The 55114-nt window shown below is 67.8% G+C and carries 54 protein-coding genes, 1 tRNA gene and 2 other RNA genes (2 of these 57 cut by a window edge); 26 read left to right on the forward strand and 31 right to left on the reverse strand.

The features are described 5' to 3' along the window. The 11 genes from ACZ5XO_RS11635 to ACZ5XO_RS11685 form a co-directional block, all read right to left on the reverse strand. Nucleotides 1–464, reverse strand: partial view of a UDP-N-acetylmuramoyl-L-alanyl-D-glutamate--2,6-diaminopimelate ligase gene (locus ACZ5XO_RS11635; protein ID WP_464162507.1) — the start only. The gene continues 997 nt to the left of window position 1, outside the view; the window shows 464 of its 1461 coding nt (coding positions 1–464); it begins with the start codon at nt 462–464; the stop codon falls past the left edge of the window. Then, nucleotides 461–2242, reverse strand: coding sequence for a peptidoglycan D,D-transpeptidase FtsI family protein (locus tag ACZ5XO_RS11640; RefSeq protein WP_464164914.1), 1782 nt, complete (start codon nt 2240–2242; stop codon nt 461–463). Before ACZ5XO_RS11640 ends, ACZ5XO_RS11635 begins: the two co-directional genes overlap by 4 nt. Before the next feature lie 20 nt (nt 2243–2262). Then, the gene (ftsL, locus tag ACZ5XO_RS11645) at nt 2263–2679 is read right to left on the reverse strand and encodes a cell division protein FtsL (protein WP_464162508.1); all 417 of its coding nucleotides are present in this window, start codon (nt 2677–2679) and stop codon (nt 2263–2265) included. After that, nucleotides 2676–3638 (reverse strand): 16S rRNA (cytosine(1402)-N(4))-methyltransferase RsmH, encoded by a 963-nt coding sequence (gene rsmH / locus ACZ5XO_RS11650; protein WP_464162509.1) that lies wholly within the window; start codon nt 3636–3638, stop codon nt 2676–2678. The genes ftsL and rsmH overlap by 4 nt, the downstream gene beginning before the upstream one ends. Further along, the gene (locus ACZ5XO_RS11655; RefSeq protein ID WP_464162510.1) at nt 3635–4111 is read right to left on the reverse strand and encodes a division/cell wall cluster transcriptional repressor MraZ; all 477 of its coding nucleotides are present in this window, start codon (nt 4109–4111) and stop codon (nt 3635–3637) included. Before ACZ5XO_RS11655 ends, rsmH begins: the two co-directional genes overlap by 4 nt. A gap of 537 nt (nt 4112–4648) precedes the next feature. Then, nucleotides 4649–5025: RNase P RNA component class A (rnpB, locus tag ACZ5XO_RS11660), an RNA gene on the reverse strand. A 6-nt stretch (nt 5026–5031) separates the two neighbouring features. Next, on the reverse strand, nt 5032–5496 hold the full coding sequence (locus tag ACZ5XO_RS11665; RefSeq protein WP_464162511.1) for a DUF6678 family protein: 465 nt from the start codon (nt 5494–5496) through the stop codon (nt 5032–5034). Further along, complete coding sequence (locus ACZ5XO_RS11670) at nt 5493–6254, reverse strand: peptidoglycan recognition protein family protein (protein ID WP_464162512.1); 762 nt, start codon at nt 6252–6254, stop codon at nt 5493–5495. The genes ACZ5XO_RS11665 and ACZ5XO_RS11670 overlap by 4 nt, the downstream gene beginning before the upstream one ends. A 9-nt stretch (nt 6255–6263) precedes the next feature. Continuing rightward, nucleotides 6264–6587: a hypothetical protein gene (locus ACZ5XO_RS11675; RefSeq protein WP_464162513.1), complete on the reverse strand. Its 324-nt coding sequence runs from the start codon at nt 6585–6587 to the stop codon at nt 6264–6266. A 123-nt stretch (nt 6588–6710) separates the two neighbouring features. After that, nucleotides 6711–8498 carry a signal peptide peptidase SppA gene (gene sppA / locus ACZ5XO_RS11680; protein WP_464162514.1) on the reverse strand — a complete coding sequence of 596 codons (1788 nt, stop codon included), beginning with the start codon at nt 8496–8498 and terminating at the stop codon, nt 6711–6713. 147 nt (nt 8499–8645) lie between these two features. Further along, the gene (locus tag ACZ5XO_RS11685; RefSeq protein ID WP_464162515.1) at nt 8646–9398 is read right to left on the reverse strand and encodes an SIMPL domain-containing protein; all 753 of its coding nucleotides are present in this window, start codon (nt 9396–9398) and stop codon (nt 8646–8648) included. Nucleotides 9399–9585: 187 nt separating this feature from the next. On the opposite strand from ACZ5XO_RS11685, the gene ACZ5XO_RS11690 reads away from it, so the two are divergent. Continuing rightward, nucleotides 9586–9661 (forward strand) — tRNA-Ile (locus tag ACZ5XO_RS11690). A 1449-nt stretch (nt 9662–11110) separates the two neighbouring features. Here the strand turns inward: ACZ5XO_RS11690 and ACZ5XO_RS11695 are convergent. Beyond that, a complete protein-coding gene (locus ACZ5XO_RS11695) occupies nt 11111–11371 on the reverse strand; it encodes a hypothetical protein (protein ID WP_464162516.1) in 261 nt (86 codons plus the stop codon). Nucleotides 11372–11661: 290 nt separating this feature from the next. Continuing rightward, the gene (locus ACZ5XO_RS11700) at nt 11662–11841 is read right to left on the reverse strand and encodes a hypothetical protein (RefSeq protein WP_464162517.1); all 180 of its coding nucleotides are present in this window, start codon (nt 11839–11841) and stop codon (nt 11662–11664) included. 170 nt (nt 11842–12011) lie between these two features. Between ACZ5XO_RS11700 and ACZ5XO_RS11705 the strand changes: the two genes are divergently transcribed. The 5 genes from ACZ5XO_RS11705 (at nt 12012) to ACZ5XO_RS11725 (ending at nt 17153) form a co-directional block, all read left to right on the forward strand. Next, nucleotides 12012–12521 (forward strand): GAF domain-containing protein, encoded by a 510-nt coding sequence (locus ACZ5XO_RS11705; protein ID WP_464162518.1) that lies wholly within the window; start codon nt 12012–12014, stop codon nt 12519–12521. Continuing rightward, entirely contained in the window at nt 12518–13339 is an 822-nt protein-coding gene (locus ACZ5XO_RS11710) for an HpcH/HpaI aldolase/citrate lyase family protein (RefSeq protein WP_464162519.1), read from the forward strand. The genes ACZ5XO_RS11705 and ACZ5XO_RS11710 overlap by 4 nt, the downstream gene beginning before the upstream one ends. A 170-nt stretch (nt 13340–13509) precedes the next feature. Next, nucleotides 13510–15573 carry a capsular polysaccharide biosynthesis protein gene (locus ACZ5XO_RS11715; RefSeq protein WP_464162520.1) on the forward strand — a complete coding sequence of 688 codons (2064 nt, stop codon included), beginning with the start codon at nt 13510–13512 and terminating at the stop codon, nt 15571–15573. Nucleotides 15574–15641: 68 nt separating this feature from the next. After that, nucleotides 15642–16787: a beta-ketoacyl-ACP synthase III gene (locus ACZ5XO_RS11720; RefSeq protein ID WP_464162521.1), complete on the forward strand. Its 1146-nt coding sequence runs from the start codon at nt 15642–15644 to the stop codon at nt 16785–16787. A 99-nt stretch (nt 16788–16886) separates the two neighbouring features. Then, a complete protein-coding gene (locus ACZ5XO_RS11725; protein ID WP_464162522.1) occupies nt 16887–17153 on the forward strand; it encodes a hypothetical protein in 267 nt (88 codons plus the stop codon). An 84-nt stretch (nt 17154–17237) separates the two neighbouring features. On the opposite strand, the gene ACZ5XO_RS11730 is transcribed toward ACZ5XO_RS11725, so the two are convergent. From ACZ5XO_RS11730 to ACZ5XO_RS11765, 8 genes are all read right to left on the reverse strand, one after another. After that, nucleotides 17238–17765, reverse strand: a complete 528-nt coding sequence (locus ACZ5XO_RS11730) for a porin family protein (protein WP_464162523.1) — start codon at nt 17763–17765, stop codon at nt 17238–17240. A 321-nt stretch (nt 17766–18086) separates the two neighbouring features. Next, nucleotides 18087–20777 carry a pyruvate, phosphate dikinase gene (gene ppdK / locus ACZ5XO_RS11735; RefSeq protein WP_464162524.1) on the reverse strand — a complete coding sequence of 897 codons (2691 nt, stop codon included), beginning with the start codon at nt 20775–20777 and terminating at the stop codon, nt 18087–18089. Nucleotides 20778–21082: 305 nt separating this feature from the next. Further along, nucleotides 21083–23269 (reverse strand): glycine--tRNA ligase subunit beta, encoded by a 2187-nt coding sequence (gene glyS / locus ACZ5XO_RS11740; RefSeq protein ID WP_464162525.1) that lies wholly within the window; start codon nt 23267–23269, stop codon nt 21083–21085. Further along, entirely contained in the window at nt 23269–23775 is a 507-nt protein-coding gene (locus tag ACZ5XO_RS11745; protein ID WP_464162526.1) for an endonuclease domain-containing protein, read from the reverse strand. Before ACZ5XO_RS11745 ends, glyS begins: the two co-directional genes overlap by 1 nt. Further along, nucleotides 23772–24659, reverse strand: a complete 888-nt coding sequence (locus ACZ5XO_RS11750; protein ID WP_409449584.1) for a glycine--tRNA ligase subunit alpha — start codon at nt 24657–24659, stop codon at nt 23772–23774. Before ACZ5XO_RS11750 ends, ACZ5XO_RS11745 begins: the two co-directional genes overlap by 4 nt. Nucleotides 24660–24720: 61 nt before the next feature. Then, on the reverse strand, nt 24721–25593 hold the full coding sequence (locus ACZ5XO_RS11755) for a 4-(cytidine 5'-diphospho)-2-C-methyl-D-erythritol kinase (RefSeq protein ID WP_464162527.1): 873 nt from the start codon (nt 25591–25593) through the stop codon (nt 24721–24723). A gap of 4 nt (nt 25594–25597) precedes the next feature. After that, nucleotides 25598–27493 (reverse strand): tetratricopeptide repeat protein, encoded by a 1896-nt coding sequence (locus tag ACZ5XO_RS11760; protein ID WP_464162528.1) that lies wholly within the window; start codon nt 27491–27493, stop codon nt 25598–25600. Between the two features lie 55 nt (nt 27494–27548). Next, complete coding sequence (locus ACZ5XO_RS11765; protein ID WP_464164916.1) at nt 27549–29198, reverse strand: electron transfer flavoprotein-ubiquinone oxidoreductase; 1650 nt, start codon at nt 29196–29198, stop codon at nt 27549–27551. A 191-nt stretch (nt 29199–29389) separates the two neighbouring features. Between ACZ5XO_RS11765 and ACZ5XO_RS11770 the strand changes: the two genes are divergently transcribed. Continuing rightward, nucleotides 29390–30202: a uracil-DNA glycosylase gene (locus tag ACZ5XO_RS11770; protein WP_464162529.1), complete on the forward strand. Its 813-nt coding sequence runs from the start codon at nt 29390–29392 to the stop codon at nt 30200–30202. Nucleotides 30203–30295: 93 nt separating this feature from the next. Further along, nucleotides 30296–31990, forward strand: a complete 1695-nt coding sequence (locus ACZ5XO_RS11775) for a lytic transglycosylase domain-containing protein (RefSeq protein WP_464162530.1) — start codon at nt 30296–30298, stop codon at nt 31988–31990. Nucleotides 31991–32207: 217 nt separating this feature from the next. Here the strand turns inward: ACZ5XO_RS11775 and ACZ5XO_RS11780 are convergent, their stop codons facing one another. Together ACZ5XO_RS11780 and ACZ5XO_RS11785 are read right to left on the reverse strand one after the other, a co-directional pair. Continuing rightward, nucleotides 32208–32864 (reverse strand): glutathione S-transferase family protein, encoded by a 657-nt coding sequence (locus ACZ5XO_RS11780; RefSeq protein ID WP_464162531.1) that lies wholly within the window; start codon nt 32862–32864, stop codon nt 32208–32210. Nucleotides 32865–32891: 27 nt separating this feature from the next. Further along, a complete protein-coding gene (locus ACZ5XO_RS11785) occupies nt 32892–33212 on the reverse strand; it encodes a DMT family transporter (RefSeq protein WP_464162532.1) in 321 nt (106 codons plus the stop codon). Nucleotides 33213–33367: 155 nt separating this feature from the next. Between ACZ5XO_RS11785 and purB the strand changes: the two genes are divergently transcribed. The 4 genes from purB (at nt 33368) to ACZ5XO_RS11805 (ending at nt 36766) form a co-directional block, all read left to right on the forward strand. Further along, nucleotides 33368–34669 carry an adenylosuccinate lyase gene (gene purB, locus ACZ5XO_RS11790; RefSeq protein WP_464162533.1) on the forward strand — a complete coding sequence of 434 codons (1302 nt, stop codon included), beginning with the start codon at nt 33368–33370 and terminating at the stop codon, nt 34667–34669. A gap of 5 nt (nt 34670–34674) precedes the next feature. Then, entirely contained in the window at nt 34675–35178 is a 504-nt protein-coding gene (locus ACZ5XO_RS11795) for a DNA-deoxyinosine glycosylase (RefSeq protein WP_464162534.1), read from the forward strand. A 12-nt stretch (nt 35179–35190) separates the two neighbouring features. Next, nucleotides 35191–36030: a formyltetrahydrofolate deformylase gene (gene purU / locus ACZ5XO_RS11800; protein ID WP_464162535.1), complete on the forward strand. Its 840-nt coding sequence runs from the start codon at nt 35191–35193 to the stop codon at nt 36028–36030. A 109-nt stretch (nt 36031–36139) separates the two neighbouring features. Beyond that, on the forward strand, nt 36140–36766 hold the full coding sequence (locus ACZ5XO_RS11805; RefSeq protein WP_464162536.1) for a fasciclin domain-containing protein: 627 nt from the start codon (nt 36140–36142) through the stop codon (nt 36764–36766). Between the two features lie 79 nt (nt 36767–36845). Here the strand turns inward: ACZ5XO_RS11805 and ACZ5XO_RS11810 are convergent, their stop codons facing one another. Continuing rightward, a complete protein-coding gene (locus ACZ5XO_RS11810) occupies nt 36846–37169 on the reverse strand; it encodes a DUF1476 domain-containing protein (protein WP_464162537.1) in 324 nt (107 codons plus the stop codon). A 273-nt stretch (nt 37170–37442) separates the two neighbouring features. Here ACZ5XO_RS11810 and purC point away from each other — a divergent pair, with 273 nt between their 5' ends. Both purC and purS read left to right on the forward strand, forming a co-directional pair. Beyond that, nucleotides 37443–38201 carry a phosphoribosylaminoimidazolesuccinocarboxamide synthase gene (gene purC, locus ACZ5XO_RS11815; RefSeq protein WP_464162538.1) on the forward strand — a complete coding sequence of 253 codons (759 nt, stop codon included), beginning with the start codon at nt 37443–37445 and terminating at the stop codon, nt 38199–38201. Next, complete coding sequence (gene purS, locus ACZ5XO_RS11820; RefSeq protein ID WP_292032802.1) at nt 38201–38440, forward strand: phosphoribosylformylglycinamidine synthase subunit PurS; 240 nt, start codon at nt 38201–38203, stop codon at nt 38438–38440. Before purC ends, purS begins: the two co-directional genes overlap by 1 nt. 184 nt (nt 38441–38624) lie before the next feature. On the opposite strand, the gene ACZ5XO_RS11825 is transcribed toward purS, so the two are convergent. Further along, the gene (locus ACZ5XO_RS11825; RefSeq protein WP_464162539.1) at nt 38625–39794 is read right to left on the reverse strand and encodes a class I SAM-dependent methyltransferase; all 1170 of its coding nucleotides are present in this window, start codon (nt 39792–39794) and stop codon (nt 38625–38627) included. 115 nt (nt 39795–39909) lie between these two features. Between ACZ5XO_RS11825 and ACZ5XO_RS11830 the strand changes: the two genes are divergently transcribed. The 4 genes from ACZ5XO_RS11830 (at nt 39910) to purQ (ending at nt 42853) form a co-directional block, all read left to right on the forward strand. Next, the gene (locus ACZ5XO_RS11830) at nt 39910–40380 is read left to right on the forward strand and encodes a YbhB/YbcL family Raf kinase inhibitor-like protein (protein WP_464162540.1); all 471 of its coding nucleotides are present in this window, start codon (nt 39910–39912) and stop codon (nt 40378–40380) included. Beyond that, a complete protein-coding gene (locus ACZ5XO_RS11835) occupies nt 40377–40802 on the forward strand; it encodes a hypothetical protein (RefSeq protein WP_464162541.1) in 426 nt (141 codons plus the stop codon). The genes ACZ5XO_RS11830 and ACZ5XO_RS11835 overlap by 4 nt, the downstream gene beginning before the upstream one ends. A gap of 110 nt (nt 40803–40912) precedes the next feature. Continuing rightward, nucleotides 40913–42157 carry an MFS transporter gene (locus ACZ5XO_RS11840; protein ID WP_464162542.1) on the forward strand — a complete coding sequence of 415 codons (1245 nt, stop codon included), beginning with the start codon at nt 40913–40915 and terminating at the stop codon, nt 42155–42157. Between the two features lie 33 nt (nt 42158–42190). Then, complete coding sequence (gene purQ / locus ACZ5XO_RS11845; protein ID WP_464162543.1) at nt 42191–42853, forward strand: phosphoribosylformylglycinamidine synthase subunit PurQ; 663 nt, start codon at nt 42191–42193, stop codon at nt 42851–42853. A gap of 12 nt (nt 42854–42865) precedes the next feature. Here the strand turns inward: purQ and ACZ5XO_RS11850 are convergent, their stop codons facing one another. Further along, a complete protein-coding gene (locus tag ACZ5XO_RS11850) occupies nt 42866–43102 on the reverse strand; it encodes a hypothetical protein (RefSeq protein ID WP_464162544.1) in 237 nt (78 codons plus the stop codon). 116 nt (nt 43103–43218) lie between these two features. Between ACZ5XO_RS11850 and ACZ5XO_RS11855 the strand changes: the two genes are divergently transcribed. The 4 genes from ACZ5XO_RS11855 (at nt 43219) to ACZ5XO_RS11870 (ending at nt 48099) form a co-directional block, all read left to right on the forward strand. After that, nucleotides 43219–44016 carry a hypothetical protein gene (locus ACZ5XO_RS11855; RefSeq protein ID WP_464162545.1) on the forward strand — a complete coding sequence of 266 codons (798 nt, stop codon included), beginning with the start codon at nt 43219–43221 and terminating at the stop codon, nt 44014–44016. 46 nt (nt 44017–44062) lie between these two features. After that, nucleotides 44063–46273 (forward strand): phosphoribosylformylglycinamidine synthase subunit PurL, encoded by a 2211-nt coding sequence (gene purL, locus ACZ5XO_RS11860; RefSeq protein ID WP_464162546.1) that lies wholly within the window; start codon nt 44063–44065, stop codon nt 46271–46273. Then, nucleotides 46273–46638 carry an indole-3-glycerol-phosphate synthase gene (locus tag ACZ5XO_RS11865; protein ID WP_464162547.1) on the forward strand — a complete coding sequence of 122 codons (366 nt, stop codon included), beginning with the start codon at nt 46273–46275 and terminating at the stop codon, nt 46636–46638. The genes purL and ACZ5XO_RS11865 overlap by 1 nt, the downstream gene beginning before the upstream one ends. A gap of 66 nt (nt 46639–46704) precedes the next feature. Then, nucleotides 46705–48099, forward strand: coding sequence for a cytochrome P450 (locus ACZ5XO_RS11870; protein WP_464162548.1), 1395 nt, complete (start codon nt 46705–46707; stop codon nt 48097–48099). Here ACZ5XO_RS11870 and ACZ5XO_RS11875 read toward each other — a convergent pair. The 5 genes from ACZ5XO_RS11875 to ACZ5XO_RS11895 all read right to left on the reverse strand — a co-directional run bounded on the left by ACZ5XO_RS11875 (nt 48096) and on the right by ACZ5XO_RS11895 (nt 50631). After that, entirely contained in the window at nt 48096–48917 is an 822-nt protein-coding gene (locus ACZ5XO_RS11875; protein WP_464162549.1) for a TIGR00282 family metallophosphoesterase, read from the reverse strand. The two genes, ACZ5XO_RS11870 and ACZ5XO_RS11875, sit on opposite strands and share 4 nt — an antisense overlap. Further along, on the reverse strand, nt 48914–49459 hold the full coding sequence (locus ACZ5XO_RS11880; protein ID WP_464162550.1) for a 5-formyltetrahydrofolate cyclo-ligase: 546 nt from the start codon (nt 49457–49459) through the stop codon (nt 48914–48916). Before ACZ5XO_RS11880 ends, ACZ5XO_RS11875 begins: the two co-directional genes overlap by 4 nt. 207 nt (nt 49460–49666) lie before the next feature. Beyond that, nucleotides 49667–49827, reverse strand: a non-coding RNA gene (gene ssrS / locus ACZ5XO_RS11885) — 6S RNA. 208 nt (nt 49828–50035) lie between these two features. Then, nucleotides 50036–50374 (reverse strand): cell division protein ZapA, encoded by a 339-nt coding sequence (locus tag ACZ5XO_RS11890; RefSeq protein ID WP_464162551.1) that lies wholly within the window; start codon nt 50372–50374, stop codon nt 50036–50038. Then, nucleotides 50374–50631: a hypothetical protein gene (locus tag ACZ5XO_RS11895; protein WP_105563939.1), complete on the reverse strand. Its 258-nt coding sequence runs from the start codon at nt 50629–50631 to the stop codon at nt 50374–50376. The genes ACZ5XO_RS11890 and ACZ5XO_RS11895 overlap by 1 nt, the downstream gene beginning before the upstream one ends. A gap of 144 nt (nt 50632–50775) precedes the next feature. Between ACZ5XO_RS11895 and tkt the strand changes: the two genes are divergently transcribed. The 4 genes in view from tkt to purT are tightly spaced (at most 5 nt apart) and all read left to right on the forward strand, a layout consistent with a single transcriptional unit that may run on beyond the window. Continuing rightward, on the forward strand, nt 50776–52725 hold the full coding sequence (gene tkt, locus ACZ5XO_RS11900) for a transketolase (protein WP_464164917.1): 1950 nt from the start codon (nt 50776–50778) through the stop codon (nt 52723–52725). A gap of 5 nt (nt 52726–52730) precedes the next feature. Beyond that, nucleotides 52731–53591 (forward strand): alpha/beta hydrolase, encoded by an 861-nt coding sequence (locus tag ACZ5XO_RS11905; protein WP_464162552.1) that lies wholly within the window; start codon nt 52731–52733, stop codon nt 53589–53591. Next, nucleotides 53588–53980: a VOC family protein gene (locus ACZ5XO_RS11910; protein ID WP_464162553.1), complete on the forward strand. Its 393-nt coding sequence runs from the start codon at nt 53588–53590 to the stop codon at nt 53978–53980. The genes ACZ5XO_RS11905 and ACZ5XO_RS11910 overlap by 4 nt, the downstream gene beginning before the upstream one ends. A gap of 4 nt (nt 53981–53984) precedes the next feature. Then, nucleotides 53985–55114, forward strand: partial view of a formate-dependent phosphoribosylglycinamide formyltransferase gene (gene purT / locus ACZ5XO_RS11915; RefSeq protein WP_464162554.1) — the 5' portion only. It continues 64 nt past the right edge of the window; the window shows 1130 of its 1194 coding nt (coding positions 1–1130); it begins with the start codon at nt 53985–53987; the stop codon falls past the right edge of the window.

A 55114-nucleotide genomic window follows, 5' to 3' on the forward strand; every position in this document is an offset into this window, starting at 1 on the left:
TCGGGGCTGGTCAGGCCGGGGCCGGTCAGGGCGTAGGTCTTCTCGCCCTTCTGACCCACCACGCCGAGCGTGCCCATGCTGGCCGACTTGAGGCCCAGACCCGCCCAGATCTGACGGCAGAAGTTGGCGACCGAGGTCTTGCCGTTGGTGCCGGTGATGGCGACGCAGGTTTTCGGCTGGGCGCCGTAGAAGCTGCGCGCGGCCAGGGCATAGGCGCGGTGCACGTCGCCCGATGTGACCAGCAGGGGGGCGGCGCCGGCCGGGGTGTCGGACGGAGCCAGAATGGCGGCGGCGCCTTTTGCCAGAGCTTGCGGAATGAAGGCGCGGCCGTCCGCCGCCGAGCCCGGCAGGGCCACGAACAGGGCGCCCGGCGCGACCTTGCGGCTGTCGGAGGTGACCGAGGTGATCTCGGGGTCCGAGCTGACGTCGCGACGCAGGATTTCGGAGAGGCGAAGCGCGCTCATCGGCCGTCGCCCTCGACGTCCTGGAACTCCGGGATCTTTTCGCCCAGCGCGGTGGACCAGCGGTCGGCCTTGCGCTCGACGCCCAGGAAGGGGGCGATGCGGTCGGCGATCTTGCCGACGGCGGGCGCGGCGACATAGCCGCCGGTGCGCGGATAGGAGGACGGCTCGTCCACCAGGACGAAGATAGTGTAGCGCCTGGCCGTCACCGGGCCGTCGGCCGGGAAGACGGCGGCGAAGGAGCCGACGGCGTGGGTCGGATCATAGCGGCCGTTGACCAGCTTGTTGGCCGAGCCGGTCTTGCCGCCGACCCGCAGGCCCGGCGCATCGGCGAAGCGGCCCGAGCCGCGCGTCACGTTGCGGCGCATCAGGTCCAGCATGGTGGCCGAGGTCTCGGGCGAGACGACCTGACGGATGCGGGCGTTGGGCAGGCCGCCCTTGCGCAGGGTCAGGGGCACATAGCGCCCGCCGTTGGCCAGCGAGGCGTAGGCGGCCACGTACTGGATCGGCGTGACCATGATGCCGTAGCCGAAGGACAGCGAGGCCAGGGTGCTGTCGTCCCACTTGCGCACCCGCGACGGACGGGCGGATTCCTTCAGCTCGATCGGGGCGGCGTCCAGCAGGCCCAGCCGCTGGAAATAGTCGCGCATCACATCGCCGCCCATTTCGACGGCCAGACGCGAGGTGCCGATGTTGGACGAATGCAGATAGACCTCCTCCAGCGTCAGCACCTTGTTGGTGGCGTGGAAGTCCTTGATGCGGCGATTGCCGATCTGCAGGGCCTGAGAGGCGTCGAACAGGGTGTTCATGTCGGCCCGGCCGGTGTCGATGCCGGCGGCGACGGTGAAGCTCTTGAACACCGAGCCCATTTCATAGTGGCCCGAGGTGACGCGGTTCAGCAGGGCCTCGTCCGGCGCGCTGTTGCGGCGATTGGCGTCGTAGGTCGGCCAGCTGGCCATGGCCAGGACCTCGCCGGTCTGGACGTCGGTGACCACGGCGACGGCACCCTTGGCCCCGGCGGCCTCGGCGGCGGCGGCCAGTTCGTTCTCGACCACGCCCTGGACGCGCAGGTCGATCGACAGCTGGAAGTCCTCGCCGGCGGCGCCGGCGGCGCGGATTTCCTGGTTGAAGGCCAGCTCCGTGCCCGACACGCCCTCGCCGCCCGTGTCGGCGCGGCCGATCAGGTGGGCCGCCGAGGTTCCCAGCGGATAGACACGGCGATCCTCGGGCTCGAACGAGACGCCGCCCAGGGCCAGGGCGTGGACCGCGCTGCGCTCGGAGGGGGTCAGGCCGTTCAGGACCAGCAGGCGGCGCTCGCCGCCCAGCACGCGATCCAGACGCTTGGCCGAGACGCGCGGCAGGGCGCGGCGCAGCTGGACCTTGGCGCTGGCCGGGTCCCAGATTTCTCGCGGGTCGATATAGAGGCCGTAGTGGGTGATGTTGGTGGCCAGCAACTGGCCGTTGCGGTCCACCAGATCGGCGCGCGTCAGGGCGTTGGCGTTGAACCCTGCGCCCGACCCGCCGCGCGGCGCGAACAGGGCGGCGTGGGCCGCGCCCAGGGCAAGGCAGGCGAAGACGGCGGAAAAGACCGCCAGGATCAGGAAGATGCGGACGCGGGTGTCTTCTTCGGGGCGGCCGTCGGCGCGGGCGCGCTCGAACGAGTGCTCCATCCACCAGACGCAGTTGGCGACCCAGCGCCCCCAGGCGGCGAACAGACCCCCGACCGACGGGCCTTGCGGGCGCGGCTGCGGGCGACCCGGCGCAGGGCGGCGGTAATCCATGCCGTGGTGATCATGCACGCTCAATGCAGGCTCTCCCCGGCGACGGGTTCGGCGGCCCGCGCGACAGGCGCGGCGGCCACGGGCGCGGGCGCAGCGGCGACCGGCGGAGGCGGCGCGATGGCGGGCAGACCGGCCTCGACCGCCTGCTTCTTCACATCAACCGGCCCCAGGCCGATCTCGCGCGACAGGGCCTCCAGCCGCGCAGGCTGCTCCAGGCGGGTCGCCTCGGCGCGCAGCAGGCGGACGCGCTGGCGGTTTTCGCGGATCTCGCTCTCGATGCGGCTGATCTCGGCGCTTTCGCGGGCGGCGGCGGCCTTGGCGATATAGACCGAAAAGACCAGGGCGGCGACGCAGACCACGCCGATGATCTCGACGCAGCGCACGCCGCGGACCTTCCAGTCGAACAGACGCTTCACCGGAACGGGAACGGCGATCATGCGCGCTTCCCTCCGATAGCGCCCCAAGCCGGAGCCGTCGTGCGGACGGCGACGCGCAGACGGGCGGACCGGGCGCGCGGATTGGCGGCCAACTCGGCCTCGCCCGCCTCCTTCGCGCCCTTGAACATCAGGTCGAAGCTGGGCTTGCGGGTTTCCACCGCGACCGGGGCGTGACGCGAACCGCCCGGCGCATTGCCGGTGCGCTCGGTCAGGAAGGCCTTGACGATGCGGTCTTCCAGCGAATGGAAGGTGACGACGACCAGACGGCCGCCCGGCGCCAGGGTCGCCTCGGCGGCTTCCAGACCGCGCTCCAGCTGGCCCAGCTCGTCGTTGACGGCGATGCGCAGGGCCTGGAACACGCGGGTCGCAGGATGGATGGCGGCGCCGCGACGCCCGCCCAGGGCCTTTTCGACCACCTCGGCCAGATCCAGGGTGCGGCTGAAGGACTGCTCGACGCGGCGGCGCAGGATGGCGGTGGCGACGCGGCCCGACTGACGCTCGTCGCCGTACTGCTTGAAGATGTGAGCCAGCGGCCCGTGATCCCAGGTGTTGACGATATCGGCGGCGGTCGGCCCCGTATCGCCCATGCGCATGTCCAGCGGCCCGTCACGCATGAAGGAGAAGCCGCGCTCGGCCTGATCCAGCTGCATCGACGAGACGCCGATGTCGAAGACGGCGCCGTTCAACTGGGCCTCGCCGCTCTCGGCGAAGGCCTCGGCCAGACCGGCGAAGGGGGTGCGGATCAGCTGGAACTGGCCCGGCCAGGCGGCGGCGACCGCGTCCGCGTGCGGCTGGACCGTCGGATCGCGATCCAGACCGATGACTTTAGCCCCGCGCTCCAGAATGGCGCGCGTATAGCCGCCAGCGCCGAAGGTGGCGTCGATGACGACGTCGCCGGGCTGGGGCGTCAGCGACTCGAGGACCTCAGCCAACAGGACGGGGGCGTGCGGAGACGTCATGCCGCGCCTCCGGTCTTGGCGACCGCAGCCTGACGGCGCATCTCGCCGAACTGCTTCAGGCCCTCGCGCGCCATACGGCGCTGCTCGGCGCGGTGCGCGGCCCACTTGTCCTTGTTCCAGATCTGGAAGCGCTCGCCGACGCCGTAGATGACGACCGTCTCGGACAGGTCGACCTCGGCGCACAGGTGCTCGGGCAGGGTGATGCGGCCCGCCGAGTCGTAGGACAGCGGCTTCTGCTCGCCGAAGATCGAGGCCTCCAGCGCCGAGCGATAGGGATCGCCGAAGGGCAGGCTTTCGATGACGGCGCGGTATTCGGCGAACAGCTTGTCGCCGCCCGCTTCCAGGCAGTCGGCTTCGATGGAGGGAAAGCAGAAGACGCCGTGCTCGGCGCCGTTTTCAGCCGTGCGGAATTCCTGGGGGATCAGGAGACGGCGCTTGCCGTCCAGCTGCTTCTCGTAGGTCGAGAGAAACACGCCCTGCCCCAATCGAGCCCCTCGGCCCGTCCCTGAAATCCGTTGATGACACCACGCGTCGGGCGACAGCCCTACTCATGAGGCTGTGGGATAGCATGGGATCAGATGGGCCTCAATGGGATTAGTTGACACCCTTTAACCAAATTTGCAGTTCGCCGAACATCTCAGCAAGTGCAAAAAGAGAACATACAAGCAACATCGAGAGTATTCACAGCCTGTGGACGGCTTTTTCCGCCATATTTTCAACGCAGGGGTTAATGGCGCGACGCCTCTTCCCTTCTCCCGATGGGAGAAGGTGGTCCGCAGGACCGGATGAGGGTTTCCCGGCTGCCGTCGGCGTGAGCCGTGGCGCTACGGCTAACGCCGAATGACAACCTAGCCCCTCACCCTTTCGCCTTTCCAATCGCTGCGCTCTTGGAGGCTCAAACCCTCTCCCGCCGGGAGAGGGAGAAGCTTAACCGGCCTCAAGCAGCGCGAAGCGCGGTAGGCCAAACAACATGGGCCTCAAGTAGGCCGAAGGCCGATAGGCCCAAGAAAAACGCCAGACGGCCTGTAAGCCGGGTTCTGTTCCGCCCGAAGGCGGCGACGATCATTCCTCTGGACCGCCCATTGCTGAGCGGTTCTCGCGACCTACCCGGACGCCTCGGGCGGTGAACCCTGCGGTCGAAACCGCGCGACGTCCCTATTCGGTCTTGCTCCAGGCGGGGCTTGCCATGCCGCCGACGTTGCCGCCGACGCGGTGGGCTCTTACCCCACCCTTTCACCCTTCCCCGGGCCGGAGCCCAGGCGGTTTGCTTTCTGTGGCGCTATCCCTCGGGTCGCCCCGGGCGGGAGTTACCCGCCGCCTCTTCACCGTGGAGCCCGGACTTTCCTCGACAAGAGCAAGCTCTCGCCGCGACCGCCCGGCCGTCTGGCGGGGGCTAAGTGCGCGTTTCGGACGGCGGCGTCAATGTCGCCGGATCGGCGGAAGCGTAGCCGTAAAGCCAGAAGGTGCGTTCGCGATCCTCCCGAAAGGGAATGTTCAGCCGCTCCAGAATAGCGCGCAACTGGTCGGTGCAATCGCCCGCGACCCGATACGGCGTCAGAGCGCCGGTGAACTCGTAATAGCGAGGAATGAGCCGCAACCATTCGATCGAGTAAAAGGGCTGGATCGTCTCGTGATCCCAATGATGGCCCTGCCAGCAGTCATGAACGCCAGCGAGACGTTCCGGCGGTTTGAGCACGTCCTGGCGTTGGGCGGCGGGAACAAAGGGCAGTTCCACCATGACCGCCCGCTTCAGTTCGGCCCATTTCGTCGCATTCATGAAGGAGGCCAGGCCGCGCCGCTCGACTTCGGCCCGCACCGCCGCCTTGTGCGCCGCGACCGGGTCCAGCGCGCCGCTCAATCCAGCACGCCGGTGACGCTCTCGGCCGAGGCCAGTTGCAACAGCCCCACCAGGCGGGCTCGGGTCTCGCCGTCGGCGACTCCGTCGATGCGGTCGGGCCGCCAGTGACGCTGGAAGGCCTCGACGGTCAGGCGGGTTTCGTCGTCGTAGTCGCCGCCCGGCTTCAGGCCGTAGCCCAGCCGGTGCAGGCCGGAACGCAGAACGATGACGCCCAGCCCCTCGTCGCCCGGCGACAGGTCGGCGCCCAGGGCGGCGACGCGCTCGGGCGCAGGGGCGAACCAAAGGCCGTGCCCGGCCTCGGCCAGACGCCGCCACGGGAAGAGCTCGCCCGGATCCTGTTTGCGATCCGGGGCGGTGTCGGAATGGCCCACGATGCGAACATCGGGGATGGTCCAGCGCGAACGGATGTCGGCTACCAGGGCGATCACCGCCTGAACTTGCGCTTCCGGAAAGACGCGATAGCCGAACTCGTGGCCCGGATTGACGATCTCAATGCCGATCGACGCGGCGTTGACGTCGGTCTCGCCCTGCCAGGCCCCGCGACCGGCATGCCAGGCGCGGCGCTCTTCCGGCACAAGCCGCAGGATGACGCCGTTCTCGTTGACGACATAGTGGGCCGAGACCTCCGCCGCCGGATCGCGCAGACGGGCGACGGCTTCGTCCGCCGTCTTCATCCCGGTGTAGTGCAGGACCAGCATGTCCGGCGGACCGCGCCGGGCGTTGAAATTAGGCGATGGAGCGTCGATGAAGCTCAGCATGGCGCCCGATCAGCGCCCTTCGCGTTCCCAGCCGTAGGCGACCCAGGTGTCGCCGACCTTCTGGGCGTCGATCACGCCCTCGTCGCGGCGGGCCGTGGCGGCGCGGGCGCGACGGGCGCGGAAGGCGAAGCCGGCGAAGAAGACCACCAAGCCGGCGATCAGGGCGATCACCGCCACGGCGGCGGCGGTCAGGACCGCCAGCACCGCGCCCACGGTCACGGCCAGAGCCGTGGCGATCAACCCGCCGAGCCAGACGAAGGGCGCCAGCAGGCCGCCGCCGGTGCGACGTCGGACATTAGGGCCGATCTGAACAAAGGGGTTGGACTGGATCATGGAACTGCCTTTCGCGGCGCGCCGATGAAGGAACGCCTGAAACCCAATGTCGGTCCATCGCCCTGAACGGTCAATGGACTGCGACATCACGCATCAGTCAGGGTCTTTTTGCGGTTGCGGCCATCAAAACGCCGGCTGGTCGGCCAGCACCACAGCGCCGCGGCTGCGCAGACGCTCAAGCTCGACCCGATTCAGCATGGCCTGGGCCGCCGGATCGCCCATGACGCGCCCGACCGAGATCATGGCGTCAGCCGCTTGGCCCGAGGCGCCGAAGGCGCTGGCCAGAGCCTCCCACGGCGACTGCGGCGTGGGGAAGCGCTTGAAGCGGACCGACTCACTGGTGGGGATATTGGCCAGCTTGCGGGCCTTGATGATGGCCTCATTCAAACCGCCGAGCTCATCGACCAGACCCAGGCCCTTGGCCTGGGCGCCGGTCCAGACGCGCCCCCTGGCGATCTCGCGCACGCGCTCGACCGGCAGTTTGCGGCCGGTCGAGACGCGGGCGACGAATTCCTCGTAGGTCCGGTCCATCGAGGCGGCGAAGGCGGCGCGTTGGCCCTGATCAAAGCCCTGCACCGGCGAGAAGGCGTCAGCGTAATCGCCGCCGACCGACAGGCCGCGCATGTCCAGGCCGAAACGACCCAGGGCGTCAGCCAGGACGAACTTGCCGCCGAAGACGCCGATGGAGCCTGTCAGGGTCGAGGGCTGGGCCACGATCCAGTCGGCTTCCGAACTGATCCAGTAACCGCCCGAGGCCGCATAGGCGCCCATGGACACCACCACCGGCTTGCCCGCCGCCTTGGCCGCACGCACGGCGGCCAGGATCTGTTCAGAGGCTTCCGGCGAGCCGCCCGGCGACGAGACGCGGAAGACGATGGCCTTCACCGCCTTGTCCTCGATGGCGTCATAGATGGCCTTGGCCGTGTCATCCGAGCGGATGTCCGAACCCGAGCCGAAGGGCGAGGCGCTCTGGCCGCGCCCGGTCATGATCGCGCCCTCGCCGCCGACGATGGCGATGGCCGACTTGCCCGAACCGTTACGCGCGCCCTGCATGGAGGCGTAGTCGCCGAAACTGAGGATTGTGGCGTCCTTGCCTGCCTTGGTCTTGGCGGCGGCCTCGGCTTCCTCGACCTGGCCGATCTTGTCGACCAGCTTCAGCGACAGGGCCTGCTCCGCCGAATAGGGACCGGCCTCGATAGTCGCCTTGAGCGCCTCGAGCGTGGTCTTGCGGTCGCGCGCCACATTGGCCAGGGCGCTGTCGTAGATGGAGGTCATCCAGGCCGTCATCGCCTCGCGGTGCGGGCCGGTGTAGTCGCTCTGCGTGTATTCGTTGACGGCGTTCTTGTACTCGTAGCGCTGCTCGAACTCGGCCTGCACGCCGTATTTCTGGAAGGCGCGGCCCAGGAAGAGGCTGTCGCTGGCCAGGCCGGTCGCCTGGAAGTTGGCGGTGTTCTGCATCCACAGCTGGTCGGCGCTGGCCGCCACCATATAGCTGGACACCACCGCGCCGATGGGCATGAAGCCCTGGCTGTGGGCGATCACGGTCTTGCCCGAGGCGCGGAAGCGGTGAATGGCCTGACGCACCTCGTCGGCGGCGGCCGGGGTCATGCCGCTTTCGGGCGCACGGACCAGCAGAACCTTGACGCTGTCGTCCTTCTCGGCCTGGGCCAGGGTGTCGACGATGTGGACCACTGACAGGCCGGAACCGCCGAAAGCCGCGAACGGATTGGTCGGCTGCTGGTCGGTCAGACCCTCGCGCAGGTCCAGCTCCAGCACCGTATGGGCAGGCGTGGCGGGCTTGGAGGCGCTGGCGGCGGCGGCGAAGAACAGAAGGGCCGCGATCGGCAGGACGATGAAGAAGGCCACGAGCCCGGCGAAGACGCCGAGCATGGTCAGGAAGAACTGTTTCATGAAAAGGCGGCCGTCCCGTCAGTGGCCACGCGCGGCCTGCCGCGAGCATAGGGCGCACGCCGACAGCGTCAAATGAAGGCGCGGTAATGAAATGGGAAAAGGGCCCGCCGTCGCCGGCGAGCCCTCCCCGTCTGATCGCTCAGCCGATCAACGGCCGATGTCGTAGGTCCCGCTGATGTCGATGCGGACCGTCAACTCGCCCGCCGAGACCGGGGTCGAGGCGCCGCCTGCGTCCATGGCCATGGCGCGGGCGTACATCGGACGCGGGGGTTCCGGCGTGTAGCCGCCGCCCTCGGTCAGGGTGCGGACCCCGCCCAGCTGGACGCCCAGAGCCTGGGCGTAGAGCCGCGCCTTGTCCTGCAGGGCGCGCACGGCCAGCTGGCGCGCCTGATCCTCGGCCGCCTTGGCGTCCTTCAGACCGAAGGCGATGCCGTCGATCTGGTTGACGCCCGCCGCGACCACGGCGTCGGCGGTCGCGCCGACCTTGCTCAGGTCGTTGATGACTACGGTGACGCGGTTCTGGGCCTGATAGCCGCGCAGCTTGGGCGGTTCGTTCTGCTGATAGTCGTACTGGGCCGACAGGTTCAGGCCCGAGGTCTGGATGTCGCGCTCGGCGACGCCGGCCCGACGCAGGGCGGCGACGACGCGGGTCATCTGTTGCGCGTTCTGGGTCATGGCCTCCTGGGCCGTGGCCGCTTCGGTGACGACGCCGAAGTTGATCGTCGCCTGATCCGGCGCGACCTTGACCTCGCCATAGGCCGACAGGTTGAGGGCGGGTTGTTGCGCCATGGCGTGCACCTGCATCGGAGAAGCGCCCGTAGCCTGGGCGGAGGCGACGGCGGGAACCGCCAGGGTCATCAGGGCCGTGCCCAGCATCAGGGCGCGTGCGGTGCGGGTCATCATAGTCTCCGTCGAAATCCATCGGCCGGGCGTCTTCGCCAGCCACGACCCTACCTTGGCCGTTTCAAGCTGAACGAACGCAAAAGCCCCCCATGCAGGTTCCGTTCATCGGCATGAAAAGCACGACAGGTCCGCGGCGGCTTTGCAGCGGCCCCATCCCCTGCTAGGCACGTCCTCCCTGCTTCGGGGGCCTGTAGCTCAATGGTTAGAGCCGACCGCTCATAACGGTCTGGTTGGGGGTTCGAGTCCCTCCGGGCCTACCACCCCACCTATATTTTCATTTAAAAACAAACCACTTACAGGGTTTTGACACAAGCGGGTTGACACACCCCGTTCACGTTCCGGCCTTTTCCAGCCGGTCCATAGTGGCATCTGACAGCTTCTCCTGATCCGCCGAGCGGGTGTAGCGCTCGACCTCTGAGAGCGTCGTGTGACCGAGGACGGAAGCGATCTCTTTGGCTGTGCAGCCCGCCTCAGCCAGGCGCCGCCCTGCCGCCGGCCGACGCCGTCGAGACCGACAGGCAGGTGTTCGGGATCGAGCAGACCGATCAGCTCGCCCGCGCCAACGGACGCACGGCGGACGTGGTGGAGATCGTGACGTCGTGCGAGGCGCGGGATGCGGCGGCGGTCAGGCGAATAGAGCAATCGTAGTGGCGGCGGCAAAGGAAAAAAGCATCTCTGCATCTACCGCACCCCTACAAACAACCCCCTCCAGGACACTCCTACACCGTACAAAACTCCTCCAATTGCTGGAGCAGCATAAAAATACAATGTCCCAGAGCCATCAAATTTGCTTAATATAGCTATGACAGCAAACCCAATCATTATGATTGAGATTCCGAAATACCTAAGAAATTTATTATACTTGACGATGAAATAGTATGCTCGACCCCTTTTTTTTGCTGCCCTCTCATCATCAACATCAGATTCTCTAAAATCAAATTTAAACTTTAGAAAACCGTCTGCAAGCCAAATTAACGCCGGAGATATGATGATAATAATAAACGACATCATTGCTTGCAAACAGCCTCTTCAACTGCATGTTGAGCGGTGACTGCGATTGTCAGCCTTGTCCAGCGTGTAGGTGGTCGTGCGGCTGTCACCGCCAGTCGGCCGCGCCGGTCTCCGTGAGGCGGCCGCGGACGTCGAGGTGAACGTTTGAACGTGCTGCGCCGCCGCCACGGAAGGCATGGTCAGCCCTACAGCACTCATTGAAAAAACAAGGAATTTCACAACACCCCCAAGCTGAGAACGCATCGTTCGATGAACGGTCAAGCAAGGTCAAGCTTGGAGGATAGTTAAAGAAATCTGATGCCATTCCCAGAGCGTGGCAAACTTGTCCGCGAATAGCCTACATCCGCGTCAGTTCATCCCGAGAAAGTCGCGGGCAAATGCTTCGTCTGGGCAGCAGGTTTGCGTGTCCATGTCATCCTCCGAGGTTGCCGACCCGGGACGGACCCCTACGGCGCCGACTGCGGCAACGCCAAGCGATTTGCTCCCTTTTCGTTCACACGCCTGTGGAGTATCGAAACAGGACGCCAGGTAGGCCTAGAAGGTTTGACACCGAGGCTGGAAACCAATGAGGGCGGGACTGGCGAGTTCCGGTCAGATATCGCCAAGGCGTTGAAATTTCACAGGACGTTCAGTCCCTCTGGGCCTACCACACTCGCCGCCTGCGACGCTGTCGCGCGTCGGGGCCCGTGGGGTCGCGACTATCCCCGTCGGGTGTTGCGGATGGTCGCGCCCTTGAAGAACATGCCGGCGCAGACGACGCCCTCGACCTTGCGCCCCGTCGGGCCTGTCGCCTTGAACTTGGTCCTCAGGGCGTCGTCCTCGCTGCAGCCGAACCAGTCGTAGCCGCCGACCTCGACATTGCTGTAACCGGCGTCCAGCAGCACTTCGCGGGACTGGTTCGGCGCGGTGCAGGCGGACAAGGCCAGAGCGGCGGCCGCGACAATGATCGTGCGTTTCATGGTCTGGTCTCTCGTATTGGCGGCGCCAGGACGATCAAAGCCGCCGCTGCAGCTCTCGGCCGCCCGCCTGAAGCCTGGCCTTTACAACGTCAGTCTGGACGCGCCAATGGCTACGCTTGCGTCATCAGATGCTGTCGACCGGCATCGGAGCGCCTCTCCTCGCATCGTCGCCTGAACCGCGCCTTCAGCCAGCCGGTGCAGGTCCCGGCCCGAGCAACGCGACCAGTCGATGCCGTCCAGAAGACGCGCCAGCTCCGTCGAGGCCGGCCGCGCCCTGCTCACGAATTGGCTCACGACGGGGCCGTCCCGCCACGCGTCATGCCCGCGATCAAGCCGATCAGCAGACCCACGGCCAGAGCCCGGTTGCCGGGCTCGCCGGCGCGCGCCTCCTCGACCCGCAAGGCCAGTTCGCGATCCAGCCACGCCATTTGCCGCGCGAAGTTTTCGTCCGCCTGCGATGCTCCGTTCATTCCGCTCTCCCCAAACGCGCCCGCTGCGACAGGCATGAGCGAAGCTAACGCGCGACGCCCGAGTCCCTCAAGTCAATTGTTCTTCATTTGTTCCGATTTCATCGACGACGCCCACCCCTTTGTGCCGCGCAGCCTTAGCCTATATGGCGGTCTCGAGAAGGAGAGCCGCCATGTCCTATGTCGCCCGCGACGACCGCCCCGCCGACAAGGCCGAACGCTATGCCGAGGTCGAGACCGAGATTCTGGCCGTGCTGGACGGCGAACCGAACCGGACGGCGCGGATGGCCACCGTGGCGTCGATGCTGGCCGACGCCTTTCCCGCCTTCTTCTGGACCGGCTTCTACGTCGTGGACGAGATGAAGCCCGAAGAGCTGGTGGTCGGTCCCTATCAGGGGACGCTGGGCTGCCTGCGCATTCCCTTCGGGCGCGGCGTCTGCGGCGCGGCGGCGAAGACGCGCCAGACCCAGGTGGTCGAGGACGTCCACGCCTTCCCCGGGCATATCGCCTGCGACAGCCGCTCGGCCAGCGAGATCGTCGTGCCGGTGCTGGATGGGGCCGGCGAACTGATCGCCGTGCTGGACGTGGACGCAACAGAAAAGGCCGCGTTTGACGCCGTGGACGCCGAGGCGCTGGAGCGGCTGATGGCCAGGGTGTTCGGCGCCAAGGCTTCTGCAGCATGAGCCGCGTCCGCAGCGTCCTCTACCTGCCCGCCTCCAACCCCCGTGCGGTCGAGAAGGCGCGCGGCCTGAGCTGCGACGTGGCGGTGCTGGACCTTGAGGACGCCGTCGCGCCTGAAATGAAGCATGACGCCCGCGCGGCCGCCGTCGCGGCGGCGCACGAAGGCGGCTTCGGCCCGCGTCTCGGCGTGCGGATCAACGGGCTGGACACGCCGTGGGGCGCCGACGACCTGAAGGCCCTGAAGGACGCCCCCGTCGATCTGATCGTCGCGCCCAAGGTCGAGAGCGCGGCCATGGTCCACGCCCTGTCGGAGGGAATGCGCCCCGGCGCCGACCTGTGGGCCATGATCGAGACGCCGCGCGCCCTCGTGGACCTTGGCGAGATCTCCGGGGCGGATGGGGCCCTGAGCGGCCTGATGCTGGGCGTCAACGACCTGGCCAAGGACCTGAAGACCGGCCCCTCGCCTGACCGCGAACCGCTGAAGCTCTGGCTGGCCGCCGTCGTGGCCCACGCCCGCGCCAACGGCCTGAGCGTCATCGACGGCGTGTTCAACCGCATCAAGGACGAGGCGGGATTCGCCGCCGAGTGCGCGCAAGGCAGGCTGTACGGCTTCGATGGCAAGAGCCTGATCCACCCCTCGCAGATCGAGGGGGCCAATGCGGCGTTCGGCCCCTCGGCGGACGAGGTGGAATGGGCGCGCAAGGTCGTCGCCGCCTTCGCCGCGCCCGAGGCCGCCGGGCTGGGCGTCATCCGCGTCGAGGGCGAGATGGTGGAGCGGCTGCACCTGCAACAGGCGCAGGATGTGCTGGCGACCGCCTAAACCCTTCTCCCCTTGCGGGAGAAGGTGGCCGAGCAGAGCGAGGTCGGATGAGGGGTCTCTCGACCGTTGCAAAACCCCTCATCCGAACGCCTTCGGCGTCCACCTTCTCCCGCAAGGGGAGAAGGAAGAGCGGGGTGGCGCCTTCTGACGGCAGACCGTAGACAAACCCCATGACCGCACCGCTTCCGCCCCTGTCGAAAACCCGCGCCTGGGTCTGTGCGCCGGGGGTGCTGAAGGTCCCCTTCCTCTCTGCCTTCCTGCCGGATTATGACCTGTCCGCCCTGCCGGGTTCGTCGATCGAAGCCGTCCTCGGCTGGGGCATGAAGCCGACGGCGGAGGCGGGCCGGCGCTGGGCGGCGAAGCACGGCAAACCTTATGTCGCGCTGGAGGACGGCTTCCTGCGCTCGGTCGGCATCGGCGAGAGCGGGGCGACCAGCCTCAGCCTGATCGCCGATGACGTGGGCGTCTATTACGACGCGACCCGACCCAGTCGGCTGGAGCATCTTATCCAGACCGCGCCCGACTGGTGCGACCCCGCCATGAAGGCCCGCGCGCGCGGCCTGATCGACCGCATCATCGCCTCGGGCGTGTCCAAGACCAATATGGGCGGGCCGCTGGACCTGTCCTTGCTCAAGCCCGGCCGCCGGGTGCTGATCGTGGACCAGACCTTCGGCGACGCCTCCATCGGCTACGGGCTGGCGACCGAGGCCAGCTTCTCCGACATGCTGGCGACCGCGCGGCGCGATGAGCCGAACGCCCAGTTGATCGTCAAGCGCCATCCCGCCGTGGCGGCGGGCCGCAAGTCGGGCTGCATCCCGGCCAGCGAACTGGTCGGCGTCACCCTGATCGACACCGACGTGCGGCCCGCCGACCTGCTGGCGGCGGTGGATGCGGTCTATGTCGTGACTTCGGCCCTGGGGTTCGAGGCGCTGCTGAGAGGCCTGCCGGTGCGTTGCTTCGGGGCACCCTTCTATTCGGGCTGGGGGCTGACGACCGATGCGGTCCAGACCGGGCGGCGCGGCGTCCCGCGCGATCTGGAGCAGATCGCGGCGGCGGCCCTGATCGCCTACACCCGCTATGTCGATCCCGTCACCGGCCGGCGTTGCGAGGCGGAACAGGCGCTGGAACGGTTGATCGCCCTGCGCGACCGAGCCGACCGGCTGGCGGGCGACTGGGCGGCGGTCGGCTTCGCCCCGGCCAAGCGGCCGCCGGTGCGCCGCCTGCTGAACTCGCCCAAGGGCCGCGTCCGTTATTTCTGGCGCGCCTCCGCCGCCGTCGCCCATGCGCGGGCCACGGGCGGCAAGCTGATCTGGTGGGCCGGCAAGGAGACGCCGCAGATCCGCGCCGCCGCCGACGCCTTCGAGGGGCCGGTCGTGCGGATGGAGGACGGCTTCATCCGCTCGCGCGGCCTGGGATCCGACTTCTTCGGCGCCCTGTCCGTCGCCCTGGACGATCAGGGCGTCTATTACGACCCGACCCGGCCCAGCCGTCTGGAGAGCCTGATCGAGGCGGGTGAGACGTCGCCGGATCAGGCGGCGCGGGCCGAGGCCCTTTGCGCCCGCGTGGTCGAGGCGGGGCTGTCGAAATACAATCTGAAGGGAGCGGGCGTTCCGGCAAGCTGGCCTAAGAACAAGCCGATCCTGCTGGTCGTCGGTCAGGTCGAGAACGACCGCTCGATCCTGATGGGCTGCGGCCCCGACATCCGCACCAACTCAGGGCTGGTGAAGGCGGCGCGGGCGGATCACCCCGACGCCTTCCTGATCTATCGCAACCACCCGGACGTGACGGCAGGCAACCGGCCCGGCCTGCTGGACCATGCGGCGATGGAGGAGGTCGACGCCTCGGCCGACGATCTGGACATAATCGACTGCCTGAGCGCCTGCGACCGGCTGGCGACCCTGACCTCCCTGACGGGGTTCGAGGCCCTGATGCGCGGCAAGGCCGTCAGCGTCTATGGCCGCCCCTTCTATGCGGGCTGGGGCCTGACCGACGACCGGCTGACGTTCGAGCGCCGCACCCGCCGCGCCAGCTTGCAGAGCCTGATCCACGCGGCCCTGATCGGCTATCCGGTCTATGTCACGCCGGGCGGCTGGCCGTGCGAGGCCGAGGACCTGGTCGAGGCCCTGATCGCCGCGCGCGACCACCCCCTGCCCGCCCCGCCGCGCGGCCGGATCAATCGCTGGATGCGGGGCATGAAAGCCAGTCTCGACCGGAGCCTTCCACCGGCCTATTGAGGAGGTTCGTCATCGCAACGGACGCCCCTCATTCAACGAGGCGCCGGGCGAGAGGGAAAGAGAAGCCAGTGCCCCAAGCCGTCATTTCCGCCACCGGTCTGTTCACGCCGGAGCAGTCGATCTCGAACGCCGAACTGGTCGCCGCCTACAACGCCTGGGCCGACAGCTGGAACGCCGAGAACGCCGAGGCCATCGCCGCCGGCGAACTGGAGTTGAAGACGCCCTCGTCGGAGGCCTTCATCGAGAAGGCTTCGGGCATCAAGGCGCGCTTCGTCATGGACAAGGCGGGCATCATCGACCCCGAGCGCATGCTGCCGCACCTGGCGGCGCGCGGCGACGACGAGCTGTCGATCCTGGCCGAGATGGCCGTGAAGGCCGCGCAGGACGCCATCAAGGCCTGGGGCAAGCCGGTCAGCGAAATCGGCGCCGTCATCTGCGCCGCGTCCAACATGCAGCGCCCCTATCCCGCCATGGCCATCGAGGTGCAGCAGGCCCTGGGGATCGAGGGCTTCGCCTTCGACATGAACGTGGCCTGTTCCTCGGCCACCTTCGGCATCAAGACGGCGGCGGACTTCGTGGCCTCCGGCTCGGTCAAGGCCGTGCTGATGGTGAACCCGGAAATCTGCTCGGCGCACCTGAACTTCAAGGATCGCGACAGCCACTTCATCTTCGGCGACGTCGCCACCGCCGTGATCGTCGAGGCCGAGGACCAGGCCGGACCGGGCGGCTGGGACATTGTCGGCACGAAGCTGAAGACCCGCTTCTCGAACAATATCCGCAATAATTTCGGCTTCCTGAACCGCGCCGCCCTGCCGACCGACGCGCACGAGCCGGTGTCGTCCGATGGCCTGACCGACAAGATGTTCGTCCAGCAGGGCCGCAAGGTCTTCAAGGAGGTCGTGCCCATGGTCTCGGAGATGATCCTCGACCACGCCGCCGAGCTGAACCTGGACCCGCACGGGCTCAAGCGCCTGTGGCTGCATCAGGCCAACATCAACATGAACCAGTTGATCGGCAAGAAGGTGCTGGGGCGCGAACCGGAGCCGAGCGAGAACGTCATCATCCTGGACGATTACGCCAACACCTCCTCGGCCGGGTCGATCATCGCCTTCCACCTGCACCACGACGGCTTCGCGCCGGGCGAGACGGGCCTGATCTGCAGCTTCGGCGCGGGCTACTCGGCAGGCACGGTTTTTGTGCAAAAGCGCCCCTGAAGCCAGATAACGGGAATCATTATTTCCGGCGGCGCTTGCACTGTTCGGAAATTTTTGCAAACCGTTACGGGTGTTGAGAACCAGGGGGATGGCGCCCGCATGACTCAGACCGTTTCACCGTGGGCTGAAAAGCTCAACGATCCGCTGGCCCACGACGTGGCCACGGTGCTGAAACATATGGGCGGGTCGGCCCATCAGGACATCGTCGTCAACTGCGTCGCCGCCCTGAAACGTCAACGCGGCGAGTCCGTGACCCAGGACCTGAAGGCCCGGATCGTGGAAGTGTTCGAGCGCTATCGCGACTTCTTCATCAAGCCCTTCGGCGAGAACTCGCTGCGCTGGGCCCTGGCCCCCGGCCTGGCCTAAGCGCCCTTTCCAGACCAACGAAAAGGCCCGCTCCTTCCGGAGCGGGCCTTCGTCGTATACAGCGCCAGAGCTTGCAATCAGGCCTTAGAAGCGACGGACGTAGCTGACCGAATAGGCGTCGGCCTCGCCGCCGTTGTCGCGGAAGTCACGACGGGTCCAGTCGGCGCGAACGCCATTCACCCCGTCCAGATAGTAGTTGGCGCCGACGCCGTAGTTCCAGCTGTCGCCGCCCACGTCGGTATTGGCGCCGACGATCTCCTGCTTCAGTTCGGTGTGGCCGTAACCGCCACGCGCGAACAGCTCCAGCTTGTCGTTCACAGGATACTTGCCGACCACGTAACCGGCGGCGTCCCACTCGTGCTTGATGGAACCGTCCACGCCGGCGACGGTGAAGTCGTCGTCCTTGACGCCGACCGAGGCCTCGGTCTCGACGGCCAGGTAGCGGTTCAGGTTCACGCCCAGGCGGCCGGTGACGGCGCCGGTCGTGGCGGAATCACCCTCAAGATGCGTGTAGCCCAGCGAACCGTATCCACGGGCGTCCGGACCCGATTGCGCGAACGCCGGAGCGGCGAAAATAGAAATGGCGGCAGCGGCGAGAAGAATGTTACGCATTGTTTCTATAACTCCTAACAAACCAGATGTGGTGACTTCTACGGCCACCAGCCCCATCCAGCATGGGAGTTAAATGGACGCCTCTATCGAGCGTTCCACAGAGAGGCGAATACATATGCGCAACTGTGTGCAACTTGACACACACAGCGTTACGTTGATCTTGACCTCAATCCGGCACGAAAAAGGCGGCCCCGAAGGGCCGCCTTTGCACGCTCAATCCTGAATCAGACCTTTAGAGCCTGATCGGTAGATCAGGCTCCAGGATTGATGCTGGAGCGAATATCTGGGTTCAGATGTGATCGCATCTGAACCGATTTCGCTCTAGCGGTCCTTTTCGCGCTCCTCGCCCGAACGGGCTGCAAGCGCGGCCTGGGCCGCCGCCAGACGGGCGATCGGTACGCGGTAGGGCGAGCAGGAGACGTAGTCGAGGCCGACGCTCTCGCAGAAGGCGATGGAGGACGGATCGCCGCCGTGTTCGCCGCAGATGCCCATCTTCATGCCCGGCTTGACCGCCCGGCCCCGCTCCTCGGCGATGCGGATCAGGTCGCCCACGCCGCTCTGGTCCAGACGGACGAACGGGTCGGTCTCGAAGATGCCCTTGTCCAGATAGGCCTGCAGGAAGCGACCCGAGTCGTCGCGGCTGATGCCGAAGGTCGTCTGGGTCAGGTCATTGGTGCCGAAGCTGAAGAACTCGGCGTGTTCGGCCAGGTCTGCGGCGCGCAGGGCCGCGCGCGGCAGCTCCACCATGGTGCCGACCAGGTATTCGACACTGTCGCCGGCCGCCTCGAACACGGCCCGGGCGGTCCGGTCGGTCAGCTCGCGCAGGTATTTCATCTCCAGGCCCAGGGCGACCAGGGGGTGCATGATCTCGGGGATCGGAGCCACGCCCGACGTCTTCTTGACCTCCAGAGCCGCCTCGAGGATGGCGCGGACCTGCATCTCGTAGATTTCAGGATAGGCCACGCCCAGGCGGCAACCGCGGTGGCCCAGCATGGGGTTGGTCTCGTGCAGTTCACGCGCGCGACGCTTCAGCTTCTCGGCGTCCAGGCCCGAACCGGCGGCCAGGGCGTCGATGTCGGCGTCGGTGTGCGGGATGAACTCGTGCAGCGGCGGGTCCAGCAGGCGGACCGTCACCGGCAGGCCGCTCATGATGGTGAACAGCTCGACGAAGTCCGACTTCTGGAAGGGGGCGATCTTGGCCAGGGCCGCGCGACGGCCCTGCTCGTCGTCGGCCAGGATCATCTCGCGCACGGCGGCGATGCGGGCCTCGTCGAAGAACATGTGCTCGGTGCGGCACAGGCCGATGCCCTCGGCGCCGAAGCCGCGCGCGGTGCGGGCGTCCAGCGGGGTCTCGGCGTTGGCGCGGACCTTCAGGCGGCGCACGGCGTCGGCCCAGCCCATCAGGGTCTGGAAGTCGCCCGTCAGCTCCGGCTCGATCATCGGCACCGCGCCGTCCAGCACCTCGCCCTTGCCGCCGTCGATGGTGATGACCTCGCCGGCCTTGAAGATACGACCGCGCGCGGTGAAGGTCCCCGATTTCTCGTTGATCGAGATTTCACCGGCGCCGGAGACGCAAGGGCGCCCCATGCCGCGCGCCACCACGGCCGCGTGGCTGGTCATGCCGCCGCGCGCCGTGACGATGCCGCGCGCCGCGTGCATGCCGTGAATGTCCTCGGGGCTGGTTTCCTCGCGCACCAGGATGACGGCGTCGCCCTGCTGGGCCAGACGCTCGGCCTCGTCGGCGTCGAAGACGATCTTGCCGGTGGCCGCACCCGGCGAGGCCGGCAGGCCCGCCGCCACCACCGAACGGGCGGCGTCGGGGTCCAGGGTCGGGTGCAGCAGTTGGTCCAGGGCGGCGGGCTCGACCCGCGACACGGCCTCTTCCTGCGAGATCACGCCTTCGGAAGCCAGATCGACGGCGATCTTCAACGCCGACTTGGCGGTGCGCTTGCCGTTGCGGGTCTGCAGCATCCACAGGCGGCCCTGCTCGACCGTGAACTCGATGTCCTGCATGTCGCGATAGTGGCCTTCCAGCCGGTTCACGACATCGACGAACTGGCCGAAGACGACCGGCATGGCCTCTTCCATCGAGGGAGCGGTCTCACCCATCTCCTCGCGGCCCGCCTTGGTCAGGGACTGCGGCGTGCGGATGCCCGCGACCACGTCCTCGCCCTGGGCGTTGATCAGGAACTCGCCGTACAGGCGCGCTTCGCCGGTCGAGGGGTTGCGGGTGAAGGCCACGCCGGTGGCGCTGGTTTCGCCCATGTTGCCGAACACCATGGACTGGATGTTGACGGCGGTGCCCCAGCTTTCGGGGATGTCGTGCATGCGGCGATAGAATTTCGCCCGATCGTTCATCCAGCTGGCGAAGACGGCCGAGACGGCGCCCCACAGCTGGTCATGCGGGGCCTGCGGGAAGGGCTGGCCCAGTTCGCGCTCGACCAGAAGCTTGTAGTCGGCGACCACCTTTTCCCAGTTCTCGGCGGTCAGTTCGGTGTCGACCGAGACGCCCAGACGATCCTTGTGGTCGTCCAGAACCTCTTCGAACTGGTCGTGGCCGATGCCCAGGACCACGTTGGAGTACATGGTGATGAAGCGACGGTAGGAGTCGAAGGCGAAGCGGCGGTCGCCGGACAGGGCGGCCAGACCCTCGACCGTCTGGTCGTTCAGGCCCAGGTTCAGCACCGTGTCCATCATGCCCGGCATCGAGGCCCGCGCGCCCGAGCGCACCGAGACCAGCAGGGGGTTGGCGGCGTCGCCGAAGGTCTTGCCGACAATGCCCTCGACGGTCTTCAGACCGGCGGCGGCCTGTTCGGCCAGCTCGGCCGGATAGGTCTCGCCGTTGGAGTAATAGTGGACGCAGGCTTCCGTCGTGATCGTGAAGCCGGGCGGCACCGGAAGGCCAAGAGACGACATCTCGGCCAGGTTCGCGCCCTTGCCGCCGAGAAGGTTCTTCATCGACGCATCGCCGTCAGCGGATCCGCCGCCGAAGCCGTACACCCACTTGGTCATCTTGCAGTCCCTGAGCCGTGGTCTGTCGCGGGATCTGGTGAGTCCCGCTTACGGGGGACTTCACTAGCGCGCTGCACCTGCGAAGGCGAGGCCGGGGGCGTAACAATCCGTGAGAGGATGTATCGCGATGCAGATTTTGAGCCGTCTGCGCCGCCCCCTCCGTCTCGTCGGCTCCGCCGCCGATCCACCTCCCCATCGCTACGCGACAGGGAGGAAAGACACGCGCCCCTTTCCTCCCCACTTTGTGGGGAGGGGGACCGCGAAGCGGTGGAGGGGGCGACGCGACGGTCGGTTCGGAGAGAGCCCTACCCCGCGATCTGGCCGAAGTCGGCGACCCGGCCCATGACGTCGCGCACCTGGCCCAGCAGCTTCAGGCGGTTCTCACGCTCTTCGGCCACGTCGGAGTTGACCATGACGGCGGTGAAGAAGGCGTCCACCGGACCGCGCAGGGCGGCCAGGGCCGTCATGGCGGCGGCGAAGTCCTCGGTCTCCAGCGCGGCGTCCACGGCGGTCGCGGCGGCGGCGGCGGCGAAGGCCAGGGCGGTTTCTTCCGCCGGCTGGTTGGCCAGGCCGGTGGCGACGGCGCCTGTGGGCAGCGGGGTCGGTTTCTTCTCCTCGGCCTTGAGGATGTTGGACGCCCGCTTGTAGCCCGCCAGCAGATTGGCCCCGTCGTCCGTGGCGAGGAAGGCGGCCAGCGCCTCCACCCGACGCACGATCCGCACCAGATCGTCGTCGCCCAGCGCAAAGACGGCCGCCACGAGGTCGTGACGCTGGCCCTGATCACGGAGGAGGACGGTCAGCCGGTCGGCGAAGAAGGAAGTCAGGCCCTCGGAGAGAGCATCCCAGCCATTTTTCTCGTTGAGTTCATCGAAAATCTTGTCGGACTTCTGCGACCAAACCTTCAGAGCAACGCCCTCATCGACGCCCGCCAAAATGTTGTCCAGGGCTTCCTCCTGAGCGGCATCTTGTCCGACCAAGTATGCGCGACGCACATTTCGGAAATTAGCACCCTCAAGGATATCTCGAAGCGAAGCTCGCACGTTGTTGTCGAGAATCAGACGGATAACACCCAGAGCGGCGCGGCGAAGGGCATAAGGGTCTTTCGAGCCGGTAGGCTTCTCGTTGATCGAGAAGAAGCCCGACAGGGTGTCGATCTTGTCCGCCAGAGCAATCGCGACTGTCAGCGGTGCAGTCGGCACATTGTCGGTCGGCCCCTGCGGCTTGTAGTGGTCGCGCACGGCGTCGGCGACGACGTCGGGATGACCGGCCAAACGGGCGTAGTAGCCGCCCATGATACCTTGCAGTTCCGGGAACTCGCCGACCATGCCGCTGGCCAGATCGGCCTTGGACAGGCGCGCGGCCTGTTCGGCCTGATCGGCGTCGGCGCCCACCAGAGGCGCGATCTCAGCCGCCAGTTTGGCGATGCGCTCGACGCGCTGCGCCATCGTGCCCAGCTTGGCGTGGAAGGTGACGCCAGCGAGCTTCTTGCCCCATGCGTCAAAGCCGACCTTCTGATCCTCGTCCCAGAAGAAGCGGGCGTCGTTCAGGCGGGCCGACAGGACTTTGGAGTTGCCGGCGGCCAGGGCCTGGCCGCCGTCGGTCGCCTCGACGTTGGCGACGACGAGGAAGTTGGGGGCGAGGCCGTCCTTGGAAGGATCACGCACGGCGAAATACTTCTGGTGCACCTTCATCGACAGGCGGACCACTTCGGGCGGCAAGGACAGGAACTGCGGGTCCATGTCGCCCAGGATCGGCGTCGGCCATTCGGCCAGACCGGCCACCTCGTCCAGCAGGCCGTCGTCGTCGACCAGCACCAGACCGCGCGCGGCGCAGGCGGCCTTGGCGGCTTCAAGGATGCGCAGCTTGCGGTCGGCCACGTCCAGCAGGACGTATTCCTTTTCCAGCTTGGCGCGATAGTCGGCGAAGTCCTTGACCGCGAACGGCTGGCCGCTGCCGAGGAAGCGGTGCCCCTCGGTCACATCGCCGGATGGAATGCCGTCGATCTCGAACGGAACCACCGCCCCGTCGAACAGGGCGATGATGCGCTTGATCGGGCGCACCCAGCGCAGGGCGCCCGTGCCCCAGCGCATCGACTTGGGCCAGGGGAAGCTGCGGATGATCTGATCCACGGCCTCGGCCACGACCTCGGTCGTCGCGCGGCCCTTGCTGCTGATCTCGGCGAACCAGATCCCGTCGCGTTCGACCAGCTGGTCCTGCGTCAGGCCGGTCTTGCGCAGGAAGCCTTCCAGCGCCTGGGCCGGGGCCGAGGTCTTGGGCCCCTTGACCTCTTCGTTGCGGTCGGGCGTGGCGGCGGGCAGGCCGTCGATCACCAGGGTCAGGCGACGCGGCCCGGCGAAGACGTTCAGCGCCTCCCAGGCCAGGCCGGCGGCCTTCAGGCGCTCGGAAGCCATGCGCTCCAGATCGCGCGCGGCGCCCTGCTGCATGCGGGCGGGGATTTCTTCGGAGAAGATTTCGAGGAGAAGCTGGGGCATCAGTTTTCGTCCCGCACCCATTGATCACGGGCGCGCCAGAGGGCCCTTCCCCCTTGATGGGGGAAGGGTTGGGATGGGGGTGACAGCACGGCCGAACGGATCGCATCGACCACGTCCGGCAAGCCGTCCGTCACCTGTTTGGTGGAAAAGCGGATCACGCGAAAGCCCTGGCTTTCCAGCCAGGCGGTGCGTTCGGCGTCATAGGCGACGGCTTCGGGTTCGTCGTGCAGCGGTCCGTCGATTTCCACAATCAGGCGGCTGTCATGATGAGCGAAGTCGACGATGTAGCGGCCGATCGGCGCCTGACGGCGAATGTTGAGTTTCAGGCGGCGCAGTTCATCCCAGAGAATACGTTCCGGGAAGGTCATGTCGCGCCTCAGGCGGCGGGCGCGACCGACGGCGCCGGTCAGATGACGCGCGCGCAGGGAGGTGGGGGCGTCACCCCCATCCCCAACCCTTCCCCCATCAAGGGGGAAGGGCGCTTGCGCTTCACCATCAATCGTCAAGCTGTCGCCTTCTCGTGTTCGACTTGGGCCAGGGCGCAGGCTTTGCAGAGGTCGCGGATGCGGCCGATGTAGCTCTGGCGTTCGGCGACGGCGATGGCGCCGCGGGCGTCCATCAGGTTGAACAGGTGCGAGGCCTTCAGCACCTGATCATAGGCGGGCAGAACCAGCGGCTGGCCCTGCGGTCCTTTCAGCGTCAGGAAGTGGGCGGCCTCGCGCTCCATGTCCTCGAAGCGGCGCTTCAGCGCGGCGACGTCGTAGCCGTGGAAGTTGGCTTCCGACTGCTGGCGCTCGTTCTCGAGGAAGACCTCGCCGTAGGTCAGGCCCTCCTTGTTGAACTTCAGGTCATAGACGTTGTCGACGCCCTGAACATACATGGCCAGACGCTCCAGCCCGTAGGTCAGCTCGCCCGAGACCACGTCGACCTCGATGCCGCCGACGCCCTGGAAATAGGTGAACTGCGTCACCTCCATGCCGTCGCACCAGACCTCCCAGCCCAGGCCCCAGGCGCCGACGGTGGGGTTCTCCCAGTCGTCCTCGACGAAGCGGATGTCGTGCAGTTTCGGGTCGATGCCGATGGCGGCCAGCGAGCCGAGATACAGCTCCTGCAGGTTGTCCGGGTTCGGCTTCAGGATGACCTGATACTGATAATAGTGCTGCAGCCGGTTGGGGTTCTCGCCATAGCGGCCGTCGCCGGGACGACGCGAGGGCTGGACATAAGCGGCCTTCCACGGCTTGGGACCGAGCGCGCGCAGCACCGTGGCCGGGTGCAGGGTGCCGGCGCCGACCTCGATGTCATAGGGCTGCAGAATGGCGCAGCCCTGGTCGCCCCAGTATTTGTGCAGGGTCAGGATCAGGTCCTGGAAGGATAGGGGTTCGGTCGTCACGACGGCTCGTTTTCGCAGCGCAAAATTTGAGCGCGGACCCTAGAGGGCGGCGGGGCCGAGTTCAACCGGACGCGGGATTTCCCAACAGGCAGGATCGCACCCACCAGCCGGGGCGCCGCAGCGTGACCGCAGCGTTTTCCGCCGCCGCCGCATCCTCGAACAGGCCGAAGACGGTCGCGCCCGAGCCCGACATCCGCGTCAGGCGACAGCCGGGCGCGGCGCGCATGGCCGCCAGCGCCTCGGCAATGCCCGGCGTCACGCGCAGGGCGGGGGCTTCCAGATCATTGCGCTGAGCGGCCAGCCAGTCGATCACGGCGGCGGGCGACCAGTCGTCGGGCGCTGCGGGACAGTCGGCGCCGCCCGCGGGCGCATCGTCATAGGCCCGATAGACCGCCCCCGTCGGCGACGGCAGGCCGGGGTTCAGCAGGACGGCGTGCAGCGGCGGCAGGCGCGGCTCGTCGCGCAGGTCGTCGCCCCGGCCGGTCGCCCAGGCCGGACGCGCGCGCAGGCACATGGGGCCGTCCGCCCCGACCACGCCCGCGACGGCCTCCAGCGCCGTCTCGTCCAGATCGAGGTCCAGCAGTTGGGCCGCCAATCGGATGGCCGTCCCGGCGTCGGCCGAGCCGCCGCCCAGCCCCGCCGCGATGGGCAGTTGCTTGTCCAAGGCGACGGCGACCGGCGGCGCGCCGATCCCGGCGGCCTCGCCCAGCGCCCGCAAGCCGCGCAGGATCAGATTGTCGCCCTCGCCCGCCAAGGCCCCGCCGAACGGGCCGGTCACGCTCAGCGACAGGGCGCCAGCCCGTGCGACCGTCACGGCGTCGCCCACGTCGGCGAAGACGACCAGACTGGCCAGGGGGTGATAGCCGTCGTCCGCCACCGGCCCGACGTGCAGGAAGAGATTGATCTTGGCCGGAGCCAGGCCGCTCAAGGTCACCGGATCAGTCCGTGACGCCCGCGCCGCTGTCGTCGGTCGGCGCCTGCCCCAGCCTGTCGCGCAGCTTGGCCTCGACCTCGGCCTTGCGCTCGGGCTCGACGTCCAGGGTCAGGACGCGATTCCACTGGAAGCCGGCCTCGCGCTGACGCCCCACGGCCCAGTAGGCGTCGCCCAGGTGGTCGTTGATCTCGGCGTTGGCGGGCTCCTTGGCCACGGCCTGTTCCAGGGTCTCGACCGCCACGTCGAATCGACCCTGGCGATACTGGGCCCAGCCGAGCGAGTCCTGGATATTGCCGTCCGACGGATCGGCGGCGAAGGCGCGGGCGATCATCTCGGCCCCCTGCTCGACCCGCGTCCCGCTATCGACCCACAGGTAGCCCAGGTAGTTCAACACGGTCGGATTGTTGGGCTGTTTCTGCAGGGCGGCCCACAACTCGGCCTCGGCCTCGGGCTTGCGGTTCAGCGCCTCATAGGCGGCGCCGCGCAGGAAGTTGACCTCGAAACCCTGATCGGCCGTGTTGAGCAAGGGGGCGTCGAGCAGCGCCAAGGCCTCGTCGAAGCGCTTCATCTGCACCAGTTGCCCCGCCAGAAGATAGGCGATGCCGGCCTCATCCGGACGCGCTGCGACGGCGCGGCGCAGTTCGGCCAGGGCCTCGTCCGCCTGCCCTTCCTTTTCAAGACTGAGCGCGCTCTGCACGCGGGCGGCGGCGTAGAGCTCGACATCGCGCGGCCCGATCTGGGCCAGAATCGCGCGCGCCGCCGGCTCCAGCTCGGCCTGCTGCAAGGTCTGACCGATCAGGAAGCGATTTTCATCCGTCGGCTCGAGATTCAATGCGAGTCGCAGGTAGACGACGCCGAACTCAAGCGCCCGCTGGGCGATGATCTGATCGGCGGCCGTCTTCAGCGCCAGCGCGGCCCCCCGTCGATAATCCGGCGCGGCGGGCGGACGCCCCTTGGCCATGACGCGGGCGCGCGCCGACATGGTGGCGCGGTCAGTAGAGCCCGCCGTGACCGCGGCCTCGTACTGCACCAGGGCTTCATCGCGTTTTCCGCGTCGCTCCAGAAACTCGCCATAGGGCAGACGGAACAGGCGCGAAGCCAGGGCGTGGCTGGTCAGGTCGCGCCACTCGGCGTCGGCCTCGTCATAGCGGCGGCGCAGCTCCAGCAGACGGGCGCGATTGGCGCGCACCAGAAGGGTGCTGATCGGGTCCAGGTCGGTCGGCGCGACAGCCAGGGCGCGGTCCCAGTCGCCGGCGGCGGCGGCGATCCACGGCTGGACGTAAAGACCCGCGCGGGCGTGAGGCTCGCCGATGGGTGCGGCCTTGAGCATGGCGTTGGCGCGGCGCGCGTCGCCGCCAACGAAGGTCTGCACCGCCGCGACCAGACGTCCGGCCTGGACGATGACGGGCGAGACGCCCTCCCCTTCCGGCGCGATGCGGGCGGCGACGTCGAGATCGCCCGCCAGCAGGGAGGCGGTGAAGGCCTGTTCGCGAATACGGGGCTGTTCGGGCGTCAGGGCCTCCACGCGCGCCAGATAGTCGGCGCCGGCCTCGCTCTCGCCGCTGGTCAGGGCGTTGCGGCCCGCCAGGTAGTAGCCATAGGCGCTGCGCCCCTCGGCGTCGGTCGGAATCGGGGCCCAGACGGCGGGGATGGGCGGCTGCTCAGGCGCCTCCGGGGCGTCGGCGATGATGATCTCAGGGTCCTGCGCCCCGGCGTCGACCGGGGTCGCTGCGTCAGGTTCCGACGGTTCCGACTCAACGACCGGCTCGTCGGTCGGCTCAGCCTGCTGCGGCGCGGCCTCGACGGGCGGGGCCTCCTGCGCCAGGGACGGCGCGGCCAGGCCCAGCGCGATCAGCGAGGCGGCGGCGAACAGGGCGGAGCGGCGGAAGGCGAAGCGCATGGGCGGACCCTTCACGCTTTCCCTTCCGCCCGCAAGGGGCTGAAACCCCTCAGGCTTACATGTTGGGGTAGTTGGGGCCGCCGCCGCCTTCCGGCGTGGTCCAGACGATGTTCTGCGACGGGTCCTTGATGTCGCAGGTTTTGCAGTGGACGCAGTTCTGGGCGTTGATCTGGAAGCGCGGGTTCTGGCCCTGCTCGTCGGTCAGGACCTCATAGACGCCCGCCGGGCAATAGAGCCGCGCCGGTTCGCCGTACTTGGGCAGGTTGACCTCGATCGGCACCGAAGCGTTCAACAGTTTCAGGTGGGCCGGCTGGTCCTCGGCGTGGTTGGTGTTCGAGATGAAGACCGAGGACAGCTTGTCGAACGACAGCTTGCCGTCAGGCTTGGGATAGGTGATCGGCTTGAAGTCCTTGGCCAGACCGGTCGAGGCCGCGTCCGTCTTGGTGTGCTTCATCGTGCCGAAGAAGGAGAAGCCGCCGGTCAGGTGGTTGACCCACATGTCGAACATGGAGACCGCCCCGCCCATCATGGTGCCCAGCTTGGACAGCATGGGCTTGGCGTTACGAACGACCTTCAGTTCCTTGTAGACCCACGACGCCTTGTAGGCCTCTTCGTAGGCCTCCAGCACATCGCCCTCGCGGCCCGCGATCACGGCCTCATAGGCGGCGTCGGCGGCCAGCATACCCGTCTTCATGGCGTTGTGGCTGCCCTTGATACGCGGCACGTTCACAAAGCCCGCCGAGCAGCCGATCAGGGCGCCGCCGGGGAAGGCCAGCTTGGGCACCGACTGGAAGCCGCCCTCGGTGATGGCGCGAGCGCCATAGGAGATGCGCGTGCCGCCCTCCAGATGCTCGGCGATGGCCGGGTGGTGCTTGAACTGCTGGAACTCGTCGAACGGCGACAGATAGGGGTTCTGGTAGTTCAGGTGCACGACGAAGCCGACCGACACGTAGCGGTCGCCGAAGTGGTAGAGGAAGGACCCGCCGCCCGTCTTGTCGTCCAGCGGCCAGCCGGTCGTATGCTGGACCAGACCGGGCTGATGCTTCTCGGCCGGGATCTGCCACAGCTCCTTGAGGCCGATGCCGAACTTCTGCGGGTCCGAGTTCGCGGTCAGGTCATGGCGGGCCATGATGGTCTTGGCCAGCGAGCCGCGCACGCCCTCGGCGATGAAGACATACTTGCCGTGCAGTTCCAGACCGGGCTGGAACTCGCCGGTCGGCTTGCCCTCGCGGTCGATGCCGAAGACGCCGGCGACGACGCCCTTCACCCGACCCGAAGGCTCGTCCCAGACCACATGGCTGGCGGCCATGCCGGGATAGACCTCGACGCCCAGGGCCTCGGCCTGCTCGCCCAGCCAGCGCGCCACATTGCCCAGGGAGGCGATATAGCAGCCGTGGTTGTGCATGAAGGGCGGCATGGCGAACATGGGCAGAGAGGCCTGTCCCTGGGGGCCCAGCACCAGGAACTTGTCCGTCTTGACCGGGGTCTCCAGCGGCGCGCCGCGTTCCTTCCAGTCGGGGAAGAGCTCGTTCAGGGCCTTGGGATCGATCACGGCGCCCGACAGGATATGGCCGCCGATCTCGGCGGATTTCTCCAGAACGGCGACGGAAATCTCTTTTCCGTCCTTCTCGGCGCGCTGCTTCAGGCGGATGGCGGCGGACAGGCCGGCGGGGCCGCCGCCGACGATGACGACGTCATATTCCATGACCTCGCGCTCGACGCCCTCCAGCGCTTCAGCCGGCGGCAGCTTGTCGATGACGGCTTCCTGCCAGGCGTTAATCGCGCCGCCTTCGATCGCTTGCTCAGCCATCTTCCCCTGAATCCTCGTTATCATCGTGGTTATCCGTCTTATCGTGAGGTGACGCAGCGGCGGTCAAGGCTTATCCCTGTCACGGAATGACGCCCCAGCCCCTCGACGCATCCGCAACCGAAGCCCTGCTCGCCTTCTGGCGCGATGCGGGGGTGGACGCCTGCTATCTGGACGCGCCGATCGACCGCACGGTCTTCGTCGCCCCGCCGGCGCCCCAGGCCGTGCAAAAGGCCGCCGCCACGGTCACAGCCCTGCATGGAGGCATGTCAGGAGCCGACGCCGTGGCCGAGGCGCGCCGCCTGGCTGCGGCCGCGACCTCGATGGACGACCTGGCCCAGGCGATCGCCGCCTTCGAGGGCTGCCCCCTGCGGGCCATGGGCGCCAAGCAGGCCGTTTTCGCGCGCGGCAACCCCAAGGGCTCCATCCTGTTGATCGGCGAGGCGCCGGGCGAGACCGAAGACCTGCGCGGCGAACCCTTCGTCGGACAGGCCGGACAACTTATGGACCGGATGCTGGCGGCGGCGGGTCTGGCGGATCAGGCCTTCCTGACCAACACCGTCTTCTGGAAGCCGCCCGGCAACCGCCCGCCGTCGCCGCAGGAACAGGCCGCCTGCGCCCCCTTCCTGGAACGCGCCTTCGCCCTTATGCAGCCGAAGGCCGTGCTGCTGGTCGGCGCGGCGGCGGCGAAATCGGTGCTGAACACCGAAGAGGGCCTGATGAAGATTCGCGGCCAGTGGCGCGAATGGCGACCGGCCGAGGGCGGGGTTTCGGCCCCCGTCATGACCACCCTGCACCCCGCCTTCCTGCTGCGCCAGCCCCAGGCCAAGCGAGTCGCCTGGGCCGACATGCTGTCCCTGGCGGCGCGTCTGGATACGGCCCAGGTTGAGCCGAAGACCTGATTCAGGCATGGTTAGCGGCTGACGACCAGTCCACAGAGCGCTGACAATCCCGAGTCGAGACGGGAGCGGCGCCGACGAAGGGGGCCGCCGCGTATGTACCTTTTCCGCCGCGCGACCCTCGCGCCCCTGCTTGCCGCCGCGCTCTGCGCCACGGTTGCGTCCGCCGCCCTGGCCGCGGAATCCGGTGCTGACGACGGCGGAAGAGCCTATGTCGCGAACGACACTGATCGAACGCCGACCGCGCTCAGCAGTTCCGACCGGCTCAGCTACACCACCGCCTTCGACGCCCTGCGGCGCGGCGATCTGGAGCTGGCGCGCACTTCGGCGCGTCAGGCCCAGGACCGCATCCTGTTGGGCCAGGTCGAATTCGAGCGCCTGTTCCACCCCGCGCATGTCGCCACCTATGACGAACTGGCGGCCTGGCTGGAAACCTATTCCGACCTGCCGATGGCCCAGCGGGTCTACACCCTGGCCATGCGTCGCATCCCCGATGGGGCGGCCGAACCGAAACGTCCCGGCAATCTGCTGGAACGCACCTGGGCCAGCGTCACCGGCGCAGGAAGCGGCGGCGTCACCGATCCGGCCAAGGCCGCGCGCGTCGCGCTGAACAATGATGACCTGACGGGCGCCTGGCGCACCGGCGCCGAGATGGGCGACTGGTGGAGCGCCGGTCTGGCCGCCTGGCGGATGAACGAGTTCTCCAACGCCTACCGCGCCTTCGAACGCGTGGCCCAGGACCCGACGGAAGACCCCTGGGTCCGCGCCGGCGCCGCCTTCTGGACCGCCCGCGCCGCCGCTCGCTCGGGCCGTCAGGATCGCGTGGTGGAAAACCTGCGCCTGGCCGCCCGCTGGCCCGCCACCTTCTACGGCCAGGTCGCCCTGCGTCAGTTGGGCGAGGAACCGGTCATCGAGAACATGGGGCCTCGCGCCTATGGCGCGACCTTGCAGCGCGCCAGCCTGGCCCCCGAGCCCGCCGGGGTGGAGGCGCGCGAACTCAACGCCTTCATTCGCTCCGACGAGACCGCTCGACGGACCGTGGCCCTTTATGAAGTCGGCCGTCGCAACGAAGCGGAAGAAGCCGCCCGCGTGGGATTGCGCACCGCGGACGGCGACGCCGCCCGCCGCCTGTGGGCCGGCCTTTACCGCACCGTGGCCCCCAACCGCGCGGCCCAGTCCGAGGCCAGCCGCATCGACGCGACCCGCTACCCCATGCCGGTCCTGGAGCCCGAAGGCGGATTCACCATCGAGAAGGCGCTGGTCTACGCCATTGCGCGCAAGGAAACGGACTTCAACGCCAGCGCCCGCTCCGGGGCCGGCGCCTATGGCATGATGCAGGTCATGCCCGCGACCGCCGCCTATATGACCGGGGACCAGGGCTATGTGCGCAACCCGGAGCGGCTCTATGTCCCGGCCACGAACCTGAAGCTGGGTCAGGACTATGTGAACCGCCTGTTCCAGATCGAATCCTTCCAGGGCGATCTGTTGAAGGCCGTGGCCTCCTACAACGCGGGACCGGGACCGATGCTGGCGGCGGTGCGCAAGCTGGGGCCGGACGCCGACCCCCTGCTGCTGATCGAGACCATCGACGTGCCCCAGGCCCGCGAATACGTGGAAAAGGTCGTGGCGGCCTACTGGATCTATCAGCGCATGCTGGGCGCGCCGCTGAACACGCTGGACGCCGTGGCCTCAGGCGCGAAAACCGTGCCGATCCGTCTGGACTATGTGGCGCCGCCGCCGGCCGCGCCGATGCAGGTGGCCGAGGCCGCACCGGTCGCCGGAACGCGCTAGAGCTCAGATTTGTGCGCCGGTTTGAAGCCCGTCAGACCAGGCTGGACAGCAGCATGGCCCAGACGAAGGCGAAGGCCAGGCCGGCCAGAAAATAGCCGCGGGCGACCTTGCCCCAGTTGGTGTTGCGACTGATCGTCCGCATCGCCTGTCCCCCACGGCCCGACGCCGCGAGGACAGAATGTAACATCACTCGTTAATCGCCGGTTTTCGACCAGGCTTAAGCGGCGTTAGCCAGGGCGTCCTCGCCCCAGGCGATGAAGTCGGGCTGGGCCAGCAGGGCCTCGACATAGGCGCGGGCCACGCCATCCGTGTCGCCGTGCGCGGCCAGGTCGACCTGGAAGTGACGGAAGCGCGCCGCCACCGGAGTGAAGAAGGCGTCGGCGATCGACCATTCGCCATACAGGTAGGGGCCGCCCGCGCCGAAGCGAGCGCGCGCCTCGCGGAACATCTGCACCAGACGGCGGATGTCGGCCGCCGTGTCCTCGCCCCTTGGCGGCGGACTGCGGTCAGGACCGACCATGGCGTGATCCGGGGCCATGCCGCATTCCGTGCGCAGGGCCATGAAGCCGGAATGCATCTCGCAAACCACCGACCGGGCCTGCCAGCGCGCATGGGCGTCGGCGGGCCACAGCCCGGCCTCGGGATAATGTTCTGCGCACCAGACCGAGATAGCCAGGCTGTCCCAGATGGTCTCGCCGTCGACCTTCAGAACCGGGACGCGGCCGGCGGGCGAATGGCGGGCGATCTGCTCGGCCGTGTCGGGCCGATTGAGGCGGATGACCGTCTCGGCGAAATCCGCGCCGCAGCGCTTCAACACCAGCCAGGGCCGCAGCGACCAGGTGGAATAGAGTTTGTCGCCAATCACCAGTTCCATGGTCGCTGCTCCCTGGGCCATGCGCCATCAATGGCTGGACGATAGCTTCAGCACAACCAAACCGGAAACGATCAGGACCGCGCCGCCGATCCGCATGGGGGTGATCGGCTCGCCCAGCACGGCGATGCCGACGACGAAGGCGCCGACCGCGCCGATGCCGGTCCAGATGGCGTAGGCCGTGCCCAGCGGCAGGGTCTTCATCGCCATCGACAACAGGCCGAAGCTGACGATCATGAAGGCGATGGTGCCGATAGTGGGCCAGGGTTTGCTGAAGCCGTCCGACGCCTTCATCAGAAAGGCCCAGACGACCTCGAACAGGCCGGCGAGAAGAAGGAAAATCCAGGCCATGACTTGCTCCCTTGCATGGCGAGCCGGGTCGTCCCGGCGGTCATGCCCACAATAAGGGAGAGGTCGTCCTCTGAGACCGCCTATTTGGGACAAGGGGGCGAGAAGTCAATGGCGAACCTTGACTCGCGGCCCCTGTCGAACGACACGACGCGTCCATGATCACGCGCTATTCCCGCCCCGACGCCGTCGCCATCTGGTCGCAAGAGACCAAGTACAAGATCTGGTTCGAGATCGAGGCCCACGCCGCCACCAAGATGGCCGAGCTGGGCGTGATCCCCAAGGAATCGGCTGAGGCCATCTGGGCCAAGGGCAAGGACGCGACCTTCGACGCCGACCGCATCGACGAGATCGAGCGCACCACCAAGCACGACGTCATCGCCTTCCTGACCCACGTGTCGGAAATCGTCGGCGAGGAAGCCCGCTTCCTGCACCAGGGCATGACCTCTTCGGACGTGCTGGACACCTGCTTCGCGGTGCAGCTGGCGCGCTCGACCGACCTGCTGCTGGGTGGCGTTGACCGCGTCCTGGCCGCGCTGGAAGTCCGCGCCAAGGAGCACAAGTACACCCCGACCGTGGGCCGCTCGCACGGCATCCACGCTGAGCCGGTCACCTTCGGCCTGAAGCTGGCCGGCTATCACGCCGAGTTCCAGCGCGCCAAGCGCCGCCTGATCACGGCGCGTGAAGAGATCGCCACCTGCGCCATCTCGGGCGCCGTCGGCACCTTCGCCAACGTCGATCCGGCCGTCGAACAATACGTCGCCGACCAGATGGGCCTGGCCGTCGAGCCCGTCTCGACCCAGGTCATCCCGCGCGACCGTCACGCCGCCTACTTCGCCGCCCTGGGCGTCGTCGCCTCCTCGGTCGAGCGTCTGGCCGTCGAAATCCGCCACCTGCAGCGCACCGAAGTCCTCGAAGCCGAGGAGTTCTTCGACAAGGGCCAGAAGGGCTCGTCGGCCATGCCGCACAAGCGCAACCCGATCCTGACCGAGAACCTGACCGGCCTGGCCCGTCTGGTCCGCTCGGCCGTGACCCCGGCGATGGAGAACGTCGCCCTGTGGCACGAGCGCGACATCAGCCACTCCTCGGTCGAGCGCGGCATCGGCCCGGACGCCACCATCCACCTGGACTTCGCCCTGCACCGCCTGGCGGGCGTGATCGAGCGCCTGAACGTTTACCCTGAGAACATGCAGAAGAACCTCGACCGCCTGGGCGGCCTGGTCTTCTCGCAACGGGTCATGCTGGCCCTGACCCAGGAAGGCGTCTCGCGCGAGGAGGCCTATGCCGCGGTTCAGGAGAACGCCATGAAGGTCTGGCGCGGCGAAGGCCGCTTCATCGACTTCCTCAAGGCCGACGCGCGCGTCACCCTGCCCCACGACCAGCTCGAGGCCCTGTTCGACCTCGGCTACCACACCAAGAACGTGGACGTGGTGTTCAAGCGGGTCTTCGGCGAGGGCTGAATCCCTTGTCCCTGGTCGGGCGTTCGGTCGGCTTCGCGCCTGTCGTCGACGCCCGCACCCGCATCCTGATCCTGGGCAGCCTGCCCGGCGACGCCTCGCTGAAGGCGGCCCAGTATTACGCCCATCCGCGCAACGGCTTCTGGCCGCTGATGGGCGGCCTGCTGGGCGAGGCCCTTCCCGCGCTTGCCTATGAAGATCGCCTGGATCGTCTGAAGGCGCGCGGCGTCGGCCTGTGGGACGTGATCGCCTCGGCGGAGCGCTCAGGCAGCCTGGATGCGGCCATCCGCTCGCCCGAGGCCGCCGACCTGCACAGTCTGGCGGCAAGCCTGCCGGAACTGCGCGCCGTCGCCTTCAACGGCGGACTGGCGGCGAAGATGGGGCGACGCATACTGGCCGGTCTGGGCGGCGTCGCCCTGCTCGATCTGCCGTCCTCCAGCCCCGCGCACGCAATATCCTTGTCGGCAAAGGCTGAAAGCTGGGCCATACTGAGCGACTTCCTTCCCGCTTAAGTCGACCGCTCGATGATTCTGACCCTTTCCTGCCCTGACCGTCACGGCATCGTGGCGGCCGTCTCCGCCTTCCTGCTGGAGCGGGACGCCAACATCTCGGACGCCCAGCAGTTCGGCGACGCCCTGAGCGGCTACTTCTTCATGCGGGTGGTGTTCGAGCCGGCCGAGGGAGACGCCGAGGCCGCCATTCGCAACGGCTTCGCCTCGCTGGCCCGACGCTTCGAGATGGACTGGACCCTGCGCGGGCCCGAGCCGCGCAAGGTGATGATCCTGACCTCACGCTTCGATCACTGCCTGGCGGACCTGCTGTATCGCTGGCGGATCGACGAACTGCCCATGCAGGTGACGGCCGTCGTCTCCAACCATCCGCGCGACATGATCGGCCACGTCGATCTGGGCGACCTGCCCTTCCACCACCTGCCGATGAGCGGCGACAAGGCGGCGCAGGAGACCCAGTTGCTGGCCCTGATCGAGGCGACCGGGACCGAGCTGGTGGTGCTGGCGCGCTACATGCAAATCCTGTCGGACGATCTGGCCGCGCGGCTGACGGGGCGCTGCATCAACATCCACCACTCCTTCCTGCCGGGCTTCAAGGGCGCCAAGCCCTATCATCAGGCCCACGCGCGCGGCGTGAAGGTGATCGGCGCCACGGCCCACTACGTCACCGCCGACCTGGACGAAGGCCCCATCATCGAACAGGACGTGGAGCGCATCAGCCATCGCGACGCCCCCGCCGACCTGATCCGCAAGGGCCGCGACATCGAGCGCCGGGTGCTGGCCCGCGCCGTGTCGCACCACCTGAACGACCGCATCCTCATGCACGGAGGCAAGACGGTCGTCTTCGCGGACTGACGCCAGCCGATCACACGCCGCGCCGGAAAATTTGAACCATTTGCCCTGCTCGCCCGTAGTTCTCCCCGACCCCGCCGCCCCGTCGGGCGGCCGTCGATGGAGAGACGCCATGAAGATGATCCGTACCGCCGCCCTCGCCACCGCATCCGCCGCCGCTTTGCTGACGCTCGCCGCCTGCGGCAACAATGAAACCAAGGTCGAGAAGGCGCCCGCCGACGCCATGCCGGCCGAGCCCATGACGCCTGCGGCCACCGAGCCCATGGTCGGCGGCGTCGCCATGAACCCGGCCGACAACATCGTCACCAACGCCGCCAAGGCGCCGAACCTGACCACCCTGGTCAGCGCGCTTCAGACAGCCGGCCTGGCGGAACGCCTGCAGGGCGCCGGCCCCTTCACCGTCTTCGCCCCAGACAACGCCGCCTTCGAGAAGATCCCCGCCGCCACGCGCGAGGGCCTGATGCAGCCGGCCCAGAAGGCGGCGCTGACCAAGATCCTGACCTATCATGTGGTGCCCGGCCGCCTGACCGCCGCCGACATCGCCGCCCAGGCCCAGGCCAACGGCGGAACCGCCACCCTGACGACGGTTCAGGGCGAGAAACTGGCGATCAAGGACGCCGGCGGCGGCAAGTGGACCATCACCGACGCCAAGGGCGGAACCTCGACCATCACCCAGGCCGACGTCGGCCAGTCGAACGGCGTGGTCCACGTCATCGACACGGTGCTGATGCCGAAATAATCGCTTCAGAACAGAAGAAGGGCCGCGACCTTGCCGGTCGCGGCCCTTCCTTCTGAATTCGGTCGGTTGGAACCGAGGCCTATTCGCCGGCGCGAATCTGGTCGCGAGCGATGGAGGCCAGTTCGTCCATCTTGGAACGCAGTTCGCCTTCCGAGACCGTCAGACCCGAAGCCTTGAAGTCGCCGGCGATCTTGCGGAACACGTCTTCCTCGCCCGGCTGTTCGAAATCGGCGCGGACCACGGCGGCGGCGTATTGCTCGGCGCTGTCAGCCGACAGCTCCATCTTCTCGGCCGCCCACAGGCCCAACATCTTGTTGCGACGCGCGATGGCCTTGAACTCTTGTTCCTGATCGAGGGCGAACTTGGTCTCGTAGCCCTTTTCCCGATCGTCGAAGGTCGTCATGCGCGTCGTAACTCCAGTCGCGGACGGAAAGTAGGGCCCGCATCGCCGTCTATAGCCCCCTCGCGGGCGAACGCAACCAGACTCGCGGTCGCGCCCCTGACGCTAGGTTACAGGAGGATATTTGTGTCACAGACGCCCTTCGGTTAAAGGGCGTGCGGTCTTATATAGCCGCCGTCGATTCAGGATCGCGCCGCCCCCGGTTGACCTTTGGGCCAGGGCCGCGCGTTTTTCGTTTTGAGGCTGTCCGTTTCCTTCCCGTTCGGGACCCGATTGATGAACACCAAGCGCAAGAAGCTCTACGAGGGCAAGGCCAAGATCCTGTACGAGGGGCCTGAGCCGGGCACGCTGATCCAGTACTTCAAGGACGACGCGACCGCCTTCAACGCGCAGAAGAAGGCGACCCTGGAAGGCAAGGGCGTCATCAACAACCGCATCAGCGAATTCATCATGTCGCGCCTGAACTCGATCGGCGTGACCAACCACTTCATCAAGCGCCTGAACCTGCGCGAGCAGCTGATCCGCGAAGTCGAGATCATTCCGCTGGAAGTCGTCTGCCGCAACGTCGTCGCCGGCTCGCTGGCCCAGCGCCTGGGCCAGGAAGAAGGCACGGCCCTGCCCCGTTCGATCATCGAATTCTACTACAAGAAGGATGAGCTGAACGACCCGATGGTGACGGAAGAGCACATCACCGCCTTCAACTGGGCCACCACCCAGGAGCTGGACGACATCCTGGCCATGACGGTCCGCGTGAACGACTACCTGTGCGGCATGTTCGGCGCCGTCGGCATCACCCTGGTGGACTTCAAGATCGAGTTCGGCCGGGTGTGGGAGAACGACTTCGCCCGCGTCATCCTGGCCGACGAGATCAGCCCGGACAGCTGCCGTCTGTGGGACTCGACCACCGGCGAGAAGCTGGACAAGGACCGCTTCCGTCGCGACCTGGGCGACGTGATCGAAAGCTACACCGAGGTGGCCCGCCGCCTCGGCATCATGAAGGACATGCCGACCGTGATCCAAGGGGGACTGCACTAATGGCCAAGGTTAAGGTTCACGTCTTCCTCAAGCCCGGCGTCCTGGACGTTCAGGGCAAGGCCGTCGAGGGCGCCCTGCAAGGTCTCGGCTGGGCCGGCGTCGCCAACGCCCGCGTCGGCAAGCTGATCGAGTTCGACCTCGACGACAGCCTGTCCGACAAGGAGGCCGAGGTGAAGCGCATGTGCGACACCCTGCTGGCCAATACGGTCATCGAAAGCTACCGGATCGAAGTCGCCTGAAGGCAATGACGGTTCAGACGATCAAGGCCGCTCGCAAGAGCGGCCTTTTTCTTTTCCTCCCCATGCAATGGGGAGGTGGCGCGGAGGCGCAGCCGACGTGACGGAGGGGCGGCTTGGTTCCACTGTCGCAAGCCCCTCCACCGCTACGCGGTCCCCCTCCCCATTTCATGGGGAGGAAAGCCGTTTACCCGCACAGATAATCCCGGCTTAACGGGACCGCCGTCTGCTTCTTCGTCAGCTGCAACTGGAAGACCATGTGGCCCAGTTCGCGGAAGGCGACCTCGCTGGCGGCGAGATAGAACTCCCACATTCGACAAAAGCGTTCGTCATACATGGCCAGCGCCTCGTCGCGCCGGGCCAGGAACCGCTCGCGCCAATGCCGCAAGGTCTCGGCGTAGTGCAGGCGCAGCACCTCCATGTCCGTAACCCAAAGCCCCGATCGTTCGATGGCGGGCAAGACCTCCGACAGGGCCGGAATATAGCCGCCGGGGAAGATGTACTTGCGGATGAAGGGTTGGGTGCGGCTGGGCGGCGACTTGCGGCCGATAGAGTGAATCACCGCCACGCCGTCGTCATCCAGCAGGCGGGCGACGGTGTCGAAATACTCCTGATAGTTCGGCACGCCGACGTGCTCGAACATGCCGACCGAGATGATGCGGTCGAAGGTCTGGTTCAGGTCGCGATAGTCCTGGATCCGGAAATCCGCCCGGTCCGTGACCCCCAGAGCCGCCGCGCGTTCATTGGCTGTTCGGTGCTGTTCGGTGGACAGGGTGACGCCCGTCACCCGCGCCCCCCGCTCGACCATCGACAGACCCAGTCCGCCCCAGCCGGCGCCGATGTCCAGGGCGGTGTGTCCCGGCTCCAGAAGCAGCTTGTCGATCAGGCGGCGCTTCTTGGCGACCTGGGCCTGCTCCAGGCTCGCGTCCGGCGTCTCAAAGAAGGCGCAGGAATACTGCAGGTCCGGATCCAGGAACAGGCGATAGAAGTCGACGGTCAGGTCATAGTGATGATGGACGTTGCTGCGCGCGTGCAGCCGGTCATTGGCCTGCTCCGCGCCGCGCCTGATCTTCTGCATCCAGCTCAGTCCGGGAGACCGCGGCCGCAAGGCCAGTTGTGACGTGGTCAGTTGCAGGAAGTCGTAGATCCGCCCGCCCTCGATCCGGAACGTCCCGTCCATGAAGGTTTCGCCCAGGGCCAGTTCGGGATTGGCGGCGATGGACAGGGCGGCTTTCGCCTCGGCGATCACCACCGTCAGTTCCGGCTCGCCCGGCCCCGCCGTCAGCTCTCGCCCGTCCGGCAGACGCACGCGAATGGAGCGTGTCAGATAAGTCCGGTCGAGAAGGGATTGCAGCATCCGGCTCTCCGCCCTTTGAACGTCGATCAAGCTTAGCTAGGAACAGACTGTCGCAGCGCAACGGTGTGGAGACCCGACCGTTCCGTTGGCGAACCAGATACAAGGGAGCGCCGTCATGACCTTCACCCTCACCTCCGCCGATTTCCGCGACGGCGACATCCTGCCCGACGCCCAGGTCATGGCGCACGGCAACACCGCGCCGCAGTTGTCCTGGTCCGGCGCGCCTGAGGGAACCAGAAGCTTCGCCATCACCTGCTATGACCCCGACGCCCCGACCGGCTCGGGCTTCTGGCACTGGACCGTCGCCAACATCCCCGCCGAGGTGACGGACCTGGCCGCCGGCGCCGCCCTGCCCGCCGGCGCGATCGAAGGCCGCACCGACTTCGGCGAGCCCGGATACGGCGGCGCCGCCCCGCCGGCCGGACACGGCCCGCACCGCTACATCTTCACCGTCTTCGCCGTGGATACGGACAGGCTGGACGTGACCGCGGACAATTCCGGCGCCGTCTTCGGCTTCAACCTGCACTTCCATACGCTGGCGAAGGCTTCGATCACCGCGACCTACGAGAACCGCGCAGGGCGATGACGGCGCCTCTGGATCACGCTCAACGTCTGGCGACGGTTCCCGAACTTTTCCGCCGCCTGATGGCCCAGCCGCTTCACCCGCTGACCCGGGCGCGCCTGCCCGCGCCCAGAGCGGTCTACGTCTTCTATCGCGAGAACGAGCCCGTCCACGTGGGCAGCCCGCCCCACCTTGAGGAAGGGATGCTGGCGCCGTCGCTGCGCCTGTCGCTGTCGGCGCGAATGCACAGGCCGGGCGGCGGCGGGGCGGCCCGCATCACGATCAGCGAAGTCCCGCCGCGATCCGGCCGCCGCAAGCCGATCGAGGCCCGCTGGCTGGCCCTGGACGATGATCAGGATCGTTTTCTGCTGGAGCTCTACGCCGCGCAGAGCCTGGGTCTCTCGGTCTCGCATCCCCGCGTCCGGGCCGAACTGATCAGCGCCTGATCCGACCCGCACACAAAGTGTGATGGATCGAACGTCTTCTCCGGGTTGAAGCGCGGGACTCCGCCCCTATTTTGCGACGCAGCGTAAGTTTTGTTGCATTGCGATAGTTCATGGCCCCCACCGACACCACCGCCTGTATCGACGACCGCGCCTGCGCGCCGTCGCCCGCGATGGAGACGGTCGCCGCGCCCGGCAAGGTGGCGCTGGTCCTTCTGGCCCTGGCCATGGGCGGCTTCGCCATCGGGGTCACCGAGTTCGCGGCCATGAGCGTCCTGCCCGACTTCGCAGCCGGTCTGGGCGTCGATGAACCCACCGCCGGTCACGTCATCAGCGCCTATGCCGCCGGGGTCGTGGTCGGGGCGCCGATCCTGGCCGTGCTGGGGGCGCGCCTGCCGCGCTGGCTGCTGCTGATTGGCTTCATGGCCCTGTTCGCGGTCGGCAATGCGCTCAGCGCCCTCGCGCCCACCTATGAGTGGATGCTGGCCTTCCGCTTCCTCAGCGGCATTCCGCACGGAGCCTATTTCGGCGTGGCGGCCCTGGTGGCGGCGTCGCTGGTGCCGCTGCGGCTAAGGACGCGCGCCGTCTCGACCATCCTGCTGGGCCTGACCGTGGCCACCGTCATCGGCGTGCCGATCGCCACCGCCGTCAGCCATGCCTTCGGCTGGCGCTGGACCTTCGCCATCGTCAGCGTCCTGGCCGTCGTCACCATGGCCCTGGTCGCCCTGTTCGCCCCGCGCGATCCGGCCCACGCCGACGCCAGTCCCCTGCGCGAGCTGGGCGCCCTGAAGCGCGGGCAGGTCTGGCTGACGCTCGGTGTCGGGGCCATCGGCTTCGGCGGCATGTTCGCGGTCTACGCCTATCTGGCCTCAACCCTGACCGCCGTGACCGGCGTGGGGCCCGAGGTCCTGCCCTGGGTCTTCGCCATGTTCGGCCTGGGCATGATGAGCGGCAATCTGCTGGGGGCCTGGGCCGCCGACCGTTACGGCATGACGGCGGCGGGCGGCCTGCTGCTGTGGAGCGCCGCGGCCCTGGCCCTCTATCCCTTCGCGGCCCCGCACCTGTGGGCCATGCTGATCGTGGTCTTCCTGATCGGCGGCGGCGGCGGGCTGGGCTCCATCCTGCAGACCCGGCTGATGGATGTGGCCGGCGACGCGCAGACGTTGGCCGCCGCCTTGAACCACTCGGCCTTCAACACCGCCAACGCCATCGGCCCCCTGCTGGGCGGCATGGCCGTGGCGGCGGGCTGGGGCTGGACCTCGACCGGCTGGGTCGGCGTGGCGCTGTCGCTGGGCGGTTTCGCGGTCTGGGTGGTCGCCTGGATGACCGGGCGCAAGACGGGTCAAAGCCACGCCTGACATCCCGAACAATTGATGCTAGGAGGCCCGGCCATGAGCGCAGCCGTCATCGTCTTCCCGGGTTCCAACTGCGACCGCGACTGCAAGGTCGCCGTCGAACGTTCCACTGGCGAACAGGTCCAGATGATCTGGCACGCCGAGACCGAGCTGCCGAAAGGCCTCGATCTGATCGTCCTGCCGGGCGGCTTCTCCTACGGCGACTATCTGCGCTGCGGGGCCATGGCGGCCCAGGCCCCGATCATGCAGGCGGTCAAGAAGGCCGCCGATGACGGCGTCACCGTGGTCGGCATCTGCAACGGCTTCCAGGTCCTGTGCGAGGCCGGGATGCTGCCGGGCGCCCTGCTGCGCAACGCCGGTCTGAAATACGTCTGCAAGCCGATCAGCCTGACGGTCGCCAACGGCCAGACCCGCTTCACCTCGGGCTATCAGGGCCAGCGCGAAGTGGTCATGACCCAGGGCAACGGCGACGGAAACTACTTCGCCGACGCCGAGACCCTGGCCCGTCTCGAGGGCGAGGGCCAGGTGGTCTTCCGCTACGTCGACAACCCCAACGGCTCGGTCGCCGACATCGCCGGCATCCAGAACGCGCGCGGCAATGTCCTGGGCATGATGCCCCACCCCGACCGCGCCTTTGAAGCCGAGCTGGGCAGCGCCGACGGCGCCGTCCTGTTCCAGAGCATCTACGCGGCGGCCTAAGCCCTTCAGCGGCTAGGTCTTGCGGTCCAGAACGCTGGCGCTGCGGCCCATTTCGTCGACTTCGATCTCGGGCTCCACCGGTTCGCCGTCTTCATCCAGCGGACGCTCCAGCGTGCCCGCCGCGCCGGATTCGCCTATGGCGGCCAGTTCACGGGCGCCGACGCCCAGGCCCTGTTCCAGGGCGCGGTTGGTTTCCACCTCGTCGGTGTCGAGGGCCGGATCTTCCGGCAGGTCGTCAGGGTCGGCCATGGCGGTCTCCTCGTTGAGCCTTTCCTGACCTAAGCGAGGTTCCGCCTTCACGGTTCCGGTGAACCAAACCGACGCCCGGCGCGTAAGTAAGGCGAAGCTGAGCCGGAGCCGCCGCCATGTCCGCCATCGAACGCCCCACGCCCCGTCAACAGACCCGTCGCCTGGCGGTCCTGGCGGCCGCCGTCTTCGCCGTCGTGGTCCCTGTGGTTCAGAATCTGGGCGGGTTCGGCCTGTCCCAGGCCGAGTTCGCGGCGGAGGGGAACCAGACCCTTCAGGTCGCGGGCTACGCCTTTTCCATCTGGGGCCTGCTGTATCTGGGTCTGCTGATCTACGCCGGGCGCCAGGGCCTGCCGCAGACGGGCGAGAGCGTGCTGATCCACCGCATGGGCTGGCCCTCGGTCGTGGCCCTGTTCGGCATCGGCATGTGGATCATCGCCGCCGCCCTGAACCTCAAGGCGGCCAGCGTGGTCATCATCTTCGCCTCGCTTCTGGCTCTGCTGGTCCCCTTGCTGGTCAGCGGAAAGACCATCCGCACGACCGGCGTGGCGGATCGCGACCGCTGGTTCCTGATCTGGCCGCTGGCGGCGCTGGCGGGTTGGCTGACCATCGCCGCCCCGCTGAACCTGATCACCACGGCGACCGCCTTCGACGCCCTGCCCGCCTTTGCCTCGCCCACCGCCTGGGCCATGGCGGCGATCGTGGTCGTGGTTCTGGTGGCGATCGAGGTCACCCTCTACCTGCGCACCATGGCCTACTCCCTGCCCATCGCCTGGGGCCTGGTCGGGGCCTTCGTGGCGGAACAGGAGTGCAATCCGCTGCTGGGCTTCACCGCCCTGGGCGCCGCCTTCGTGCTGGTCGTGGCCGCCGTCATCCTGGTCTTCGGCCTGAAACGCGGTGTTGAGCGCCGCCGATAACCAGACGGGCTGACAGGAGGCTCAGACCCGGCTAGAAGCCCCGCCCATGAGCGCTCCGCAAAAGACCATCGCAGAATTGGCCGCTGAATACGGTCTGGCTCCGAACGAGTATGAGGTCCTGCTGGACCGGCTGGGCCGGGAGCCCAACCAGGTCGAGCTGGGCGTCTTCTCGGTCATGTGGTCCGAGCACTGCTCCTACAAGTCCTCCAAGAAGCAGCTGATGAAGTTCCCCGTCACGGGCGAGCGCGTCATCTGCGGCCCGGGCGAGAACGCCGGGGTCATCGACATCGACGACGGCGACGCCTGCATCTTCAAGATGGAGAGCCATAACCACCCCTCCTACATCGAGCCCTATCAGGGCGCGGCGACGGGCGTGGGCGGCATCATGCGCGACGTCTTCACCATGGGCGCCCGCCCGGTGGCCCTGCTGAACGCCCTGCGCTTCGGCGATCCGTCGCACGAGAAGTCGAAGCGCCTGGTCAAGGGCGTGGTCGCTGGTATCGGCGGCTACGGCAACTGCGTCGGCGTGCCGACGGTCGCGGGCGAGACCAACTTCCACAAGGGCTACAACGGCAACATCCTGGTCAACGCCATGTGCGTGGGCCTGGCACGGGCCGACGAGATCTACTACTCGGCCGCGCCGCAGGCGGGCCATGACGTGGTCTACTTCGGCTCCAAGACGGGCCGCGACGGCATCCACGGCGCCACCATGTCCTCGACCGAGTTCACCGAGGATTCGGAAGAGAAGCGCCCCACCGTCCAGGTCGGCGACCCCTTCGCCGAGAAGCTGCTGATCGAAGCCACGCTGGAGCTGATGGCCTCGGGCGCCGTGGCAGCCATTCAGGACATGGGGGCGGCCGGCCTGACCTCTTCATCGGTCGAAATGGCCGGCAAGGGCGGCGTCGGCGTCGAGCTGGACCTCGACAAGGTGCCCCAGCGCGAAACCGGCATGACCGCCTATGAGATGATGCTGTCGGAAAGCCAGGAGCGGATGCTGGCCGTCCTGAAGCCCGGCTTCGAGGATGTCGGCTATCGCATCTTCACCAAGTGGGGCCTGGACTTCGCCATCATCGGCAAGACGACCGACACCGGCCATCTGGTGCTGAAGCATCACGGCGAGGTGGTCTGCGACGTGCCGCTGGCCCCGCTGTTCGACGACGCGCCGCTGTATGACCGTCCGTGGGTCCAGCCGGAACTGCAGCCGCGTCTCGACCCGGCCGAGGTTCCCGCCCCGGAAAGCTGGAACGACGCGGTGATCAAGGTCATCGCCTGCCCCGACATGGCGTCCAAGCGCTGGATCTGGGAACAGTACGACCGCCACGTCATGGCCGACACCCTTCAGGACTCCTCGACCGGCGCCGACGCCGGCGTGGTCCGGGTCCACGGCACGGACAAGGGCCTGGCCGTCACCAGCGACTGCACCCCGCGCTATGTCCAGGCCGACCCCTATGAAGGCGGCAAGCAGGCGGTTGCGGAAGCGTGGCGCAACCTGACCGCCGTGGGCTCGCGTCCCATCGCCATCACCGACAACCTCAACTTCGGCAACCCGCAGCGCCCCGAGATCATGGGCCAGATCGTCCGCGCCACCGATGGCATGGCCGAGGCCTGCCGCGAACTGGACTTCCCCGTCGTCTCGGGCAACGTCAGCCTCTACAACGAGACCAACGGCGTCGCCATTCCGCCGACCCCGACGGTCGGCGCGGTCGGTCTGCTGACCAACTATGACGTCGTGACCGGCTTCGGCGGCGTGGTCGAGGGCGACGTGCTGGTTCTGATCGGCCAGACGCACGGCGAACTGGGTTCCTCGATCTATCTGCGCGAGGTTCTGGGCCGCGAAGACGGCGCTCCGCCGCCGGTGGATCTGAAGCTGGAACGCAAGACCGGCGACTTCGTGCGCGGCCTGATCGAAACCGGCGAACTGACGGTCGTCCACGACCTGTCGGACGGCGGTCTGGTCGGCGCCGCCGCCGACCTGGCCCTGGCCTCGGACGTCGGCATCGAGCTGAACGCCTCCAGCGCCGCCCACGCCCACGGCTTCCTGTTCGGCGAAGACCAGGCCCGCTATCTGGTCGCCGTTTCGGACGCCGAGGCCCTGATCGCCAAGACGCATGAGGCCGGTCTGCACGCCTCGGTCGTCGGCGTCGCCAAGGGCGCGGACTTCGCCTCCTCGGGTCCGAAGGGCGAGCTGTACCGCATCCCTGTCGCCCACCTGCGCGAAATCCACGAAGGCTGGATGCCGAACTGGATCGAGGGCTGATGCGCCAGCGCGCCGCCATTGTCGTAGTCTGCAGCGCGGCCTTGCTGGCCGCCTGCGACTTCGAAGGCGGCGACCCGGTCCAGCACGCCCTGCGCGACGCGGCGGCCGCCCGGCAGGCCGCGGCGCTGAAGACCACCGAGGAAGAGGCGGCGTCACGGCCCTCCGCCGAGGCGGGCGAGGAACTGGCGCGCCTGATCGCCGCCCGTCGTCAGGCGGTCGAAGACACCCGCGCCCTCCTGGCTACGACCACGGATCCGGCCCTGAAAGGTCAGCTGACGGCCGATCTGCGCGCTGACGAAGGCCGCTTGCGCGCGCTGGAAGCCCGGCAAGCCGCGATGGCGCGGGACGCAGCGACTTCGCAATAGGGGCAAGGCCCTTTCTTTTGACAATATCGTCAATAACTATGGAGCGAACCTGAGAAGGAGCGTTCCATGACCGACGCCGCCGCCTCGACCTTTCGTCCCTGGACACCGCCGCGCCGGACGGAAAGGCTCAGCCTGCTGCCCTTCCTGTGGCAGAGCTGGCGTGATCCTCTGGCCATATGGGGCGAGGCCCATTTCAAGGAGTTGTACATCTCGGGCCAGTCGCCGCTGGGCCGATCCCTGGTGATCAGCGATCCGGCGGGCGTGCGCCATGTCCTGACCGACAACGCCGCCAACTACGTAAAGGGCGACCTGCAAAGGCGGGTTCTGGGCCCCATGCTGGCCGACGGTCTGCTGCTGACCGAGGGCGAGCAGTGGCGACGGGCGCGGCGGATCATGGCCCCCCTCTTCACCCCCGCCCACACTGCGCGCACCGCCGAAGTCATGGACCGGGTCTGTCGGCGCCGCGTCGAGAGCTGGCGGCTGGAACACGGCGCGCGGGTGCTGAACATCGACAGCGAAATGAGCGGCCTGACCTTCGACATCCTGTCGGCGACCCTGTTCTCGGACGATCTGGACGGCGACGCGGCGGGGTTCGAGAAGGCGCTGAACCACTTCCTGTCGGTCGGGGCGCGGATCAGCCCGCTGGACGCGCTGAAGGCGCCGGACTGGATTCCCCGTCTGGGCCGCGTCGCCTCAAACGGCGACGCCCGCTTCTTCAAGGAGAGGGTCGACGCCCTGGTGGCCCGTCGGCGCGCCCGGATCGAACAGGACGGGGACGCGCCTGACGACCTGCTGACCGCCCTGCTCAGCGCCCGTGACGACGAAGGCGACGGCTCGGGCCTTTCGGACCACGAGGTCGCGTCCAACATCCTGACCTTCATCCTGGCCGGGCATGAGACGACGGCCCGGACCCTGGGCTGGACCCTGCATCTGATCAGCCGCGACAAACGGGTGGCCGACATCCTGAAGGCGGAAGCCGACGGCTGGGACCGCGACCCTTCGGGCGTGCGCGACCTGGTCTGGCACCGGGCGGTGATCGAGGAGGCCATGCGCCTGTTCCCCCCCGCCCCGGCCATGATCCGGCAAGCGCTGGAGGACGACGTGATCGGCGGTCATGAGGTCAAGGCGGGCCAGAGCGTGCTGATCGCGCCCTGGGTCATCCATCGGCATGAAAAGCTGTGGGACGAACCCGACGCCTTCCGCCCCGAACGCTTCCTGCCCGAGAACCGCAAGTCCATCGACCGCTACGCCTGGCTGCCTTTCAGCGGCGGCCCGCGCATCTGCATCGGCGCCGCCTTCGCCATGCAGGAGGCCGTGATCGCCCTGACGGAAATCCTCAAGGCCGCCGAGGTCGAGGCCGTCACGCCGATAGAGCCACGCCCCGTGCATCAGGTGACCTTGCGCAGCAGTCGAACCATGCGGCTGCGGCTGCGGGCGCGGCGCGATCAGCCCGCCGCCTAGACCTGGGGGATGGCCTGGCTCAGGCGCCCGCCGACGCGGATGGCCTCGACGCGCTTGGCAAGGCCGGTACGGTCGTCCGTCTCGACGAAGACGCCGCAGATGGTGGCCGGACCGCTGGCGGGGGTGTAGCGCCCGCCCGACAGACGGGTGGTGAAGCGGCGCAGCGGCTCCTCCTTGTCATTGCCGATGACGGAGTCGTAGTCGCAGCAACCGCCAGCGTCGGTCTGATAGGCCGTGCCGTGGGGCAGGATCTGCGCATCGGCGGTCGGAACGTGGGTGTGGGTGCCGACCACCAGGCTGGCGCGGCCGTCGCAGAAGTGGCCCATGCCCATCTTCTCGCTGGTCGCCTCGGCGTGCATATCGACGATGACGGCGTCGGCGACGACGCCTAGCGGCGCCGCCTCCAGCTCGCGCTCGACGGCGCTGAATGGGTCGTCCATCGGGTCCATGTGGACGCGACCGAGCACGTTGATCACCAGCACCCGGCGACCGTCGGCGGTGACGAAGACGTCGGCGCCCCGTCCCGGCGCGTCCATCAGGCGCGGATAGTTGGCGGGGCGGATCAGGCGCGGCTCGCGCACGATATAGGTCAGGGCCTCGCGCTGGTCCCAGCTATGGTTGCCCAGGGTCAGGACGTCAGCCCCGGCGTTGAAGATGTCGTTGGCCGTGTTCTCGGTGATGCCGAAACCGCCCGCCGCGTTCTCGGCGTTGACCACCACGAAGTCGAGCCTGAGGTCGCGCCTCAGCCCCGGAAGATGATCCGCCAAACCATCGCGCCCGGACTTGCCGACCACGTCACCGAAAAACGCCAATCTCATGGGACCGCTCTATAGCCGGTCTCGGTCAAAACGCCATGCAGGCGGATATCGTGCGGCTCCAGATCGAGCCGATCGACCACCTGCCCGGCATAGGCGAAGCCGACACGCAGCGCGTCCGGCAGGACGGCGAAGGTCCGGTCGTAATAGCCCCCGCCCTGCCCCAGCCGCCCGCCGTGGGCGTCGAAGGCCAGCAGGGGCGTCAGGATCAGGTCAGGCGTCACGGTCTCGGCCAGCGGCAGGGGCGCGGGGCAGCCGGCCGCGTCCAGCTCCAGCGGCTCGCCCGGCGCCCAGGCGCGAAAGATCATGGCCGCGTCGCGCTCGATGACCACCGGCAGGCACAGGCGACGCCCCGCCTGATGCAGAGCGACGGCCAGGGCGTCCGTGTCCAGCTCCGACCCCATGGCGCGATAGAGGGCGACGGTCTGCCCCGAAGGCAGGGCCTCGGCGTGACCGGCCGCGCGCTCGGCGGCTTCATTGTCGACCTCGGCCAGCCGCTTGCGCAGGGCGCGCATGGCGGCGCGGAGTTCGTGTTTGGAGGTCATGGGACTTCTCTACACCAGCCCGCCCGTCTTTCCTCCCCACTTGTGGGGAGGGGGACCGCGTAGCGGTGGAGGGGCTTCCATTGCGGAAACGGCCCCTCCGTCTCGGACGCTGGCGCGACCGATCCACCTCCCCACAAAGTGGGGAGGAGAAACGCGCTCAAGCAGCGAGCCCCCGCGCGGCGAGCGATAGCGCAAAAAAGATGGGGTGGCGGCGCCGCGTGAACCGTGAAGACGGTTTAAATCCTCTCGACCTGGGTAGCCAGGTGGGCTCCGTATGCCCAAGCCCTCGAGCCCGGACAGGGACAGATCCCTATGAGTGAATTAAGGTCAGAAGGATATGTTGTCTTCGACGTGAGCCGCAGCAGGACCCGCCGTCGGACAAGATAGGCGGTCCGGGGCGTTTCAACAATGGCGAACGCTCACCCTTTCCTCCCCACCTTGTGGGGAGGGGGACCGCGTAGCGGTGGAGGGGGCGGCACAAACGTCAGCCGTGGAGTCGTCCCCTCCGTCTCGTCGGCTACGCCGCCGATCCACCTCCCCATTCGCTCCGCGAACAGGGAGGAAAGATCAGAGTCGTCAGATCGTCTGGCAGATCTTCTCGATGCGCGCCGCCACCGCGTTCAGCGCCTCGGCCACGCCGTCGCCCGGCGGAGGCGGGGGGGCCTTTTTCGGGCCGTCCTCGACCGCCGGCCCCTGCCCGCTTTCCAGCCGCTGACGCGCCTCGTGCAGTTCATCGGCCAGCATCAGGGAGGCCATCAGGAACAGGCGCAGGTCGCCGACATGGCCGACGTCCCCGGCGATCTGGCGCACATGGGTGTCGAATTGGCGGGCCAGAATACGGACGCGCTCTTCCTGACCGTCGGCGCAGCCCACCGCATAGGAACGGCCGTTGACCTCTACCGTGACGGTCGCCATCAGCGCGCCTCCTGCTCGGCCAGAACCTCGCGCACGGCCTCGGCCGCGCGGCCCAGGGCCTCGGCGGCGTCGCGACCGGCGGCTTCCAGTTCGGTGATCCGCACCAGGTCGGCGGCGTTCGACGGTCGCGGCGCGAACAGGTCGTCGTCGGTGATGGCGGGGGCGGTGGCCGGACGCGCTTTCAGCTCCAGCACCCTGCGTTCCAGCAGGGCCAGGGCCTTGTCGATGCGTGTCTTTGCGGCCGTAACGGCGTCCATTGGGGTCCTTTCGTCCAGATTCCGTATAGAACCTGTGCGCGCGTCGGGGTAAAGGCGGCGCGCCCCCGCTTTATCCTGTTCCTGAGGAAAGGTCTCGCCGTGACCGACGCCCAAGCTGCATTCGCCAAGCCTTCGCCCAAGCAGATGGCCGACGCCATCCGCGTCCTGTCCATGGACGGCGTTGAAAAGGCCAAGAGCGGCCACCCCGGCATGCCCATGGGCATGGCCGACGTCGCCACCGTCCTCTACTCGAAATTCCTGAAGTTTGACGCCAGCCGCCCCGACTGGGCCGACCGCGACCGCTTCATCCTGTCGGCGGGCCACGGCTCGATGCTGATCTACAGCCTGCTGCACCTGACCGGCTACAAGGACGCGACGCGCGAACAGCTGGAAAACTTCCGTCAGTGGGGCTTCAAGACCGCCGGCCACCCGGAGTACGGCCACATGGCCGGGATCGAGACCACGACCGGCCCCCTGGGTCAGGGTCTGGCCACCTCGGTCGGTTTCGCCCTGGCTGAGCGCCATCTGGCCGCTCGCTTCGGCAAGGATCTGGTGGATCACCGGACCTGGGTCGTCGCCGGCGACGGCTGCCTGATGGAAGGCGTGTCGCAGGAGGCCATTGCGCTTGCCGGCCGCCTGAAGCTGAACAAGCTGTGCGTGCTGTGGGACGACAACGAGATCACCATCGACGGCAAGGTGTCGCTGTCGGACGCCACCGATCAGCTGGCCCGCTTCAAGGCCTCGGGCTGGGCGGTCAAGGCCATCGACGGCCACGACTACAAGCAGATCCAGAAGGCCCTGGCCTGGGCGACCAAGCAGGACAAGCCGACGCTGATCGCCTGCAAGACCAAGATCGGCAAGGGCGCCGCCACCATGGAGGGCAGCCACAAGACCCACGGCGCCGCCCTGGGCGCCACCGAGATCGCCGCCACCCGTCAGGCCCTGCACTGGCCGTTCGAGCCGTTCGAACTGCCCGAAGGCGTGCAGAAGGCCTGGGCCAAGGTCGGCAAGCAGGGCGGCAAGGCCCGCAAGGCCTGGGAAGGCCGTCTGCTGAATCACGCCCAGCGCGACGACTTCACCCGCGCCATGGCCGGCGACCTGCCCACCGGCGCCTTCGAGGCGCTTGAAGCCAAGCTGAAGTCGCTGGTCGTCGACAAGCCCGCCCTGGCCACGCGCCAGTCCTCGGGCGAGGCGCTGGAGACGGTGTTCAACGCCATCCCCGAAATGGTCGGCGGTTCGGCCGACCTGACCGGCTCGAACAACACCTTCGTCAAGAACACCCAGATCCTGGATGCGCCGGACTATGCCGGTCGTTACCTGAACTACGGCATCCGCGAGTTCGGCATGGCCGCGGCGATGAACGGCCTGGCCCTGCACGGCGGGGTCATCCCCTACGGCGGCACCTTCATGGCGTTCGCGGACTACAGCCGTCCGGCCATCCGTCTGGGCGCCCTGATGGGCGTGCGGGCGATCCACGTCCTGACGCACGACAGCATCGGCCTGGGCGAAGACGGCCCGACGCACCAGCCGGTCGAGCATCTGGCCGCCCTGCGCGCCATCCCCAACCTGCTGACCATGCGCCCCGCCGACACGGTCGAGGCGCTGGAATGCTGGCAGGTCGCCCTGCAGAACAAGACCACGCCGACCGCCATGTGCCTGTCGCGTCAGAAGACCCCGGCCGTGCGCGTCACCGACGCGGGCGAGAACCTGTCCCGCAAGGGCGCCTATGAGCTGAAGGCCGCCAACGGCGAGGCGAAAGTCACCCTGTTCGGCACCGGCACCGAGGTCGCCCTGGCCCTGAAGGCTGCCGAGACGCTGGAGGCCGAAGGCGTGCCCACCCGCGTGGTGTCGGTCCCCTGCTTCGCCCTGTTCGAGCAGCAACCCAAGGCTTATCAGGACGCCGTCATCGGGCGCGGCACCGTCCGCGTCGCCGTTGAAGCCGCGATCAAGCAGGGCTGGGAACGCTTTATCGGCGAGGACGGCGGCTTCGTCGGCATGACCGGCTTCGGCGCCTCGGCCCCGGCCGAAATCCTCTACCGCGAGTTCGGCATCACCGCCGAGGCCGTGGTCGAAGCCGCCAAGGCCCGGCTGTAAGCCTCATGCGCCGCCTCGCCCTCGTCCTGAGCCTCGGCTTGTCGATGGCGGGCGGCGCAACCGCCCTCGCCGCCGCAGTCGAGGACGCGTCCGCCGTCGCCGAGACGCCCATCGTCATCGGCCGCTCCTACGCCCTGCCCTCGGCCATCATGGGCCAGGCGCGCCAGATCAATGTCTGGCTGCCGCACGGCTATACGGAAAGCGGCCAGACCTATCCGATCCTCTATGTGCTGGACGGCGGACAGGATCAGGATTTCCACCACATCTCGGGCATCGCCCAGTTGGGGACCGTCGTCGGCACGACGCGCGATGTGATCGTCGTGGGCATCGCCTCGGTCGACCGCCGCAACGAGCTGGCCCTGCCGACCGAGAACGCCGAGCTGATCGCCCGCTATCCGACGCAGGGGCAGTCCGACCGCTTCCGCCGTTTCGTGTCCGACGAGGTCATGCCCTTCATCGAAGGCCGCTTCCGCACCAGCGGCGAGACGGCCCTGATGGGCGAGTCCCTGGCCGGGCTGTTCGTGGTCGAGACCTTCCTGAAAGAGCCGCAGATGTTCGACGCCTATGTCGCCGTCAGCCCCAGCCTGTGGTGGGACGGCGGCCAGCTGGCGCGGCAGTCGGGGGCCCATCTGCGCGACCACTCCAACGACCCGCGCACCCTGATCCTGACGCTCGGCGACGAGGGCGAGGAGATGCAGGCGCCGATGGACGTCCTGACCGCCAACCTGCGTGATCACGCCCTGCCCGGCGTCAAATGGGACTTCACCTCGCGCCCGACCGAAAGCCACGCCAGCATCTATCACGGCGCCGCACTGGACGCCTTCCGCCGCCTCTATGCGGTGCCGGCGCCCGAGACCGCCCCATGAGCCACCTCGGCGCCGTCAGCCTGCTGGTCCGCGACTATGACGAGGCCATCGCCTTCTACGTCGGCAAGCTGGGCTTCGACCTCAGCGAAGACACAGACATGGGCGGCGGCAAACGCTGGGTCCGCGTCACGCCCAAAGGCGGCCAGACCTCGCTTCTATTGGCCCGCGCCGCGACGCCGGAACAGGTCGCACGGATCGGCGATCAGGCGGGCGGCCGCGTCTGGCTCTTCCTCCATACCGACGACCTGATGCGCGACCACGCCGCCTGGCTGGAGGCCGGCGTCGTCTTCCGCGAAACGCCCCGTCACGAAGCCTATGGCAAGGTGGTGGTCTTCGAAGACCTCTACGGCAATGCCTGGGACCTGATCGAACCCGCTACCGGAGCCTGACACCATGAAGATCGGCACGCCGCTTACCGACCACGCCACCCGCGTCATGCTGCTGGGCTCCGGCGAGCTGGGCAAGGAGGTGGCCATCGAGCTGCAACGCCTCGGCGCCGAGGTGATCGCGGTCGACCGCTACGCCAACGCCCCGGCCATGCAGGTGGCGCACCGCAGCCACGTCATCCCCATGACCGATCCTCAGGTGCTGAACGGCATCATCATGGCCGAGGCCCCGCACATCATCGTGCCGGAGATCGAGGCCATCGCCACCGACGTCCTGGCGGCCGTCGAGGCGGCGGGTCTGGCCCGCGTCATCCCCACTGCCCGCGCCACCCAGTTGACCATGAACCGCGAGGGCATCCGCCGTCTGGCCGCCGAGGAACTGGGCCTGCCGACCAGCCCCTACGCCTTCGCCGGTTCCGCCGAGGAACTGGCGGCGGGGGCCGAGGCCGTCGGCTTCCCCTGCTTCGTCAAGCCGGTGATGTCGTCCTCGGGCAAGGGTCAGTCCTATGTCGAGAGCGCCGATCAGGTCGCGGACGCCTGGGCCTATGCCGAGGCCTCGGGCCGGGTCGCAGGCGGCCGGGTCATCGTCGAGGGCAAGATCGACTTCGACTATGAGATCACCCTGCTGACCGTACGGTCTTTGCGTGACGGCGCGGTCCGCACGGACTTCTGCGCCCCCATAGGCCATCGCCAGCAGAAGGGCGACTATGTCGAAAGCTGGCAGCCGCAGATCATGAGCGAGGCCGCGCTGAAGGCGGCTCAGGACATCGCGGGCAAGGTGACGGACGCCCTGGGCGGGCTCGGCGTCTTCGGCGTTGAGCTGTTCGTCACTGGAGATCAGGTCTGGTTCTCGGAGGTTTCGCCACGCCCGCACGACACCGGACTGGTGACGCTTGCCACGCAAGTCATGAGCGAGTTCGCCCTGCACGCCCGCGCCATCCTCGGCCTGCCGGTGGACGTGACCCTGCGCGAGCCGGGCGCCAGCGCCGTCATCTACGGCGGGATGGAGGCCGAGGGCGTGGTCTATGAAGGCGTGGCCGAGGCCCTGTCGGTCCCGACCGCCGACCTGCGCCTGTTCGGCAAGCCCGAAGCCTTCGAGCGTCGCCGCATGGGCGTTGCCCTGGCGCGCGGCGCCGA

It is taken from the genome of Brevundimonas sp. T2-11, assembly GCF_055397675.1.

Bases quoted from the DNA above. Each gene is read 5' to 3' on its own strand.
- ACZ5XO_RS11640 (WP_464164914.1), bottom strand. From the start codon at position 2,242: ATGGATTACCGCCGCCCTGCGCCGGGTCGCCCGCAGCCGCGCCCGCAA.
- ftsL (WP_464162508.1), bottom strand. From the start codon at position 2,679: ATGATCGCCGTTCCCGTTCCGGTGAAGCGTCTGTTCGACTGGAAGGTC.
- rsmH (WP_464162509.1), bottom strand. From the start codon at position 3,638: ATGACGTCTCCGCACGCCCCCGTCCTGTTGGCTGAGGTCCTCGAGTCG.
- ACZ5XO_RS11670 (WP_464162512.1), bottom strand. From the start codon at position 6,254: ATGCTGAGCTTCATCGACGCTCCATCGCCTAATTTCAACGCCCGGCGC.
- ACZ5XO_RS11675 (WP_464162513.1), bottom strand. From the start codon at position 6,587: ATGATCCAGTCCAACCCCTTTGTTCAGATCGGCCCTAATGTCCGACGT.
- sppA (WP_464162514.1), bottom strand. From the start codon at position 8,498: ATGAAACAGTTCTTCCTGACCATGCTCGGCGTCTTCGCCGGGCTCGTG.
- ACZ5XO_RS11685 (WP_464162515.1), bottom strand. From the start codon at position 9,398: ATGACCCGCACCGCACGCGCCCTGATGCTGGGCACGGCCCTGATGACC.
- ACZ5XO_RS11695 (WP_464162516.1), bottom strand. From the start codon at position 11,371: ATGAAACGCACGATCATTGTCGCGGCCGCCGCTCTGGCCTTGTCCGCC.
- ACZ5XO_RS11700 (WP_464162517.1), bottom strand. From the start codon at position 11,841: ATGAACGGAGCATCGCAGGCGGACGAAAACTTCGCGCGGCAAATGGCG.
- ACZ5XO_RS11705 (WP_464162518.1), top strand. From the start codon at position 12,012: ATGTCCTATGTCGCCCGCGACGACCGCCCCGCCGACAAGGCCGAACGC.
- ACZ5XO_RS11710 (WP_464162519.1), top strand. From the start codon at position 12,518: ATGAGCCGCGTCCGCAGCGTCCTCTACCTGCCCGCCTCCAACCCCCGT.
- ACZ5XO_RS11715 (WP_464162520.1), top strand. From the start codon at position 13,510: ATGACCGCACCGCTTCCGCCCCTGTCGAAAACCCGCGCCTGGGTCTGT.
- ACZ5XO_RS11725 (WP_464162522.1), top strand. From the start codon at position 16,887: ATGACTCAGACCGTTTCACCGTGGGCTGAAAAGCTCAACGATCCGCTG.
- ACZ5XO_RS11730 (WP_464162523.1), bottom strand. From the start codon at position 17,765: ATGCGTAACATTCTTCTCGCCGCTGCCGCCATTTCTATTTTCGCCGCT.
- ppdK (WP_464162524.1), bottom strand. From the start codon at position 20,777: ATGACCAAGTGGGTGTACGGCTTCGGCGGCGGATCCGCTGACGGCGAT.
- glyS (WP_464162525.1), bottom strand. From the start codon at position 23,269: ATGCCCCAGCTTCTCCTCGAAATCTTCTCCGAAGAAATCCCCGCCCGC.
- ACZ5XO_RS11760 (WP_464162528.1), bottom strand. From the start codon at position 27,493: ATGCGCTTCGCCTTCCGCCGCTCCGCCCTGTTCGCCGCCGCCTCGCTG.
- ACZ5XO_RS11765 (WP_464164916.1), bottom strand. From the start codon at position 29,198: ATGGAATATGACGTCGTCATCGTCGGCGGCGGCCCCGCCGGCCTGTCC.
- ACZ5XO_RS11770 (WP_464162529.1), top strand. From the start codon at position 29,390: ATGACGCCCCAGCCCCTCGACGCATCCGCAACCGAAGCCCTGCTCGCC.
- ACZ5XO_RS11775 (WP_464162530.1), top strand. From the start codon at position 30,296: ATGTACCTTTTCCGCCGCGCGACCCTCGCGCCCCTGCTTGCCGCCGCG.
- ACZ5XO_RS11780 (WP_464162531.1), bottom strand. From the start codon at position 32,864: ATGGAACTGGTGATTGGCGACAAACTCTATTCCACCTGGTCGCTGCGG.
- ACZ5XO_RS11785 (WP_464162532.1), bottom strand. From the start codon at position 33,212: ATGGCCTGGATTTTCCTTCTTCTCGCCGGCCTGTTCGAGGTCGTCTGG.
- purB (WP_464162533.1), top strand. From the start codon at position 33,368: ATGATCACGCGCTATTCCCGCCCCGACGCCGTCGCCATCTGGTCGCAA.
- purU (WP_464162535.1), top strand. From the start codon at position 35,191: ATGATTCTGACCCTTTCCTGCCCTGACCGTCACGGCATCGTGGCGGCC.
- ACZ5XO_RS11805 (WP_464162536.1), top strand. From the start codon at position 36,140: ATGAAGATGATCCGTACCGCCGCCCTCGCCACCGCATCCGCCGCCGCT.
- ACZ5XO_RS11810 (WP_464162537.1), bottom strand. From the start codon at position 37,169: ATGACGACCTTCGACGATCGGGAAAAGGGCTACGAGACCAAGTTCGCC.
- purC (WP_464162538.1), top strand. From the start codon at position 37,443: ATGAACACCAAGCGCAAGAAGCTCTACGAGGGCAAGGCCAAGATCCTG.
- purS (WP_292032802.1), top strand. From the start codon at position 38,201: ATGGCCAAGGTTAAGGTTCACGTCTTCCTCAAGCCCGGCGTCCTGGAC.
- ACZ5XO_RS11825 (WP_464162539.1), bottom strand. From the start codon at position 39,794: ATGCTGCAATCCCTTCTCGACCGGACTTATCTGACACGCTCCATTCGC.
- ACZ5XO_RS11830 (WP_464162540.1), top strand. From the start codon at position 39,910: ATGACCTTCACCCTCACCTCCGCCGATTTCCGCGACGGCGACATCCTG.
- ACZ5XO_RS11835 (WP_464162541.1), top strand. From the start codon at position 40,377: ATGACGGCGCCTCTGGATCACGCTCAACGTCTGGCGACGGTTCCCGAA.
- ACZ5XO_RS11840 (WP_464162542.1), top strand. From the start codon at position 40,913: ATGGCCCCCACCGACACCACCGCCTGTATCGACGACCGCGCCTGCGCG.
- purQ (WP_464162543.1), top strand. From the start codon at position 42,191: ATGAGCGCAGCCGTCATCGTCTTCCCGGGTTCCAACTGCGACCGCGAC.
- ACZ5XO_RS11850 (WP_464162544.1), bottom strand. From the start codon at position 43,102: ATGGCCGACCCTGACGACCTGCCGGAAGATCCGGCCCTCGACACCGAC.
- ACZ5XO_RS11855 (WP_464162545.1), top strand. From the start codon at position 43,219: ATGTCCGCCATCGAACGCCCCACGCCCCGTCAACAGACCCGTCGCCTG.
- purL (WP_464162546.1), top strand. From the start codon at position 44,063: ATGAGCGCTCCGCAAAAGACCATCGCAGAATTGGCCGCTGAATACGGT.
- ACZ5XO_RS11865 (WP_464162547.1), top strand. From the start codon at position 46,273: ATGCGCCAGCGCGCCGCCATTGTCGTAGTCTGCAGCGCGGCCTTGCTG.
- ACZ5XO_RS11870 (WP_464162548.1), top strand. From the start codon at position 46,705: ATGACCGACGCCGCCGCCTCGACCTTTCGTCCCTGGACACCGCCGCGC.
- ACZ5XO_RS11875 (WP_464162549.1), bottom strand. From the start codon at position 48,917: ATGAGATTGGCGTTTTTCGGTGACGTGGTCGGCAAGTCCGGGCGCGAT.
- ACZ5XO_RS11880 (WP_464162550.1), bottom strand. From the start codon at position 49,459: ATGACCTCCAAACACGAACTCCGCGCCGCCATGCGCGCCCTGCGCAAG.
- ACZ5XO_RS11890 (WP_464162551.1), bottom strand. From the start codon at position 50,374: ATGGCGACCGTCACGGTAGAGGTCAACGGCCGTTCCTATGCGGTGGGC.
- ACZ5XO_RS11895 (WP_105563939.1), bottom strand. From the start codon at position 50,631: ATGGACGCCGTTACGGCCGCAAAGACACGCATCGACAAGGCCCTGGCC.
- tkt (WP_464164917.1), top strand. From the start codon at position 50,776: ATGGCCGACGCCATCCGCGTCCTGTCCATGGACGGCGTTGAAAAGGCC.
- ACZ5XO_RS11905 (WP_464162552.1), top strand. From the start codon at position 52,731: ATGCGCCGCCTCGCCCTCGTCCTGAGCCTCGGCTTGTCGATGGCGGGC.
- ACZ5XO_RS11910 (WP_464162553.1), top strand. From the start codon at position 53,588: ATGAGCCACCTCGGCGCCGTCAGCCTGCTGGTCCGCGACTATGACGAG.